This is a genomic window from Flavobacterium aciduliphilum (genome assembly GCF_003268855.1).
GTDB classification, from domain to species: domain Bacteria; phylum Bacteroidota; class Bacteroidia; order Flavobacteriales; family Flavobacteriaceae; genus Flavobacterium; species Flavobacterium aciduliphilum.
Genome location: NZ_QLSZ01000011.1, coordinates 1 through 57,671 on the forward strand (window position 1 = coordinate 1; position 57,671 = coordinate 57,671).

Here is a 57,671-nt window from a genome sequence, read left to right on the forward strand (position 1 = left end):
GCGGACTGCAAAGATAATACCTTTATCTAATCTCACAAATCTTTTTTAAAGTTTTTTTTAACAATCTTTTTAATGAACTTCGCCTTTTTCTATTCACTTCTTTCTTATTCATTAATAAGCTTCCGGGAACTTCTTTGCGGGTGCAAAACTACTCCTCTTTTCCATTCTAACAAATCTTTTAACAACCTTTTTTTAAAGTATTTTTTAATCATCTGATTTTATGAAGGTTGTCGCTAAAGTTTTTTTTTTACCCAACGACTATTGAATCAAAACATGTACCACTCTAGTGTATTCTACTCCCATAGACTGCCCTTAGCCCCGATTGAAGCTAGCTACCTCGTAGCGCGAAAAGCGGGAATTACAATCATCACAATAAACAACCGTTTGGGCTTCTAATTAAAATCTTTAATATTATACCTATAATATATTGTTTGTATTTTCATAAACATATATATTTGCACTTCATAAAATTTTAGGAATGATAAAGATTACGCTACCTGATGGTTCGGTTAAGGAGTTTGCCAAGAGTTCTACTCCTATGGATGTTGCGAAAAGCATTAGTGAAGGATTAGCAAGAAATGTGATTTCGGCTGCTTTTAATGGTACAACTATAGAAACTTCAACGGAATTAACCACCGACGGATGTCTCATATTATATACGTGGAATGACGTAGCAGGTAAAAAAGCCTTTTGGCATTCAACGTCACACGTTATGGCACAGGTTTTAGAAGAAAAATATAAAGGAATTAAATTAACTTTAGGTCCGGCGATTGATAACGGGTTTTATTATGATGTTGATTTTGGTGACAACAAAATATCTGAAAATGATTTTAAAGCCATTGAAGATCGAATTTTAGAGATTTCAAGAGAGAAGCACGAATTTAAAATGCGTTCCGTTTCAAAAGCAGAAGCCTTAGAAACCTACAAAAACAACGAGTACAAAACCGAGTTGATTACGAATTTAGAAGATGGAACTATTACATTTTGTGATCATTCCAACTTTTTTGATTTGTGTCGAGGGGGTCATATTCCAAATACTGGACTCATTAAAGCTGTTAAAATCATGAGTGTTGCTGGTGCGTATTGGCGTGGTGACGAAAAAAACAAACAGTTGACTCGAGTTTATGGAATCTCTTTTCCAAAACAAAAGGATCTTACAGATTATTTAGAACTATTGGAAGAAGCAAAACGACGTGATCATAGAAAGTTAGGAAAAGAATTAGATTTGTTTGCATTTTCACAAAAAGTAGGTCAAGGTTTGCCATTATGGTTACCAAAAGGAGCTGCTTTAAGAGACCGTTTGGAACAATTCTTGAAAAGAGCTCAGAAAAAAGCAGGCTACGAGCAAGTCGTAACGCCTCATATTGGCCAAAAAGAGCTTTATGTCACATCAGGTCATTATGCTAAATATGGTGCAGATAGTTTTCAACCTATTACCACTCCAGCAGAGGGCGAAGAATTTTTGTTAAAGCCCATGAATTGTCCTCATCATTGCGAGATATACAACACCAAACCTTGGTCGTATAAAGACTTACCTAAACGCTATGCCGAATTTGGAACTGTATATCGTTACGAACAAAGTGGAGAATTGCATGGATTGACCCGTGTTAGAGGATTTACACAAGATGATGCGCACATATTCTGTACGCCTGACCAACTAGATAGTGAGTTTAAAAAAGTAATTGATTTGGTATTATATGTTTTCGGCTCATTAGGTTTTGAGAATTTTACAGCTCAGATATCTTTACGCGATCAAGAAAACAGAGATAAATATATTGGTAGTGATGAAAATTGGGAAAAAGCGGAAAATGCTATCATCAATGCAGCAGCCGATAAAGGCCTGAATACTGTTGTTGAATATGGAGAAGCTGCATTTTATGGTCCTAAGTTGGATTTCATGGTTAAAGATGCTTTAGGAAGAAGTTGGCAATTGGGAACCATTCAGGTTGATTACAATTTACCTGAACGATTTGAATTGACTTATAAAGGAGCAGACGATAAATTGCATCGACCCGTAATGATTCACAGAGCTCCATTTGGCTCTATGGAACGATTTATCGCTATTTTACTAGAACATACCGCAGGAAATTTCCCTCTTTGGTTGATGCCTGAACAAGCTATTATCTTGTCTTTGAGCGAGAAATATGAAAATTATGCGAAAAAAGTTTTAGAATTACTAGAAAATCACGAAATTCGCGCCCAAATTGACAACCGCAACGAAACGATTGGAAAGAAAATCAGAGATGCGGAAATTCAAAAAATGCCGTTTATGTTGATTGTTGGAGAAGAAGAAGAAAAAAACGGAACTATTTCTGTTCGTCGTCACGGACAAGAAGGAAAAGGCAATATGACTATTAAGGTTGAAGAATTCGTTACAATTGTAAATGAAGAAATTGCCAAGACATTAAAAACATTTGAAGTTTAACTAAAATTATATAGCCATAGCAATTAGAAACAATAGAGGTTATCAACCTCGAGTAGAAAAAAAAGATGAGCACAGAATAAACAATTTTATTCGTGTACCAGAGGTTCGTCTCGTAGGAGATAATGTAGAACCTGGAATTTTTAAAACTTCAGAGGCTTTGAAAATGGCCGATGAATTAGAACTGGATTTGGTAGAGATTTCGCCAAACGCTGAACCTCCAGTATGTAAAATAATAGACTACAAAAAGTTTGTTTACATGCAGAAAAAGCGTGAGAAAGAAATTAAAGCGAAGTCGGCTCAAATTGTGGTTAAAGAAATTCGTTTTGGACCACAAACTGATGAACATGATTACGAATTTAAGAAAAAGAATGCAGAGAAGTTTCTTAAAGAGGGTTCTAAATTAAAAGCTTTTGTTTTCTTTAAAGGAAGGTCGATTATATATAAAGAGCAAGGACAAATATTGTTGTTACGATTGGCTCAAGACTTAGAAGAACACGGAAAAGTAGAGTCATTACCTGTTTTGGAAGGGAAGCGTATGATTATGTATATCGCTCCGAAGAAGAAAAAGTAAACAGTGTTCAGTCTCAGCAAGCAGACTAAATAGTGTACCAATAAAGTAAGTAAGTTAATGTAAATAAATTTGGGAAATTATGCCTAAAATGAAAACTAAATCTAGCGCTAAGAAACGATTCAAAGTGACTGGCTCTGGAAAGATTAAAAGAAAACACGCTTTCAAAAGCCACATCTTGACTAAAAAGTCTAAGAAGCGTAAATTAGCTTTAACTCATGCTGCATTAGTTGATAAAGCAGATGAGAAAAGCATCAAACAACAATTAAGAATTATATAATTAGTAGCTAGTAATTAGCTCTTAGTAATTAGCTTTTTGCTATTCACTAATCACTATTTACTAATAACTAAAAATTCTTTAGGTTAAAAACAATTTTAATAACCTTGGAGTATGGCTTTAAGTTCTCTTGATTCAATTCGGGACGCCTACTACAAAAAAACAAGAAAATTATGCCAAGATCAGTAAATTCAGTTGCTAAAAGAGCAAGAAGAAAAAAGATGATGAAGCAAGCCAAAGGTTTCTTTGGTCGTCGTAAAAACGTTTGGACTGTAGCTAAAAATGCAGTTGAAAAAGCGATGGTTTATGCTTATCGCGATAGAAAACAGAATAAAAGAAATTTCCGTTCTTTATGGATTCAACGTATTAACGCTGGAGCTCGTTTGGAAGGAATGTCTTATTCTCAATTTATGGGGTTAGTTAAGAAAAACGGAATCGAATTGAACCGTAAAGTATTAGCTGACTTAGCCATGAATCATCCAGAAGCTTTCAAAGCTGTTGTGAAAAAAGTGAAATAATAAACGTTTGTACAACCTTTTTAACTTACTTACATACAGAAAATCCCAATCTTTCGGTTGGGATTTTTTATACTCACTAGATACTAAGTATCTACCAAGTATCTACTAAGTATCCTCTAAGATAACCCTTGACTGACTCGTCCTAAATTAACTATATGACTCGTACTACTATGGGTGGTGTAATAGAATTTGAATTTATAAAACTTGTTGATATAAAAATTTAAAGACTAAATCTCTAAGCAATTACCACTGCAACTTCATTGCGGTAGGATTAATAAAAAATCTACATATTAAAATTTGTAGTTTTTTTGTAGCTCTTAATGTATTTGATATGGTATATGAAAGGATTCCTTTAGATGCTGAGTGATGATCGTATCTGTTTTGAGCTTTCTTAAAAGAGTCCTTGAAGTTATTTATAAATGATCGCGGTCAATTCTATAAATGACCGCAGTCATTTTAAAAAACGACCGCGGTCAAATTACAAAACGACCGCGGTCGTTTTGATAACTCGTCAAGACGACTTTACTAGAAGTACTTGAGTTTTGTATATAAAGAACAAGCTAACTAAATTATCTAGAAAGCACTTTGCTTTTTTAAACAATTGTGACTGCAACCAGCTATGCCATGAGTTCATTTGAAAAGCTGCGCAAATGTCTCCTGACTTTGCGCAGCTTTTCATAGGAACAATTATTTTAATTAGAACTCTTTGCGGAGCTGGGGAAAGTGTCTAATAATATATTATTATCATTCCATCAGCACCATTACCTCCTGGACCACCAATACCGTTATTGTTAGAACCGCTTCCACCTCCACCTCCGCCTCCGCTAGATTCTCCATTACCCCCAGGACCTCCTAAAGTATATGTAATGTATGTTTTACAACCTACACCCCCTGCAGCAAGACCACAACAAACACTACCACCATCACCACCATAAGCATAACCATTATTAACTTGGAAACCACCCATATCGCCAGCTACTCCATTATTACCATTAATAGTGGCACTTCCGCCTGCGCCACCTGAACCTAAAGTATTGATGTTTCCACCTCCGCCACCTCCGCCACCACCGCTACCACCAATTAAAGTTAGATAATTTCCAAAACTTGTATTACCTCCATTTTGTCCAGAATTACCACTTCCTGTATTATTTACCAATCCTCCAGCTCCTCCAGCTCCAACTTGACAATTAATAGTTTGACCTGAAATAACTGAAATTCTCATTTTTTTATATCCCCCACTAGCACCCCCGCCACCAGCTCCAGCATAAATTTTTTTACTACCTCCAGCACCTCCTCCTCCTCCTGCTGATATTACTTCTACTATTACATTATTAACTCCATCAGGTACTGTCCAATTATAATTTCCTGCTGTGTTAAATATTTTTATATTTCCGTTACCCAAAGTATTTGTTCCATTAGCGCCATTACAAATATATTTGGTTAGGGTTGCATTTACTTCTCCTGCATCTAATAAGCCATTATTGTTGGCATCTAATCCCACTTCTATTTTTGTTCCGCCAGTTGCGCAGTTAGCCCCAACAGGTTCATCAGTGGTGTTCACGAGCGTATTTTTACCATCTACTCCATTTACCCCATTGGTTCCGTTAGCACCATTAGTCCCTGCTATACCTTGTATTCCTTGTGGTCCAGTAGCTCCTTGAATTCCTTGCGAACCAGTTGCCCCAGTAGCACCAATTGGACCAGCAGGACCTTGTGGTCCCGTTGCACCCGTCAAACCAATAGGTCCTTGAGCCCCATTAGCTCCAACTGCCCCATTACAAATATATTTTGTCAAGGTTGCATTTACTTCACCAGCATCTAATACACCGTTACTGTTGGCATCTAATCCAACTTCAACTTTAGTTCCACCAGTAGCACAGTTAGCTCCTACGGCTTCGGTAGTGGTTTTTACTAAGGTGTTTTTCCCGTTAGTCCCATTGGTTCCATTGGTTCCGTTACTACCATTAGTCCCTGCTATACCTTGTGGACCTTGGATTCCCTGTGGGCCTTGTGGGCCTACTGCTCCATCAACTCCATTAGTTCCGTTTGTTCCATTACTACCCGCTGGACCTTGTGGGCCTTGTGCTCCTTGTAATGATGCTAAAAACTGTGTTTGAGTTCCTGTATTTCCAGCATTCAACCAAATTTGATAGGCCGACAAACCATCTTGTCCGTTGACACCATTGGTTCCTGCTATTCCTTGTGGGCCTTGTGGACCTACTGCTCCATCAACTCCATTGGTACCGTTTGTTCCATTACTACCCGCTGGACCTTGTGGGCCTTGAGCTCCTTGTAATGATGCTAAAAACTGTGCTTGTGTTCCTGTATTTCCAGCATTCAACCAAATTTGATAGGCAGACAAACCATCTTGTCCGTTGACACCATTGGTTCCTGCTATTCCTTGTGGTCCTTGTGGACCTACTGCTCCATCAACTCCATTGGTTCCGTTTGTTCCATTGCTACCCGCTGGACCTTGTGGGCCTTGAGCTCCTTGTAATGATGCTAAGAATTGTGCTTGAGTTCCTGTATTTCCTGCATTCAACCAAATTTGATAGGCCGACAAACCATCTTGTCCGTTGACACCATTGTTTCCTGCTATTCCTTGTGGACCTTGTGGACCTACTGCTCCATCAACTCCATTGGTTCCGTTTGTTCCATTACTACCCGCTGGACCTTGTATTCCTTGAGGACCTTGAGCTCCATTGCAAATATATTTGGTTTGTGTACTGTTAATTTCACTAGCTTCTAAAACACCATTGTTATTAGCATCTAGTCCCACTTCTATTTTTGTTCCGCCAGTTGCACAGTTCGCACCTGCTGGTTCAAGGGTTGTCTTTACAAGAGCATTTTTACCATCTGTACCATTAGACCCATTCGTTCCTGCTGGACCTTGAATTCCTTGAGGGCCTTGTGGACCTGCTGCTCCTGCTGCTCCTGTTGCTCCTGTTGCTCCCACTGGACCTTGAATTCCCTGAGGGCCTTGTGGACCGGGTGTACCAGAGTTAGCTGCGTATAATGCATAAGGCACATACGTAAACGGTTGGTTGCTTATTTCAGTGAAATTAACACAAACTCCTTTGGTATCTACTTCTACTACAAGATTTTTTGGTGTGCCATTCCACAAAATCCCTGAAAATGATGCCACTGTTCCAGCGGTTGGGGTCCCAGTTCCAATCACTACGTTAACCATTCCAAATTCATCTGTAGTAGTTGGTAGGTTTTCTTGATATTCCAAAGTAGTCCCTGCATAAATCTTAAATCTCATACAAACATTTGTGTTTGCGAGTGGTGCTCTGTTGTTATTATATCCTGGAATGTGTTCGCCTTCTGGATTTAATAGTACGGCTTGGTACGTAATTCCGTTAGTTTGTGAATAAATCACCGAACCGAAAAGTAGTACTAATAAAAGATATATTTTTTTCATAAATGTGTATTTTATTTAAACATGAAATGGAGACCAAATTGAATTTGGTTGGTGTTAAACGATAGTTTTTCGGTGGTACTGTTGGTGAGATTAAAGCTTTTAGCATAGCCATATCCCAAGCTTAGGAAAATATCATTTTCGATATTATAACTGGCTTGTATGCCTAGTCTTGGTGCTACCCAAAATCCTGAAAATTCTTTTTGTGAAGCTAAATCAAGATACTGTCCATTGAGGTTTTGTTTTCCATAAATAAGTGTACTCATTCCTAATCCAGCATGAGCAGTACCTTCAAATCCTTTGGCTTTTACAAAGGCTACTGAAAAGGTATTTTGAATTCCTAGATATTGCGTATTCCAAGAATAGGAATTGACCACACTGCCACCAATAGCATTGTATTCGTTTAACCCTAAACCAATGGCATATTTCAACTTTTCGTTGTTGAGTGTCATAATATAACCGATTTCATAAAAGTTGCCACTACCAGCTTGCAGACTGGGTGCTGAGCTATTATCACTTTTGTAATCGTAATTGGTGAAATTTTTACCCGTTTGAAGGTAAATTTCTTGTGAATGCACTTTTGTTAAAGAAAATACAAACAAAAGCAAAAAAAATAATTTTCTCATTGTTTTAAAATTTGTGAATAATAAGTATAATTAGAAGCCGAGAGTTTTACTAAATAGTTACTCGAAGCCAACTGAGGCAATTCAATAGTTAGGATATTTTCAACAGCAAGCTTTGATTCTTGATATATCAATCTGCCTCTAATGTCAAAAACCATAATAGAAATTAAATCGGTTATGGGTTTAGAAAATTGAAAATTAATTGTTTGAACAAAAGGATTGGGATAAGTAATGGTTGTTATGGAATTACTTGAATTCGTTTCTATGTATTTACTCCATACACTTTGCTGAAAACCTTGTCCGTAGGTGATACCATCTTTGGTGTAATTACCAATAACACTTTGTTGACCGATGGATTGACTGATATAAGTTCCATTGGAGAGTACTTTGCTGGTGCCTTGAGCACCCAGCATTTGGTGGTGGAGGGTTTGGCTGTAGAGCAATGTACTCGAGCCAAAAAAGAGAATCAAAACGTACTTCATTTTTTATCAATACCACAAGGTCCCTTTGTGGAATTATTATAAAAAACTAGCGTGGGACACTTGCTGTACTCGTTAAAGAGGTCCGACCAAGAACCCGCAGAACAAAGTAAAGCAAAGCCCACGCCTTGACGTGAGCATTTACATATACCTTCCTGTTCTGCATTATAGAAATTTGGTCGGTTTCTTTAACAGGAATTTATAGCAAACGCTAATATATTTTTTCAATAAAATGGTGCTCTTATACTGAGCAACTTAGCAAAGGTATAAAAGTTAATGGGTTTTTAAAAAGTTTTTATAATTATTATGAATTATTAAAATAATATGAGATTTATCATGGTCTTGAAGTACATTTTTTAGTACATTGCACCATAATTAAGAATACTCTTTATGTCTATTGATAAACTTATCCATGTCCATTTTATTTCCATATATGCTATAGCAGTATTGGTTTTTATTATTGTAATTTACCTAAAATTAAAAAATAAAAAAGGGCCAAAGCATCTTACAAAGGAAAAATTTGAGGCAACATTGTCCAAAAAAATGATAGATGTGACTCACGACAACACAAAAATCTATAATATTTGGCCTTTTGTCAATGAATTAAAGAAAGCTAAAATTCTTCCAAAAAAATTGAATGAGGGCGAATTGATTTATAAAGTCTATATTGATGCTCACGAAAAGTTTGAACATATCTTGCTTCAAACAGCACACAAAAATCATTATATTGTGATTGTAGTAAATCTCAACAAGAAAAAAGCAAAAGGATATTACAAACTTGAATTAACCAATCAATACCAATAAGGGGTATTGCTTTTCTTGTAACAAACCAATTTTCTATTTTAGATAATTGGTTTTTTTTGTAAAATAATGTTACTACTCAAAGAAATTATTAGAAATTTGCAATCCTCAAATCTATGATGTTTTTAAACTAGAATAATGAAAAAGAAAATAGAAATTTTAGCCCCTGCTAAAAATTTAATTCAAGGTATTGCTGCTATTAATAGTGGCGCAGATGCCGTCTATATTGGAGCACCTCAATTTGGCGCGCGTTCGAATGCCCATAATTCTATTGAAGATGTTCAAGAACTTGTTACGTATGCGCATTTATTTAATGTTCAGGTATTTGTAGTTATCAACACCATCCTTTATGATGAAGAATTGAAAACATGTCAGAAACTGATTTTGGAATTGTATGACATTGGAGTTGATGCACTAATTATTCAAGATATGGCTATTCTTGAGTTGGACTTGCCTCCTATTGTTCTCCATGCGAGTACACAAGCCAACAATCGAGATGCGGATAAAATCAAATTTCTTGCCGATGCAGGAATTAAACGTGTGGTTTTAGCCCGAGAACTTAATCTTGATCAAATAAAAGAAATACACAAAACTACTGATGTTGAACTAGAATTCTTTGTAACAGGGGCACTCTGTGTTTCCTTTAGCGGGAATTGTTATATGAGTGTGGCCAATGGTGAACGGAGTGCTAATAGAGGTTCTTGTGCACAAAATTGTAGACTTCCCTATAATTTAATTGATGGTAATGGTGCTACTTTAATCAAAAATAGCCATTTATTATCTATAAAAGATTTTGATGTTACCGACCAAATTCCAAATCTCATAGAAGCAGGAATTACTTCATTCAAAATAGAAGGTCGTTTAAAAGACATGGTTTATGTAAAAAATAACGTTGCTTTTTTAAGACAAAAACTGGATGCTTTCATCGAAGAAAACGCTGAAAAATACACCAAAGCTTCTTCAGGCACATGCTCTTTTTCTTTTGATGCAGCCCTAAACCGAACGTTCAATAGAGGTTATACCGATTATTTCGTAAATGGTCGATATCAATCTATTGGTTCATGGGAAAGTCCAAAATCGAAAGGACAATATATTGGAAAACTGATACGAACCGTAGGAAATTCTTACGAAATAGAAAACGGACACTATATTAATAATGGCGACGGCCTTTGTTTTATTAACGAAAATAATGAAGCCGATGGTATTTATGTCAATAAAGCCGAAAAGGGGTTCATCTATCCAAATGTACTCAAAGACATTCAACCAGGAACGTTTATCTATCGAAACAATGATGCTGCTTTCATTAAATTGGTGGAACGAGAAGATAGTGCCATTCGGAAAATCAGAGTTTCCCTCTTACTTCAGGAGCAAGAGCAGGGTTTTGAATTAATAGCGACCGATGAAGATGGCACAACCAGTACCATTGTAATGGAACATCCAAAAGAGGAAACAAAAAACAACGAATCTATTGAGACTACTATCAAAACTCAATTGGCTAAAACTGGATTTACACCCTATAGTATTCCTACTATTACCATCGATTTTTCTAAAAATTGGTTTTTACCTATTTCAAAAATAAATGAAATGCGTCGCTTAGTGCTAGAACAATTATCTGAAATTCGTTTAAAAAACTACCAAAGAAATACCCATCAAATCGTTAAGACTTCACATCCATATCCTGAAAGCAGCCTTGATTATATGTATAATGTTTCTAATGCTTTGGCGCGTCAATTTTATGAAAGACATGGAGTGACCGAAATCGAAAAAGCTTTTGAATTACAATGGGATCCCGGTAAATCGAAAGTGATGACGACAAAATATTGCATCAAATATGAACTTGAGAAATGTCCAAAATATCACAAAGACACTTTGGGTGAAAAACTTCAAGAACCTTTAGTACTCAAACAAGGTGAATTAGAATACAAATTGAAATTTAATTGCAAACCTTGTGAAATGGAAATTTGGGAAAAAGATGCCGAATTTGAAATTGAAGAAGACTAATTATTGTAACAACCAACAACTTTTAAAGTCAAACAACTATAACTTTATGAAAACAAACTATATTATGATTAGAAATTTTATACTTCTATTGAGTGTTTTTTTTATAACATCAACACAAGCTCAATTAAAAAAAATTACACTAGAGGATGCTGTATTGCAACAAAATAAAAAATTTGGTGCGGACAAATTAACAGGGTTTCAATGGATTCCAAACTCTAATAATTACGTTTATTACACTGATGCATGGAGTAAAATGATGTCAGCATCAGCTAACGATAAAAATGCAAAAACGTTAGTTTCAATAACTGAAATCAATACCGCACTAGGGACACAATTAAAATCCTTTATAGGCGTTCAATGGATGGATACCAATTCTATAGTACTATCGGATAACGGTAAATATTACACTTATAATGTAATCTTAAAATCGGGCAAGTTACTACAGGAAACGAATGAGAATGCAGAAAATCAAACCTTTGATAGTCATTTCAACCAATTAGCATTTACAGAAGGTAATAATCTATATTACCTAAACAATAACAAAGAAAAAATTACCGTTACGAATGAATCAAACAAAGATATCGTTTCTGGACAATCGATTGCTCGAAACGAATTTGGAATTACTAACGGGATTTTCTGGTCACCTAAATCATCCTATATCGCGTTTTATCAAAAAGATCAAAGTGACGTTGCAGATTATCCTTTATTGGATATTACACAAACTCCAGGGAAATTAGTATCTATAAAGTATCCTATGATTGGTCAGAAATCGGAAAAACCTAGAGTGGGTATTTATAATCTTAATACTAAAAATCTGTTTTACATATCACCAAAAAGTGGAGTTGTAGAAGATTATTTAACGAATTTAGCTTGGACACCTGATGAAAAATACATTTTGATTGCTGAATTAAACCGAGAACAAAACGATATGCATTTGAATGTATACGATGCTAATACGGGTACTTTTGTTAGAACAATTTTAAATGAAAAAAATGATCATTGGGTTGAACCTGAACATAAAGCGTTTTTCCCTCGTTCAAATTCAAATAATTTTGTTTGGTTTAGTGAAAAAGATGGTTTCCAAAACTTATACTACTACTCTATCGAAGGAAAACTAATTAAGCAATTAACGACTAACACGTTTCCCGCTAGAGAGATTCTTGGTGCAAATCTTAAAGGCACCGAAATTTATTTCAAAGCAACAGGCGAAAATGGCATGAATATGCTCGTTTACAAAGTAGATTTGAAAGGAAAGCAAACCCTTGTTACTAAAGATTTAGGCGTTCATAATGTGACTGTTTCTCCTGATGGTAATTGGATATTCGATGAATTTTCAAACCATAGTACTCCTTCAAAATCATTGCTCTATGATAAAAATCTCAAAGCAACAACATTGTTGGAAAGCAAAAACAAATATGATGGCTATGAAATAGGAACAGCTGAAATTAAAACTATTAAAGCCGCTGATGGCGTAACAGATTTGTACAGCAGATTGATAAAACCAAGCCACTTTGACCCAAACAAAAAATATCCTGTATTGGTTTATGTTTACGGAGGACCTCATGCACAATTAGTTACGAATTCCTTTTTAGATGGAGCAAACCTTTGGATGTATTGGATGGCAGAACAAGGATACTTGGTGTTTACAGTTGATAATCGTGGTTCAGATAATCGAGGATTTGCTTTTGAAAGTGTAATTCATGGACATTTAGGAGTTAACGAAATGGAAGATCAACTCAAAGGAGTAGACTATTTAAAATCATTGCCTTATGTTGATGCTAACAGATTAGCTGTGCATGGATGGAGTTTCGGTGGATTTATGACTACTTCGTTAATGTTACGAAAAGCTGACACCTTTAAAGTAGGTGTTGCTGGAGGACCTGTAACAGATTGGAAATGGTATGAAGTGATGTATGGTGAACGCTATATGGATACTCCCAAAGAAAACCAAAAAGGATTTGATGAAGCTAGTACGTTAAACTATGTAAATAACCTGAAAGGAAAACTACTTTTAATTCATGGCACCAATGATGATACAGTAGTTGAGCAACATAATTTATCTTTGGTGAAAAAGTTTATAGAAGCGGGGAAACAAGTGGATTATTTTCCTTACCCTATGCACAAACACAATGTTCAAGGAAAAGATAGAGTGCATTTGATGACAAAAGTTTTGAACTATATTATGGATAATAATAAGTAAGTCTTCTCAAAAAATATAAATCCCAAATTCCAGAAAGCGGAATTTGGGATTTTTTTTGCTCCTAGGTTTTCTGTTTTTTCTTTTTCGCTGCAGGAAACAATACATTATTTAAAATCAAGCGAAATCCTGGCGAATTGGGATGTAAATCTAATACTGTTGGCGGATCACCTACTTGATGGCGATAATCCTCTGGATCATGCCCACCATAAAAAGTAAAAAAACCTTTCCCTTTTTGTCCGTGAATGTAACGCGCCTCTCCGTTTAATTCATTTTCCCCTAAAACTAATACGCTTGATTTCACTAAATCTCTTTCAAAAGCCGTTGTTTGTCCCATAAATCCTTTGATTAATGAAGTATGATTTTGACATAACATAGAAGGAATTACGTCCCACTTGGCAGAAAAATCCATTAATGTAAAATAATCTTTTTCAAAGGGCACGTTACCTCTTTTTTCAGTGGTATCGATATCTGAAAATTCGTAATGTTCTGGTCTTCTATCTAATATAAAATTCTTAAAAACAAACGTTTTAGCATAATCAATTTTAGCTTGGTAATTCGGTTCGCTATCATCTCCATCAAACATAGGCTCACAAATATCCACTCCTTCTGCTGCCAAAGCTATATCAAAGCTATCGGTAGCCGAACACATCGCAAACATAAACCCTCCTCCAATAACAAAATCACGTATTTTTTTGGCTACAGCTAATTTCTCCTGTGACACTTTAGCATACCCTAACTTAGCTGCAAGTGCTTCTGCCTCTTTTTTTTGCTCGATATACCATGGTGCATTGCGATAAGCTCCGTAAAATTTACCATATTGCCCTGTAAAATCCTCGTGATGCAAATGCAACCAATCGTACAAAACCAATTGGTCGCTTAAAACCGCTTCATCATAAATGGGTGTAAAGGGTATTTCAGCATAGGTCAACACCATTGTTACAGCATCATCCCAAGGTTGTTTTCCTGGTGGCGTGTATACTGCAATTTTTGGTGCTTTTTCTAACACTACGGCTTCCATATTTTGTGAAGGAGAAGCAATCTCAGCCAAAATACTAGCTTGTTCTGCATCTGAAATTACTTCAAAACTTACTCCTCTGATTTGACATTCCTTACGAATTTCAGGTGCATCGGGCAACAGAAAAGAACCTCCCCTATAATTTAGTAACCAACTCGCTTTGTATTTTTTATCAAGTGCCCAATAGGTCACTCCATAGGCTTTGAGATGATTTTTTTGAGTCGTTTCATCCATGGGCAACAAAATAAAACTTGCCTTTGTAATAAACGGAACTAATAGCACTAATACAATTACAACTCTTTTTAAATCCATGTTCTTCTTAATTTGAACTCAAAGATACTAGTTTTAATGCAAACAAAATCATAAAAAAATCCCGAATTTCTCGGGATTCATTTTTTTAAAATGGTACATCACTATCGTCATCATTCGAATTCATGTGACTTCCAAAAGCTTCATTGGGTGTGGGAAGATTTTTCGTAAAAAACGGATTATCATCCAGATTCATTTTCGAAGGCAAATCATCGTATCCACTCGAAAAATCCTCTAAATTATCAAATTTCCCAAGACTTCCTATAAATTTTAAACGGATATTTTCCAAAGATCCATTTCTATGTTTTGCGATAATGAATTCGGCCTGACCTGCTGTTGGAGATTGTTCTTCATCATCCCATTCATCAATTTTGTAATATTCTGGACGATAAATAAACGATACAATATCGGCATCTTGCTCAATAGCACCCGATTCACGTAAATCTGAGAGCAAGGGTCTTTTACTTGACCCACGAGTTTCTACCGCACGCGATAATTGGGATAAAGCTATTACAGGGATGTCCAACTCTTTTGCTAAGGCTTTTAAATTTCTAGAAATAGTTGAAATTTCTTGCTCACGATTCCCGCCTCCTTTAGAATTACTTGCAGCCGTCATCAATTGAAGATAATCAATGATAATCAGTTTGATCCCGTGTTGGGATGCCAAACGTCTTGCCTTGGCTCTCAAGTCAAAAATAGACAAAGAAGGTGTGTCATCAATGTAAAGTGGCGCTTTTTCTAAGTCTTTTACTTTTACTGTTAATTGTTCCCATTCGTGTTTTTCTAGTTTCCCTGTTCGTAATTTTTCAGAAGACAATCCTGTCTCTGAAGATATTAAACGTGTAATTAACTGTACAGACGACATTTCTAATGAAAAAACTGCGATAGGTTTTCCATAATCGATAGCCATGTTACGTGCCATAGAAAGCACGAATGCTGTTTTCCCCATCCCTGGTCTGGCAGCAATAATTATCAAATCGGAAGGCTGCCAACCCGAGGTTACTTTATCTAATTTTTCAAAACCCGTAGCAATACCACTTAAGCCTTCTTTATTGGCAATTTCTTCAATACGTTTTTTCGCTTGAATTACCAAACTTTGAGCGGTCTCTGAACTTCTTTTGATATTTCCTTGAGTGACTTCATACAATTTGGACTCAGCTTTGTCCAATAAATCAAAAACATCCGTTGTTTCATCATACGAATCTTCTATTATTTCAGAAGAAATTCTAATCAAACTGCGTTGGATATATTTTTGTAGTATGATTCTTGAGTGAAACTCGATGTGTGCAGAAGAAGATATCTTTTGCGTTAATTGAATCAAGTAAAAATCACCTCCTGCCAATTCTAATTTGGCATTCTTTTTTAATTGTGCCGAAACCGTTAGCAAATCGATCGGTTGAGAATCAGTAAATAATTGAAAAATAGCCTCAAAAATATATTTATGTGCGTCTTTATAAAAAGCATCGGGTTGTAAAATATCAATGACCTCATCTACTCCCTTTTTATCAATCATCATAGCTCCAAGAACAGCTTCTTCGAGGTCTAAGGCTTGTGGAGGTAATTTACCTTTTTCAAGATTAATGATGGTCGTTTTATCTACCTTTATTGGGTTTATTCCTATACTTTTTTCCATGGAGCTAAAGTAACAAATTGAATTTGTATTTTACTTTTTAGTTATTATGTACATCTTGTTTATAAGTCATTACTTTTTGTTAACAACCCAAAAAAAATCCGAAACCATGGGCTTCGGATTAAGTATTCTCATTGAATGATTTTATTCTTTAAATTCGCCCATTTTGCTGTATTTATCCATTCTTTGCGCTACTAGCTCTTGTGTTGATAATTTTTTGATGTCATTATATGCTTTAAGAATATATTGCTGTACAGTTTTAAAAGTAGTCTCCCTATCATAATGCGCCCCTCCCAAGGGTTCTGGAATTACCTCATCTACTAATTTTTGTTTCTTCATATCTGAAGAGGTTAATTTTAGTGCTTCAGCCGCAGTTTCTTTATGCTCCCAACTTTTCCATAAGATAGAAGAACACGATTCGGGTGAAATTACAGAATACCATGTGTTTTCCATCATTAATACCCTATCTCCTACACCTATTCCAAGAGCTCCTCCTGAAGCTCCTTCTCCAACAATCACACAGATAATTGGTACTTTTAAACGACACATTTCTAAAATGTTTCTCGCAATGGCTTCTCCTTGACCCCGTTCTTCGGCTTCTAGTCCAGGATATGCTCCTGGTGTATCAATAAATGTAAGTACAGGAATGTTGAATTTCTCTGCCATTTTCATTAAACGCAAGGCTTTGCGATATCCTTCAGGGTTGGCCATTCCAAAATTTCTGTACTGTCTGGTTTTGGTATTGTAGCCTTTTTGTTGACCCACAATCATAAAAGACTGACCCTCTATTTTCCCTAAACCCCCAACCATGGCTTTGTCATCTTTAAACCCACGATCTCCAAAAAGTTCAAGAAAAGTATCCCCACACAATGCTTGAATGTGATCCATAGTGTAGGGTCTGTTGGGGTGTCTTGACAACTGTACGCGTTGCCATGCAGTAAGATTTTTATATATTTTCTTTTTGGTTTCTTCTAATTTTTTTTCGATTTGTTTGCATGTATTTGTTACATCAACATCCGACTCCAATCCAATAATTTGACATTTGTCTAATTGGTCTTCAAGTTCTTTAATTGGAAGCTCAAAATCTAAATATTCCATAGGATTTGTCTAGTTTTAATTTTTTCGAAATGCAAATATAAAACTAAATATTTGTAGTAAGCGTAATTTTAACGGTTAGTTTTAACAAATTCGTCTATTTCGTTCTATTTTTTAGAATGCCATTAATGAGAATTGTCGTCAATATAATAAAAGCTCCTAAGTAGAATTCGGGAGACATTTTTTCTTTATCTTCAAAGAGTATTACCGCCAAAATAATTCCATACACAGGCTCTAAATTAATGGTTAACATTACTGTGTAAGGCGTTAAGTATTTCATTACGGAGGTAGAAACCACAAAAGCATAAGCAGTACAAATCGAACTCAATATAAGCAAATAATAGAAGTCGTTTACACTAATTTTGAAAAAAGAGGCATTAAAACCACCTGTAATCAAAAGAAGTACGGAAAAAAACAGCACACCTCCTAGGAGTTCATAAAAAGAAATTACAACAGGGCTATGCTTTTTTACAAATTTACTGTTTACAATTGCAAAAGTAGCTGATAATGATGCTGAGAGTAATCCCAAAATTATTCCTTCCACATACTTTTTTTCTACATGAAAAATTAGAATCAATCCAGCAACCACAATCAAGCCTAATATTAGTTCATAAAAGACTATCTTCTTTTTACCAAACAGTGGTTCTAATAAGGTGGTAAAAAAAGCTCCCGTTGAAAGACAGGCCAAAGTAACCGAAATATTCGATACCTTAATAGCCTTAAAAAAAGTAAACCAATGGAATGCAATAATTAAACCTGATAAAGTAAACTTAAGAACCTCTTTCTGAGAAACTTGTAATGGTATTTTTTTTAATTTAACATATATCAATATGAACCCAACAGCCAAGAGCATCCTATACCATACCAAAGGCATCGCTTCTAAAGAAATTAATGAGCCTAAAATTGCTGTAAATCCCCAAATAAATACGATGAGATGAAGATGTAAATGGCTTTTAATATTATCTTTTAGCATTTTTGAGGAGGTATAAAGCCAAGATTCCAAAAACAATATTGGGAATCCAAACGGCTATTAAGGGTGGTGCACTAGATTTTTCAGCCAATACACCAAAAACTTTGTCTAAAAACACAAAAGAAAAGGCTAATGAAATCCCTATGGCTAGGTTTATTCCCATACCTCCTCTTCGTTTCATGGAAGAAACAGCCACTGCAATTATTGTTAATATAAAGGCGGAGACTGGAATACTATATTTTTTATACAAGACTACCAAATATACATTGATGTTGGTAGATCCTCTTTCTTTTTCTTTTTCAATAAATCGTACTAACTCATTGTAGGGAAGTGTTTCTGCGATGTATACGACAGGTGTCAAATCTTCTAAAGCAAATTGAAAAACGGTATCTTTTTGTGGCAATGTTTCGAGAATGTCATTATAGGCACCTATTTTTCTTTTTCTGTAATCAAAAAGGGTATAACTACTGTCTTTTGCATTCCACATGATTCGACTTGCCGATACTTTGTATTTTAATTTGTCTTTTTCAAAGCGCTCCATGGAAAAATTAAATCCCATTTTGGAATCGGAATTGTAATTACTCACATAGATGTATTCGTTGGGATTGATTTGTCGATACACATCCGAGTTGTCTCTCATTTCATTTTCACCATTCCCAATAAGGTAACGGTATCTAAAATTTTTAAATCCGTCACTGGCTTTGGGTACTAAAAAAAATCCCATAATTAAGGCAAAAATAGATACTATAGTTGCTCCAATAATGTAGGGTCTTAAAAATCGTGTAAAGGATATTCCCGAACTTAATATTGCAATAATTTCGGTGTTGTTTGCCAACTTGGACGTGAACCAAATTATGGATAAAAAAAGAAATATGGGAAAAAGTAAATTGGCAAAATAAATGGTAAAATCGACATAATATTGGGCAATAGCACTAAAAGGAACTTGATTTTCTATCATTTTATTCACTTTCTCAGAAACATCAATGGTAATTCCGATGGGAATAAACATCAACAGCATCACTGTAAAAGTGGCTAAATACCTTTTTAGTATGTATTTGTCAATTATTTTTAACATTCTGAAAAAAACTTACAGTCTTTGATTCATTTGAGTTACCATTCTTTCTTTCCACACTCTAAAATCGCCTGCCAAAATATGCTTTCTTGCTTCGCGCACCAACCAAAGATAAAAGCCTAGGTTATGTATTGTAGCAATTTGTTTTCCTAAATATTCATTGGCTGCAAAGAGATGTCTTAAATAGGCTTTAGTATATTCGAGGTCCACAAAGGTATGTCCCATTTCATCTATAGGAGAAAAATCGTCTTCCCATTTTTTATTTTTTATATTGATGACTCCATGTGCTGTAAAGAGCATTCCGTTTCGAGCATTTCGAGTAGGCATCACACAATCGAACATATCGACTCCAAGGGCTATGTTCTCTAGGATGTTTATGGGCGTTCCAACCCCCATCAAATAACGTGGTTTATCTTCTGGTAAGATGTCACAAACCACTTCAGTCATGGCATACATTTCTTCTGCGGGTTCTCCTACTGAAAGTCCGCCGATGGCATTTCCTTGTGCACCCACGTTGGCAATATATTCTGCCGATTGTTGGCGAAGGTCTTTGTAAGTACTTCCTTGAACGATGGGAAATAAGGTTTGCTCATAACCATATTTAGGTGGTGTCGAATTTAGGTGATTGACACAACGATCAAGCCAACGATGTGTCATGTGCATGGATCGTTTGGCATATCTATAATCGCAGGGATAGGGCGTACACTCATCAAAAGCCATGATGATATCGGCTCCAATGGTTCTTTGAATATCCATCACATTTTCTGGCGAAAAAAAATGGTATGATCCATCGATATGAGATTTAAACTTTACGCCTTCTTCTTTAATTTTTCTATTGGCTGAAAGGGAATACACTTGATACCCCCCCGAATCGGTGAGGATGTTACGATCCCAATTCATAAATTTATGAAGCCCTCCTGCCTTTTCAAGAATTTCAGTTTGAGGTCGAAGGTATAAATGATAGGTATTTCCGAGAATAATATCGGGATTAATTTCTTCTTTTAGTTCTCTTTGGTGAACCCCTTTTACGGAGGCTACGGTACCAACGGGCATAAAAATTGGCGTTTCAATCACGCCGTGGTCTGTGGTAATTTTTCCGGCTCTGGCTTTGGAATTAGTGTCTTTCTGTATTAATTCAAATTTCATAAAAGCATTTTCTACGGGCAAATATACTTTTTTTAGCCCATTCTATCTATCTTTTTTTACTTTAATTAACATGATTTAAAAGACATTTCTTCATTCTTTTTCTTAAAAAAACCATTAAAAAATCATGTGGCTGTGGTTATTCAAAAAATGTTAATTACTTTTGTATTGAATTAGTAAAGCATCTTTCAAGCATGAAGAAATCTGTGGTATTGTGCTTATTGTTTGTATATTTATTTTCGACAACTGAATTGCATCAGTTCTTGAAACTTCCTGCTTTGGTGGAACATTTTTCGGAACACCAACAAAAAGATGCCTCGGTGACTTTATGGAAGTTTCTATACATGCACTATGCCTACAGCAACGACCATGATAATGATTTAGAGAAAGACTCCAAATTGCCTTTTAAAACGCATGATAATTGCAACAACAATCATCATGTTACAGTGCTTCCCGAAGAAAAAAATTATCTTCAAAACGTTTGTTTTATACCTAAAAGTACGGAATTACATACGTACTATACTTCATACTTTTCATCGTCTTATTTAGAAAGTATTTGGCAACCGCCAAAATTTTGTTAATTCTTTTTTGTTCTTCATGGTACATCTAAATTTATTATTTGTACATTTATTCTTATTGATTTCAAAAAATAATTAACATCATTTTACATGCTAAATAAAATCATTGCATTTTCTGTAAAGAACAAACTCATTATTGGGTTATTTATAATAAGTCTTCTCTTTTATGGGATTTATCAAACTACAAAACTGCCTATTGATGCCGTACCCGATATTACCAACAATCAAGTTCAGGTAATAACTATTGCGCCATCTTTCGGGGCGACCGATATTGAACGGTTGGTTACATTCCCGATTGAACAGGCTAATAATAATATCTCTGGACTGAAAGAAATTAGAAGTTTTTCACGCTTCGGGCTATCTCTCGTAACCATTGTATTTGATGACGAAACAGACATTTATTGGGCGAGACAACAAGTAGCCGAACGGCTTCAAAAAGTACAAACTGTTATCCCTAGTGGCATTGGAACCCCAGAATTGGGTCCAGTATCTACAGGATTGGGCGAAATTTATCAATATGTGGTTCGTCCAAAAAAAGGGTATGAAAAAAAATATAATGAAACCGAACTGCGAACCATTCAGGATTGGATTGTAAGAAGACAACTCCTAGGGGTGAAAGGAGTTGCCGAAGTGAGTAGTTTTGGAGGAAAATTAAAACAATACGAAATTGCGGTTAACACCAATAAATTGCAATCGTATGGACTGACCATCAGTGATGTTTTTTCGGCAGTAGCACAAAACAATCAAAATACGGGAGGAGCATATATTGAGAAAGGTCCGACAGCCTTATTCATTAGAAGTGAAGGACTGCTGGGTTCTATTGAAGATATTGAGAATATTGCTATTAAACCTACTACTTCAGGTACGCCTCTTTTTATTAGAGATGTTGCTGAAGTAAAAATAGGTTACGCCACCCGATATGGCGCCATGACCTACAATGATACTGGAGAAGTTTCAGGTGCTGTAGTCATGATGTTGAAAGGAGCCAATAGTAGTGATGTCATTAAAAATGTGAAAGAACGTGTTGCGCAAATTCAAAAAACACTTCCTGAAGGAGTTGTTATTGAACCGTTCTTGGACCGCACAAAAATGGTGAATAATGCTATTGGTACTGTGGAACATAATTTGCTTGAAGGTGCCTTAATCGTCATATTTGTTTTGGTTTTATTTTTAGGAAATTTCAGAGCGGGACTTCTTGTCGCTTCTGTAATTCCGTTGGCTATGCTTTTTGCAGTGATTATGATGAATACTTTTGGCGTGAGTGGAAACTTGATGAGTTTGGGAGCGTTAGATTTCGGACTTATCGTTGATGGTGCCGTCATTATTGTAGAAGCTGTAATGCACCAATTATCACACAGTAAAAAATTTAAGGATGTCCAACAATTGTCACAACAAAAAATGGACAATGAGGTGCAAGCCTCTGCAAGCAAAATGATGAATAGTGCCGTGTTTGGTCAGATTATTATTTTAATCGTATACTTACCCATTTTTACACTACAAGGTATTGAAGGTAAGATGTTTAAACCAATGGCGCAAACCGTTGCCTTTGCGTTGCTTGGTGCTTTTATTCTTTCGCTTACCTACATTCCGATGATGAGTGCCTTATTTTTAAGCAAAAAAGTGAAGCATGAGTCCAATCTATCAGACCGAATTATGAATCGTGTTGAAAAAAAATACCAACATGCGCTTCAAAAAATATTAAATCATCCTAAAATGGTACTTTCTACGGTGCTATCGCTTTTTGTACTTGCGCTAATTACTTTAACTTTTTTGGGTGGCGAATTTATTCCTGCTTTAGAAGAAGGTGATTTTGCAGTAGATACCAAAGTATTGACAGGTAGTAATTTAAAAACAACGATAGAAAGCACTCAAAAAGCAGCTCATATTTTAAAAACCCAATTTCCAGAAGTAGAAAAAGTTGTTACTAAAATAGGCAGTGGAGAAGTTCCTACCGACCCTATGCCCATGGATGGAAGTGATATGATGGTGGTGATGAAAGATAAAAGCGAATGGAAAACAGCGGAAACTTTTAACGAAATGGCTGAAAAAATGGGAAAAGCCCTCGAAGCTGTTCCAGGAATTACGGCTGGTTTTCAATATCCCGTACAGATGCGATTTAACGAATTAATGACAGGAGCACGACAAGATGTAGTTTGTAAAATATTTGGGGAAAACCTTGATACATTAGCCCATTATGCTGCCAAAATTGGAAAAATTATTCCTACTGTTCAAGGAACTCAAAACTTGTATATCGAACCCATAACAGGAATGCCACAGGTTGTGATTACCTATAACAGAAATACGATTGCACAGTATCATCTTTCTATAGATGCCGTCAATAAAGTAATCAATACCGCTTTTGCTGGGGAAAGTACAGGTTTAGTATTTGAAGGAGAAAAACGTTTTGATTTGGTTGTTCGTTTAAACACTAACCAAAGAAAAAATCTTGAAGACATACAAAATCTTCTAATTCCTACGCCACAAGGTACTCAAATTCCACTCTATCAACTCGCCGAAGTGAATATCAAAAATGGTCCAAACCAAATTCAGCGTGAGGATGCAAAACGAAGAATAGTAGTTGGATTTAATGTAAGAGGTCGTGATGTACAAAGTATTGTTACCGAATTACAACAAAAAATTGAAAAGCAAATTAAATTTCCACCTGGCTATTATACAACTTATGGTGGGGCTTTTGAAAATTTAAACAAAGCCAAAGCACGACTAATGATAGCGGTACCTGTATCCTTGTTATTAATCTTTATTTTGCTGTTTTTCGCCTTCAATTCGGTAAAAAAAGGATTATTAATTTACTCTGCGATACCTTTATCGGCTATTGGAGGGATTTTCTTTTTAGCTTTGAGAGGAATGCCTTTTAGTATCAGTGCCGGTGTGGGATTTATTGCGCTTTTTGGTGTGGCCGTATTGAATGGGATTGTGTTAATTTCGGAATTTAATCAATTAAAATCAGAAGGTATGAACGACGTGCAAAGAATTGTTTTAATGGGAACTAAAGTTCGTTTGCGTCCCGTATTGATGACTGCTTTTGTGGCATCACTAGGATTTTTGCCTATGGCTATAAGCAATGGCGCTGGAGCCGAAGTTCAAAGACCCTTGGCGACTGTAGTTATTGGAGGACTCTTGATTGCCACTTTTTTAACATTGTTTGTGCTTCCTATTTTATATGTTACTTTTGAAAAAGGAATTCGCTTCCCATTTAGGAGAAAAAATATAACAATCGGATTGCTCTTAATAGGATTATCCTCTACTTTTTCCCTTCAAGCTCAAAAAACCATCAGTATAGATCATGCTCTAGAAATGGCGTTACAAAACAATCATGGACTAAAATCTGAAAAACTCAAATCAGACTATCAGAAAAAAATGATTCAAACAGCCTACGCTATCGCACCAACAACCATTTCTAGCGATTACGGTCAATTGAATAGTATTTACAATGATACCCGATGGGGAGTGTCTCAAACGATTCACTTTCCCACGGTATACACCCGACAAAAAAAGCTCTTTTCTGAAGAATGGCAGCAATCTAATTATACCGTAGCTCTGAAGGAAATCGAACTCAAAAGGGAGGTTTCAAGAATCTTTTTTACACTAATTTATTTATCTGAAAAGGAAAAATTACTAAAAAAATGCGACTCTTTATATGCTGAATTTTTACTCAAATCGGAGTTACGATTCAAAAAAGGGGAAAGCAATATTCTGGAAAAAACCACTGCTGAATCACAAAAAGGAGCTATTCAATTACAATTAACACAATTAATTGAGGAAAGAGAAAGCACACAAAATGAATTTTTATTTTTATTGAATTCCAAGGAACGCTTCATCCCAGAATCGTCGTCATTAAAACTTAAATTCGTTACTCCAACCGAGGAAATTTCCTCGGAAACACATCCCTATCTTTCCGTATTGAATCAACAGAAGAGGATTTCGTTGGCAAACACCAAACTCGAAAGAGCAAAATTATTGCCTCAACTAATATTTGGCTATAACAATACATCCATCATTGGTATTGGAGCCGATGATGTATTGTATTCTAAATCCAATCGCTTTCAATCGGTTCAATTCGGGTTGGGTATTCCTATTTTTGGAGGAGCACAAAAATCAAAGATTGAAGCGTCAAAAATAGAGGAAGCTATCGCTCAAAATGAATTTGATAAAGAGAAATTATTTCTTGAGAATCAAATCAGAACTACTTTAACTTTATACAAAAGTACTCTCGAAAAATTAGATTATTATGAAAAAACTGCTTTGCCTAACGCTGATGTAGTAATGAAAACGGCAGGTATCCAATTCATCAATGGTGAAATCAATTATTTAGACTGGGTCATTCTTGTTAATCAAAGCATTACCACAAAAAGCAACTACATAGATGCTATTCATCATTACAATCAAATCGTAATTCAACTCAATTATCTTACCTCAAAATAAAATCAAATGAAAAATATATTATATAGTTTTTTAGTATTGGCATTCCTGAGTTGCCATTCAAAAAGTAACGAAACAGCTACTTCCGAAGAAAACAAAGACAATACAATCGTATCATTAACCGATGCGCAAGCCAAAAACACAGCAATTAAGATAGGAAAACTTGAACAAAAAACCCTATCTTCCCTTTTAAAAGTAACTGGAAAAATTGACGTTCCACCGCAAAATATGGTTTCCATAAGCATGCCTTTGGGAGGGTATTTAAAATCTACCAAGCTTTTACCTGGATTACATATTTCAAAAGGAGAAGTAATCGCTACTATGGAGGACCAACAGTATGTTCAATTGCAACAAGATTACCTAATTACAAAATCAAGACTTTATTATGCTGAAAAAGAATTCGAACGTCAAAAAGAACTCAATAAAAATCAAGCCAGCAGTGATAAAGTATTTCAAATGGCCGATGCCGAATACCAAAATTTGAGAATTACACTTGGTGGATTAGGTGAAAAATTAAAACTTATTAATATTAATCCTGCCACATTATCAGAAAAAAACATATCTAAAAGTGTCGCACTTTATGCGCCAATCAATGGGTTTGTTTCTAAAGTAAATGTGAATATTGGAAAATATGTCAATCCTTCTGATGTTTTGTTCGAATTGATAAACCCTAGTGATATTCATCTTAATCTTAAAGTCTTTGAAAAAGATATTACAAAACTTTCTATAGGTCAAAAATTAGTTGCCTATACTAACAACCAACCCGAAAAGAAACATCCCTGCGAGATTCTACTTATAAGTAAAGATTTGTCTACAGAAGAACACGCGGCAGATGTGCATTGTCATTTTGAAAATTATGACAATTCTTTACTTCCGGGCATGTACATGAATGCCGAAATTGAACTAAAAAACAACAATGCTTTTGCCATCAATCAAGAAGCGATTGTAAATTATGAAGGAAAAGATTATATCTTTGTTACAATTGGAAAGAACCAATTTAAAATGATTGAAGTCAAAACCAATGTTGCTGAAAATGGGTATGTAGAAATTGTTAACGCCAACGAATTGGAGGGAGCATCAATTGTTACTAAAGGAGCCTATACCCTATTAATGAAATTAAAAAACAAAGCCGATGAGTAATACTATTGCCTATCAAGAACAACACCTCAAAAGTTCCGACTTTATAACTGACATTGTAATTGGAATGAGTGATGGGTTGACCGTACCCTTTGCCTTAGCGGCTGGTTTAAGTGGAGCCGTACACAGCAACACTATCGTTATCACAGCAGGAATAGCCGAAATTGTAGCTGGATGTATTGCAATGGGATTAGGTGGTTATCTTGCAGGTAAAACAGAACAAGATCATTATGAAAGTGAATTAAAACGAGAGTACTTTGAAGTTGACAATTATCATCAAAAAGAAATTGATGAAGTAAAAGAAATTTTTGCCGATTACGGAATTGATGAAGCAGGACAAACTTTATTAGCAAATCAATTGGCAAAGGATAAAGACAAATGGGTCGACTTTATGATGAGATTTGAATTAGGACTTGAAAAACCACATCCTAAAAGAGCAAGAAATAGTGCCTTAACCATAGGTTGTGCTTATATTGTTGGAGGTTTTTTGCCGCTTTCCGCCTATTTTTTTTACAGATACTCCAACAAATGGTCTTAAATTATCAGCGCTATTTACAACATGTTGTCTGTTTATTTTTGGATATTTCAAAAGCAAAGTTACCGGTCAACCTCCCATTAGTGGCGCTATTAAAGTAACTTTAGTAGGACTATTGGCTGCGGGTGCTGCCTTCGGAATTGCTAAATTTATAAGCTAATTTATATCTATTCATCTTCAAAAGAATTACAAATCTTGTGAATGATAATCTAAAATTATCTGACTATCTTTGCTCTTTATAATTTTTAACTACAAAAAATGTCTGAAATTAAACGTCTAGAAGATTTTACCACTCAAGTAAGAAGAGACATTCTTCGAATGGTACACGCTGTTAATTCGGGTCATCCTGGAGGCTCTCTGGGTTGTGCTGAGTTTTTAGTAACCCTTTATCAGAGTATTATGACTCGCAAAGAAGGTTTTGATATGAACGGAATAGGAGAAGATATTTTCTTCTTATCAAATGGTCATATCTCACCCGTTTTTTATAGTGTATTAGCAAGAAGTGGTTATTTTTCTGTTTCTGAGTTAGCTACTTTTAGAAAATTAGACACGCGCTTACAAGGCCATCCAACAACACATGAAGGTTTACCAGGAATTCGAATGGCTTCAGGGTCTCTGGGTCAGGGATTGTCTGTTGCGTTGGGGGCTACACAAGCCAAAAAATTGAATCAAGACCAACACTTGGTTTATGTGCTTACAGGAGACGGCGAACTTCAAGAAGGTCAAAATTGGGAGGCAATCATGTATGCTTCTGCAAAAAAAGTAGACAATTTGATTGCAATTGTTGATTACAATGGTCAGCAAATAGATGGTGCTACTAAAGATGTTTTAAATATGGGGAATTTGAAAGCAAAATTTGAAGCTTTTGATTGGGACGTAGTGGAGATTACAGAGGGAAATTCTATTGAGGCTATACTAACAGGCATGAACGATGCTAAATCTAAAACAGGCCATGGAAAACCCGTATGTGTGTTACTACATACTGAAATGGGTAACGGCGTAGATTTTATGATGCACACGCATGCTTGGCACGGTAAAGCTCCAAGTGACGAACAATTGGCAAATGCTTTAGCACAAAACCCTGAAACTCTAGGCGATTATTAAAATTATTCTTCAAATTTGACTTAATGAAAAAATTTTTTCTTCTTTTTTTGTTTTGGACAACACTTATTTGTTTTGGACAAAAAGAAGAACCTTTTCATTATCATTTTGATACCTTTCTTTCTTTCAAAACTATACATTATAATAAGTTTGAAGAAGCAGAATATGATATAATTTTGGTTAAAAATTCTTATGATAAAAACAGTTATATTTCAATTAACAACACTTTGAAATCTGCTACATTATTTGATTATTCTAATAATAAAATTTTCTTTTTTAATTTTACAAAAAATATTGAATCTATTGATGATTTAAAACATTTAGATACTATATCTCATTATGTTGATGATGATTTTAATGAATTAAAGAAATTTGCTTCCGATTACAAAAAAAAATATAAAGAAGTAGAATTCGAAAGAGATTCTATCAAACATAGTTTAATTGTTCACAAAATAGTTTATTCTAATAAGAAAAAGAAAAAGATAATAGACGAACAATACTATGTATTTAAAGAGAATAAAAACAAAACTAAAAAAGATGAAAATGAATACGAATCAGAATTAATCATTAATTATAAAGTTCCATTAATAACAACCGATGAAATTGATAAAATCATTTATGTTGAAAATGGAAAAAAAATCTCAGAGAGTAACTATAATTTCATAAAAAAACAAAATATTGAATTCAATTTTATTAGTTATAAAAAATAAGATATGATAAAAAAATATATCAATACAGGAAGTAAAGACACTCGCTCAGGATTTGGAGCAGGGATGACTGAATTAGGACAAAAAAATGAACATGTAGTGGCGCTTTGTGCTGATTTAATTGGATCTTTAAAATTTGATGATTTCAAAAAGAATCATCCAGAACGTTTTTTTCAAATCGGAATTGCAGAAGCCAATATGATTGGAATTGCAGCTGGTTTAACCGTTGGAGGTAAAATTCCATTTACAGGTACTTTTGCCAACTTTTCTACGGGTCGTGTGTATGACCAAATCCGTCAATCGGTTGCATATTCAGATAAAAATGTAAAAATTTGTGCTTCTCATGCTGGATTAACACTAGGAGAAGATGGTGCAACACATCAAATATTGGAAGATATTGGTATGATGAAAATGTTGCCTGGCATGACAGTAATAAACACATGTGATTACAATCAAACCAAAGCAGCTACTATTGCTTTAGCAGAACACCATGGTCCAGCTTACTTGCGTTTTGGTCGACCAGTAGTCCCTAACTTTACACCTGCTGACGAACCTTTTATAATTGGTAAAGCGATCATGCTTCATGAAGGAACCGATGTAACTATTATTGCCACTGGGCATCTCGTATGGGAAGCTTTGATTGCTGCTGAAACTCTAGAAGCAAAAGGGATTTCTGCCGAAGTGATTAACATTCACACCATAAAACCATTGGATGAAGAAGCGATATTGAAATCAGTTGCTAAAACAGGATGCGTAGTCACTGCAGAAGAACACAACATTCTTGGTGGATTGGGAGAAAGTGTAGCCAGAACGCTAGCTTTAAATAATCCTAAACCACAAGAATTTGTTGCTGTACAAGATTCTTTTGGTGAAAGTGGTACTCCAGAACAATTGATGGATAAATACAAGCTTAATCATCAAGCTATTGTTGAAGCAGTAGAAAAAGTTATTATAAGACGCTAATTCTAACTAAAATAAACTTAAACCGTTTTGAATATTCAAAACGGTATTTTTATTGCTAGAACACAAAACAAAAAACCACCACTTAAAGTGATGGTTTTTCTTGAGCCGATAGAGGGACTCGAACCCACGACCTGCTGATTACAAATCAGCTGCTCTAGCCAGCTGAGCTACATCGGCGTCTCATTATTGTGATGCAAATATAGGACTGAAAATTAAATTTCCAAAATATTTTTGCACTTTTTTAATGATTTTTTTGTTAAAGCGCATTGATTTTAGCAACCAATTGATTAGCAGTTTGTTCTAATTCCTCATTGATTTGTTTGAAATGTGCTTTATTATTTTCAACATTTTTAGCATTTACTTTCGTAATTAAAGCATCAAAAGAGCTAATAGCTTCATCTATAATAGCATTTGTAGCTTCTGTTGGTTTTCCTGCTCCAGTCATCTCACAAATGTATACCGCTTCAATAATATCTCCTAAAACGTAATTAATATCTTTTTTTAAATTTCTAACACTTGCCATTTTTTTTATTTTTTAAAATTTGATGCAAAATTACACATAATCTTTTGAATTCATGTTACGAAATGTATATTTCTAACAACTCAGATGTTCCAAAAATTTCGAAATTTTTGATTTTAGCGGGAATCAAAATCGTATCACCAATTGTATAGTGATACTTTTCATCTTCATACTTTAATTCAAAAGATCCTCCAACACACATATATACATGAAACGAATCGTCATTCTTGGAAATAGTCATGCCACCATCTAAAGGAATAAAATTTGTAGTAAAATAGGGGCATTGCACCACATTATTAGACCTATTTTCTATTTTAGAATACTTTTTTTCGGAGGAAACCACGTCATAATTTATAGCATCTAAAGCCAAATCAATATGCAGTTCACGTGTTTTTCCACTAGCGTCTACCCTATTAAAATCGTAAATTCTATAAGTGATATCAGAGGTTTGTTGAATTTCTGCTATAACAGTTCCAGCACCTATTGCATGAATCGTTCCTGTTTCTAAAAAGAAAACCTCTCCTTTTTTAACTTCTTTTGTATCGAGAATATCAAGTAAGGTATTATTCTTTAAATGTTTCAAATACGCTTCAGAAGATGATTTGTCTTTAAAACCAATAATCAATTTGGAGTTTGTATCTGCCTGCATCACATACCACATCTCCGTTTTACCAAAAGAATTGTGACGCTCTTTTGCCAATGTATCATTAGGATGTACCTGAATAGATAAATCTTCCCTAGCGTCAAGATATTTAAACAACAACGGAAACTGACAACCAAATTGCTTATAAACTTGAGTACCTAGTAGTTGTTCTGGAAATTCATTAATCAGATCGATTAACGATGTTCCTTCATAAACTCCATTTGAAACCACACTCACATCATGATCTACAGTAGAAATCTCCCAGCTTTCACCGGCCATTTCTGAACTTATAGGTTTATTCAAGTAGGTTTTTAACTTGGTACCACCCCAAATTCTATCTTTAAGAATGGGATGAAATTGTAGCGGATATAATTTCATAGACCGCAAAAATAAGAAAACACATTTGATAAGAAAAACTAGAACTCTTTTTTAAGAATTTCAAGCGTTTTCTCAATATGTTTTTTGGCTGTGGTACTATCAAAAACCAATTTTATTATTCCTTCTTTATTTATGACATAGGTAGTTCTACCATCAATCAAACCTAAAAAATCTTTGGCAACCCCAAAAAGCGTTCTTATTTTTTTATCACGATCAGAAAGTAAAATAAAGGGTAGATCAAACTTACTTTTGAACTTAAGATGCGATTGCACCGAATCGGCACTTATCCCAATAACCTCAGCACCCAAGTCTTTAAAATCTTGGTACTTATCACGAAAAGAACAAGCTTGAATGGTGCAACCTGGGGTATCGTCTTTTGGGTAAAAATAAATAACAAGAGGTTGTTTTCCTAAATAATGCAGACTATCAAACTCATTTCCAAGACTATCGATAGCTTTAAAATTCGGTACTTTATCGCCTACTTTTAGTGCCATTTAGTTGCCTTTATAAGTTACAAAATTACGTGGGGTCTCATATAATACGACTTCTAATTCTTTCGTTTCATCAATATGCTTACGTAATTTATTCCAAATTACAACAGCTATATTTTCAGCTGTTGGATTCAAATCGGCAAACTCAGGAACATCTAAATTCAAATTTTTGTGGTCAAAAGCGTCTTCAACATACATCCGAATGAAATCTGAAAGCACTTTCGTATCAATTACATAGCCTGTTTCTGAATCAATTTCACCTGTAACAGAAACAATTAATTCGTAATTATGCCCGTGAAAATTAGGATTGTTACATTTTCCAAAAACTAAATCGTTTTGTTCCATAGACCAATCTTTTCGATACAAACGATGCGCTGCATTGAAATGCGCTTTTCTTGATACGGTAACCCTCATGATGATTTTTGAATGTTAATTAACGATTTTTGATTTGTAAAATTTTGCCTTCTTAAATCTTGTGTTCTTCCAAATAATGGTAAAATTCATCAAAAATAATTTTAAACCAAACGGTATATTCGTTTGGATTTTGAATCATATCTTCTTTGATGGCTTCTATTTTCATCCATTTCCAATCTTCTACTTCCTCTTTATTGATGCTTGGCACTTCATTGGAATAGCCAATCATCACATGATCGAGTTCATGTTCGGTTAAACCGTTATCAAAGGGCGCCTTGTATATAAAATGAAACAATTCTTTCAACTCTGTTTTGAAGCCCATTTCCTCAAATAAACGACGCTTCCCTGCTTCAATATTGCTCTCACCAGCACGTTGATGACTACAGCAAGTATTGGTCCATAGTAATGGCGAATGATATTTATGATGCGCTCGTTGCTGCAACATGACTTCATTTTTATCATTCAATACAAAAACCGAAAACGCTCGATGCAATTGTGCTTTTTCGTGAGCTTCTAGTTTATTCATCAAACCGATAGGTTCGTCTTTTTCGTTTACTAAAATTACTTGTTCTTCTTTCATTGGTTCAAAAATACAAAAAAAGAATGGGTAACTCCTATCGCAAAATCAAACAATCGTTAAACTTTCCCTAAAAGTACTACCCTTTATTTTTATTAACATTTTATTTTAACTTCCCATACGTAACTTTGTTAAAAATAAAACAAGAACTTTATGATAAAGTTACATTCCTTATTAACCTTTTTAGCTCTGTTCCCTTTTTTTGTGGTAACAGCGTGTGGACAATCATCATCTCATAATCAAAAATCTAATGCCATGGAACAAGTCAGTCACAAACCTAACAATCCTTATTATTCTCATACCGATACCTCAAAATTAACCATTTCTGATGCCGAATGGAAAAAAATACTACCTCCAGATTTATATGCCGTAGCTCGAGAGGCGGATACAGAAAGAGCTTTTACAGGAACAATGTGGAACGACGAAACCAAAGGTACTTATTATTGTGCCGTATGTGGTTATAAATTATTCAAGTCCAATCAAAAATTCACTAGTAGTTGTGGATGGCCGAGTTTTTTTGAACAAGATAATAAAGAAAGTATCACATTTAAACCCGACAATTCGTTTGGAATGCAACGCACCGAAGCGAATTGTGGTAGATGTGGAAGTCATTTAGGACATTTATTTGATGACAGTCCTGCGCCTACAGGAAAACGATATTGCATGAATGCTATATCTTTAGATTTTATTCCTGATACAAGTTCGGAAAATTCAAAACTAAACACAGAAAAAATTGTTTTAGGTGGTGGTTGTTATTGGTGTGTAGAAGCTGTTTATGAAAATTTAGACGGAGTGATTAAAGTTATTTCAGGATTTTCTGGTGGTACCGTTGCCAACCCAAGTTATGAAGAAGTTTGCACGGGAACTACTGGAGCTGCAGAGGTTGTTGAAATTACTTACGACAAAACCAAAACCAATTTGGATGAAATTTTTAAGGTATTCTTTACCGTTCACGATCCAACCACGTTAAATCGTCAAGGAGCTGATGTAGGAACACAATACCGTTCGGTTATTTTTTACAGAAATGAACAACAGAAAAAAGCGGCTGAAAGCATTATTAATGAGTTAAATAATAAAAATGTTTACAATAGTCCAATAGTAACCACACTAGAGTCTTTTAAAGCGTTTTATCCCGCAGAAGACTACCATCAGAATTACTTCAATAACAATAAAGAGAAACCATATTGCAAAATGGTCATCCAACCCAAAATTGAAAAATTCGAAAAAATATTTAAAGATAGATTGAAAAAGAAGTAATGGTTAATTCAAGGAAATCGCTCAAGAAATTGGGCGATTTTTTTTAGCTCAAAGCCTCACCTATTTTCAAAGCACATTTCTCTCCATCAATAGCCGCTGAAATAATGCCTCCTGCATAACCCGCCCCTTCACCACACGGGTATAACCCTTTTATTTGAATGTGTTCTAATGTCTCGTGATCTCTTGGAATTCGAACAGGTGATGAAGTTCTGCTTTCAGGTGCGTGAAGGATGGCGTCATTAGTGAGATAGCCTCGCATGGTTTTCCCAAATTCCTTAAAACCTTCTCTCATAATCTGAGAAAGAAATCCCGGAAAAACCTGTCCCATTTCTACAGAAGTCGTTCCTGGAACATAAGAAGTCTTTGGTATATCGGCAGATAATGTATTATGTGTAAAATCGACCATACGCTGAGCTGGAACTTTTTGAGTGGAGCCTGCCAATTGCCACGCTCTTTGTTCAATGGCTTTTTGGAATTCCATTCCCGCCAAAGCTCCAAATTTAGCATAGGGTTTAAAATCCTCTAATTTCAATTCGACCACAATACCTGAGTTGGCGGTGCTTAGATCACGCTTTGAAGGCGACCAGCCATTGGTTACCACCTCACCCGGACTTGTTGCACAAGGAGCAATGACACCTCCAGGACACATACAAAACGAATACATACCACGACCATTTACTTGCTTTACAATAGAATAAGGTGCTGGTGGTAAATAAACGCCTCGAAAATCGCACGAATACTGAATACGATCAATCAACTCTTGAGGATGCTCTGCACGAACCCCCAAGGCAAAAGGTTTGGCTTCAATAACTATTTTCTTTTTGTCTAACAATTCAAAAATATCACGAGCCGAATGTCCTGTGGCTAGGATGACTTTATTGGCAGAAACTATATCTCCTTTTTGAGTTATAACTCCTTGTATTTCATTGCTTTTTACAATAAAATCGATAACACGAGTTTCAAACAAAACTTTTCCGCCACAAGCAATAATTTTTTCGCGAATGTCTTGAATAATTTGAGGTAACTTATTGGTTCCTATATGAGGATGAGCTTCCACTAAAATATCTGGAGAAGCGCCAAAACCGACTAATAATTGTAGAATTCTGTCGACATCACCTCTCTTTTTGGAACGTGTATATAATTTTCCATCTGAATAGGTTCCTGCACCTCCTTCTCCAAAACAATAATTGGAATCTTCATGAACTAGATGGTCACGATTAATTGCTTTTAAATCTCTACGACGCCCTCGAACCTCTTTACCCCTCTCGATTACAATGGGTTTAAGACCTAATTCTATTAATTGCAAGGCTGCAAAAAGACCGGCTGGTCCTGCTCCAACAATAATTACTTCACGAGAATTGGAAACATTATTGTAGGCTGGAAGTTCTATTTTATGCTCATGAAAATTTTCCCCTTTAAAATAAACTAATGCTTTAATATTGAATTTTATTGTTTTTTGACGTGCATCAATAGAACGTTTTAAAACAACTATCTTTTGGATATTTGCATTGGATTCATGTAATAATTTTGCACAATGTTCTTGTAATAATACCTCGCTGTGAGCTATTTCTGGAAGAACTTGGGTCTGAATTTCGCGTGGCATAACGAGATTTTTGGTAAACTTAACTAATTTCAAGAAAATCTGAACATAAAAAAAGGTTTAGTCGTAACTAAACCTTTACTAATATAGTTTAAAAGATTATTTTTTTATGAATTTGGAATTTTTAACTTCATCATTCACAAGAAGTTTTACAAAATAAATACCAGAGTGTAATTCAGAAACAGAGATTGATTGGATGGTATCAACCGATTTCACTTCTTTTACTAATGCTCCACTTATCGAGTAAATAGCAACATCCTTAATGTCACTTGCGGTAGAATTTTCGATATTTAAAATATCAGAAGTTGGATTAGGAAATAATGCAATAGAATTTTCAAACAAATTAGTTTGAGTTGATAATGATGAAACCGTTGGATCTAAATAATCTGGAATGCCATTTGAGTTAATATCATCATCACTTGGGTTTCCATTAGCATTATAATCTTCTTTAAAGGTTAATGTCCCATCACCGTCGTCATCATTATCTAAATAATTTGGTATTCCGTCACTATCAGTATCAACTATAGTAGTTGCATTTTTAGAAAAAACATATTCTACATTAGTTAAAACTAAATCTCCATCATCATCATTATCTAGATAATTTGGAATTCCATCCATATCAGTATCGTCATTAGCCAAATTTGTGTCATTATTGACATCCTCTGAACTTGTAGAAACGGTATCATTATCATAATCAACTGCACAATCAACGATACTTAATTTCACTTCTTTCACAACTCCATTTCCACTAGCATAAATAGTTTGTGGGTTTGAAGTATTCGTATACATCAAATTGGTTATTGGATTTGACTGCGTTTGAGCATCAGAAAGTGTTTCATAAAGTGTTATGTTACTTGGATTTATAGGAGACAAATCATTTTGAACCACTTGCAAGTTAAATTGTTCCAATCCTGTATTGTTTGTATCACATTTTACGAAAGCATAAGTTCCACTATAATAACTTGGTCTTCCAAATCTCCAACCTTCATGAAATGCAGTCCAAGCACCAGTATTTCTACCAGGAGCAGTTACTCCAATAGTTCCAGTAGCATTAATTAATCCTGTTACAGCATTTCCTGAATTCCAAGTAGTACAAACTCCTTTATCAATCAATTGTACATCTATTATACTTTGGCTCTCATATAAAATAATTTGGAACGTACTAAAAGTTGTAGAACATGAAAAATGAGCATTGTTATTGTAAACCACAATAAACTTTCTGTAAGGAGCCGTTCCGTATACTCCATATGTAATATACCCTAAACTATTATTGTTAAACATATCATGATAACATCCTAAAATAGAATTCATGACAGGAAAACTCGTTGAGGGCACACTCTGATTAAAAGACCAAGGCGACATAGCATTTGCCAAACTTGTTCTAAAATCAATATATCCGTTTGTGCTTACTATTATTTGATTGTATGTTACTCCATAAAAATCAAAAGGAAAAGGTAAATCTATAACACTAGAATTGGTATCATCCTGTGTACCTACAACAGGTAAAGTAGCTGTATATTGTTGGAATGGAATAGAAGAAACTGAATAATTATTTTGACCAGTAGCATCAAAAATTACCAACAATATAAGTGCGAAAAAATAGTTTTTTATCATAATTTTTTGTTTTATAAGTTGCTAATATACAAAAAAATTATAATCGATTGTTATTTTTTGTTTTATTTCCTATATTATCTTCTTTATCCATTTCATTAAAAATATCTCTTATCTGTTCCACTCCAATCCGTTTCGCTTTTATTTTTTTATCCTTATCTAATATATAAATAACAGGGGTAGAATAGACATCATATTTTACAGTTACATTGTTCAAATGTGCACCGTCATAGACATTAATCCAATCATTTAATCCTTTCTCATTAATATATTTCATGTATTTTTCCCCTTGATGCATCGTATAGACCCCATAAACTTTGACATCTTTATTTTCTTTCTTTAATTCATTATATAAATCAATTAACTTAGGGATTTCTTTTTGACAATGACCACAATCAACGTCCCAAAAAACTAAAATGAGATACTTTGCAGAAACAGAATGAAGATGGACAAACATCTGATTTAATTGGTTTACATTTTTATAAAAAACCTTAGTTACCTCATCTCCTGTTTTAGCATCTTCAAATCCCATTTTATTGACGATTTCGTAATCTTTTGCTTTAATCATAGCCAAATCAGGAGCTATGGCTCCCACTAGAAGTGGTTTTAAAAGATCTGCGCGTTTAATAATCTTTCCAACTACAGATTCATCATCGTAAATCCCACTAGCTTTTCCTGTTTTAAAATAAGCATCTGACATGTGCACAAAAACCTTATCAAATCCCATAATTTTTGTTGTTTCATAATTATACACCAAATGCGCTAACATCAATTTGTATATTAAACTTCCTTCTTTTGGTTTTTCAAGAATTCTATCAACTTCCATGGTTACTGTATCTGGGTGCACTGGAATTACCGATTCAAAATATCTTTTAAATTTAGAAAAGAAAAAAGGATTTCTAAGTGTAGCTTCATCTTTAAAATCAACATCATCCCAATAATGTTTTCGATAATAATTGTATACTTTTATGCTATCGGGTCTCCCATTAGTAGCTAAAGGAATATTTTTTAATAATTTTTCTGTTTTAAGAGTTACTACATTAGCGATATAACTTCCTTTATTTTTTTCGATAAATTTCTGTTCATATTCTTGAATAATTTTATCCAATTCTTTTTGCTTGTCAGCTAAGAGTAAAGTATCTTTTTTTGTTTTCGGATTTACCGACAGCTTATAATCTTGAAAAGATTTGTTTTGCTTACCAATAAATCGGATGTAATCAAAAAAGCTATCCTCTAAAGGCGCATTATCCGCTTTTAATCCTTCAAAATCAGTTGGGTCTGAATCATTATTTAGAGTTAACTTTTGAGTTTGATCATCTACAAAAAAATCAAAGTAAATCGTCTTATTTTGACTAATCAACGAATAAATTCCTTTTTCTAATTTCCCTTTTCCTTTAAAAATAATTTTACCATTCTTTATGGTAGTACAAGTATCTTTAATTAACGTTTTATCAAACTGATAATAGGTAAGATACGCCATGGTATCTTTACATTTTTTTAGATTTATTGTGATTTCATATTCTTGCTGTCCATAAGTCACTAGCGAAAAAGAACATAAGACAAAATAGAACCAAAATTTCTTCATCATAATTGTTTGTATTTAATTTTCAAAAGTTATTTTATAGTACTTGTTATATTTGTAAAAATTTTCAAAGCATGCGACAAATCAAATTAATTTGGGATTTTAGAGGTCATACATCACTCAAAACAGCTGAGCATCATGAAATTCATTTGAAAGAGTTTATTTTATCAGAAAAAATTCCTGTAATACATACAGGCTTTGAATCAGTAAATGAATTTCATGCTCTTGCTTTTATTGTAGTGCGAGAAGATTTAATGCTTCAACTGAGAGATACCTTAAAACCACATCGCGGAGAACTTTATTAATCAAAAAGACAACTCATGGAATTCAAAATGAATTGTCTTTCTCTATTATTAATTAGCTACTTCGCTTATAAATTTAATTCGCATTAATCGCAACTCTTCAATATCATAGTCGCCATCAAACTCTTTGAGCGCATCTTCAATTCGATCAGTCTCAGACTCCATAAAATAATCGTGAATTTCTTCTTGTTGTTCTTCATCTAACAATTCGTCTATCCAATATTTTATATTGAGTTTAGTCCCCGAATAAACAATTTGCTCCATTTCTTTTAATAAAGCATCCATTGTCATTCCTTTGGCAGAGGCAATATCTTCTAAAGACAATTTTCTATCAATATTTTGAATGATATATAATTTGTTGGTGGAATTGGCTCCGGTAGATTTTACTACTAAATCGTCTGGACGAATGATATCATTATCCTCAACATATCTGTTAATCAATTCAACAAATTCTTTCCCATATTTTTTGGCTTTCCCTTCTCCCACACCATGAATATTTGTCAATTCATCTATAGTAATTGGGTATTTAAGTGCCATATCTTCTAAGGATGGATCTTGAAAGACTACAAAAGGAGGAACTCCCAATTTTTTGGCTACTTTTTTCCTTAAATCTTTTAACATGACCATCAGGGCTTCATCTGCCGTTCCAGAAGATTTACTGGCTGTTACAATAGCTTCATCATCGGCTTCACTATATTCGTGATCTTCAGACATCATAAAACTATATGGATTTGCAATAAACGCATGTCCCTTGTCGGAGACTTTCAATATGCCATAGGTTTCAATATCTTTAGACAACATTCCATCGACTAATATTTGTCTAATCAAAGCCATCCAATAACGCTCATCCTGATCTTTACCACATCCAAAAAATGATTGTGTATCGGTTCGATGTGCCTTGATTGTAGCATTTACACGACCAATCATTGTAAAAACAATTTCTTTAGACTTATATAAATGTTTGGTATCTCGAACTACTTCTAATAATTTTTTGACATTCTCTTTAGCTTCGACTTTTACTTTAGGATTTCTAACATTATCATCCATATCAGCACCTTCTCCGTTTTCACTATCAAATTCCTCCCCAAAATAGTGGAGTAAAAATTTACGTCGCGACATCGATGTCTCCGCATAAGCAACTACTTCTTGTAAGAGTGCAAAACCAATTTCTTGTTCAGCAACAGGTTTGCCTGCCATAAACTTCTCTAATTTCTCAACATCTTTATAAGAGTAATAGGCCAAACAATGACCCTCCCCTCCATCACGACCGGCTCTTCCAGTTTCTTGATAATAACTTTCCAATGATTTTGGAATATCATGATGAATCACAAAACGAACGTCTGGTTTATCTATTCCCATTCCAAAAGCTATAGTAGCAACAACGACTTCAACATCTTCCATCAAAAACATGTCTTGATGTTTGGCTCTTGTTTTTGCATCCAATCCTGCATGATAGGCTACAGCGCTAATTCCATTTACTTGTAAAACTTGAGCAATTTCCTCCACTTTTTTACGACTCAAACAGTATATAATTCCGGATTTTCCCTTATGCTGTTTGATAAAACGAATAATATCTGCTTCAATATTTTTAGTTTTAGTTCGAACTTCGTAAAATAAATTAGGTCTATTAAAAGACGCCTTAAAAGCATTTGCATCGGGCATATCAAGATTTTTTAAGATATCTTCCTGCACTTTTGGCGTAGCCGTAGCCGTCAAACCTATTACTGGAACTTCCCCCAGATGTTTGATAATGGTTCTAAGATTTCGATATTCGGGTCTAAAATCATGCCCCCACTCGGAAATACAATGCGCTTCATCAATTGCTACAAAAGAAATAGGCACGTTTTTTAAAAACTCCACATATTCTTCCTTGGTTAAAGATTCGGGGGCTACATAGAGTAATTTTGTCTTCCCATCAGAAATATCTTTTTTTACCTGATTGATTTCTGTTTTGGTTAATGACGAATTTAATACATGCGCTATCCCATTTTCTGAAGATAAACTTCTAATGGCATCAACTTGATTTTTCATCAATGCAATTAATGGAGAAACTACAATAGCAGTTCCTTCTTGAATTAAAGCGGGTAACTGGTAACACAAGGATTTTCCACCTCCTGTTGGCATAATCACAAAAGTATTATTTTTATCAACAATACTTTTAATTACTTGTTCCTGAAGACCTTTAAATTGGTTAAAACCAAAATATTTCTTTAATTCTTTGTGGATGTCAATTTCGTTTGAATTCATTCTTACTTAATCGTATTTTTACATAAATTTGCAACCATAAATATACAACTTTCTTTTATTGTAGCAAATTTTATAACAAATCTATAACAAATCTATTTTGATACCAAAAGAAAACATACTTGCATCGGCTAAAAAAACAATTCTTTCTGAAAGTGAATCCATAGCTAAACTAGCTGATTATGTTAATGATAGCTTTTTACAAGCCATCGAATTACTGTTTCATTGCAAAGGAAGAATCATTATTACTGGAATTGGAAAAAGTGCCATAATCAGTCAAAAAATAGTTGCTACTTTAAATTCGACGGGCTCCCCTGCGCTTTTTTTACATGCTTCTGAGGCTATTCACGGCGATTTAGGAATGATTCAAGCCGACGATGTCGTAATTTGCATCTCCAAAAGTGGTACAAGTCCAGAAATAAAGATAATTGTCCCTTTATTAAAAAGATTTGGAAATAAACTCATTGCAATTACAGGAAATATCGATTCCTTTTTAGGGAAAGAGGCTGATGTAACTCTGAACACCTATGTTGCTAGAGAATCGTGTCCTAACAATCTTGCACCCACAAACAGCACTACTGCCCAACTTGTTATGGGAGATGCGCTCGCTGTTTGCTTAATGGAAATGAAGAATTTTACTGCCGAGGATTTTGCCGTATTTCATCCAGGAGGCGCGTTAGGAAAAAAATTACTTCTAAGCGTTGACGATTTAATAGACAAAACCCGAAAACCAAGTGTTTCACCAAATGATTCTATCAAAAAAGCAATAATTACGATTTCTGAACAACGCCTTGGAGTTACTGCGGTTGAAGAAAATCAGAAAGTCATTGGAATTATTACGGATGGAGACATCAGACGTATGCTCAATAATTCAGATACTATTGCGGGACTATTGGTTAAAGATATTATGTCTAAAAATCCTAAAATTATTCTTAAAACCGAGCGAGTACTAGATGCTTTAAACACTATGGAACATTTCGCTATAACACAACTCATTGTGGTAGACGAAGCGAATACCTATATTGGAGTCATTCATTTACATGATATTTTAAAAGAAGGAATTGTATAATGGCAACAGAAAACAAGAAAGAAATGTCCTTTATGGATCATTTAGAAGAATTGCGATGGTTGCTCGTGAGAGGAGTATCGGCCATATTAATTTTAGCCTGTGCGTGTTATTTTATTGACGAGTTCATCTTTGACAGAATTATATTTGGTCCTAAAGACCCAAGTTTTATTACCTATCGTTTTTTTTGTGAATTGACCCATTTCTTTGGAGTTGACGACACTTATGCCTGTGCCACCGAATTCAAATTTATCATTCAAAACACTGAAGTTGGAGGACAATTCTCGATGTATATTTGGACCTTATTTACTTTCGGATTCATCCTCGCATTTCCCTATATTCTTTGGCTTATTTGGAAATTTATTAGTCCTGCATTGTATGAAAAAGAACGAAAATTAGCTGCTTCATTTATTATTATTTCCTCAATCTTATTCTTTATTGGGGTTCTTTTCGGATATTATGTAGTATTACCTTTATCTATTAACTTTTTTGGTACGTTCAACGTTAGTAGTGCTGTGTTAAACCAATTTACAGTTGACTCCTATGTGAGTATGGTAAAAACGTCTCTCGTTGGAAGTGGTTTGGTCTTTGAAATGCCGATCATAATTTATTTCTTAGCGAAACTAGGATTAGTAACGCCCGAATTCCTAAGGAAATATAGAAAAATAGCTATTGTTATTAATTTGACAATTGCTGCTATAGTAACACCTCCAGATATTCCTAGTCAAGTTATTGTTTCTATCCCACTTATTGCACTATATGAGATTAGTATTTACATTGCAGCAGTAGTATCAAAAAAACGCCAACAAAATGACATCACAAGTTAAAGAATTTAATGCCTATCGTTCTAAAATGAACGAAAAATTACTCACAGATAATAACAAAGTGATCAAGCGAATTTTTAACTTGGACACAAATGCTTATGCTGAAGGGGCTCTGAACGTGAAAACAAAAGAACTCTTAGGACTTGTCGCTTCAACCGTTTTACGCTGTGATGATTGTATCAAATATCATCTTGAAACCTGTTATAAAGAAGGGATTACTAAAGAAGAGATGATTGAAGCGATGTCAATTGCCACTTTAGTTGGAGGAACCATTGTAATTCCGCATTTGAGAAGAGCATATGAATTTTGGGAAGCCTTGGAAGAAGAGAATAAGTAATCCTTATCCAGCAGATTGCAAAATTGAAGTTAAATAATACCATCAAGCCAACGTTTTTTGTTTATTTGCAGATACATTAATGTAGAACCGTATCTTACATGGTATGAGATAGTGAAATAAAATTCAGATTAAATGAAATTAAGAGCCGAAAATTTAGTCAAAACTTACAAAGGAAGATCCGTAGTTAAAGGCATTTCCGTCGAAGTTAACCAAGGTGAAATTGTAGGACTTTTGGGACCAAATGGTGCTGGAAAAACAACTTCTTTTTATATGATTGTTGGATTGGTAAAACCCAATGCAGGAAACATATATCTTGACGACATGAATATCACTGAATATCCGATGTATAAAAGAGCACAGAACGGTATAGGATATTTAGCACAAGAGGCTTCTGTTTTTAGAAAACTGAGTATTGAAGACAACATTATGAGTGTCTTACAACTTACAAATCTATCAAAAACTGAACAAGAAGCAAAAATGGAAAGTTTGATTGATGAGTTTAGTTTGCAACACATTCGTACCAATCGTGGCGACTTACTTTCGGGTGGTGAACGAAGACGAACAGAAATAGCCCGTTGTTTGGCTACTGATCCAAAATTCATCCTACTCGATGAGCCTTTTGCAGGAGTCGACCCTGTAGCCGTGGAAGACATTCAACGTATTGTAGCCCAATTAAAAAATAAAAATATTGGTATCCTAATCACCGATCATAATGTACAAGAAACCCTAGCTATTACCGATAAGACGTATCTTATGTTTGAGGGAGGTATTCTAAAAGCAGGTGTCCCTGAGGAATTAGCCGCAGACGAAATGGTTCGAAAAGTATATTTAGGTCAAAATTTTGAATTACGAAAAAAGAAATTAGAGTTTTAATTCATGAAACCTTCGCAAGATCTTTTAGAACAATGGAATAAAGACCCTAATAATTGGAAATGGGGTGTTTTTTATTTTAACAAAGAAGATAAACGTATTTTTCCACCCAAAAGAATCCCTTGGATGGGTTGGACAATCAATTTTGCCAATCCGATTTCCATTCTTTTTTTTATCCTTATTCTGTCGCTTACTCTTTGTATGATATGGTTCATTCAATAACCTCGTTTGAAATGGTTAAATAGCGAAGCATTTTGGGTGTGCCGTTATAGATATTAAGATCTACTTTTGACTCTATCCCATTAATTTTAGCTCGTTCGGTAAATTGCCAAAACAACCAATCTTCTTTGATATTTTCTACAAAAAAATTATAATTAGCCACCCAAAACGTATACTCTGGGAAGTCGGCTTTAAGAAAATCATTGTAGTATTTTTCTCCTGTATAAATAATGGGGCGTACATGAAAATGGTCATCAACTAATTTTAACCATCGTTTTAATCCCACTTTAAAACTATCTATAGATTGATTATCGGGCAATTTTTCAATATCTAAAACTGGAGGCAAATCGCCTTTCGACAAATGAACAACTTGAATAAAATTTTTAGCCTGAAGCGTTGAATTTTCATTAGGACGATAATAATGATAGGCGCCTCGAATGAACAGATGCTCTTTTGCTTGTTGCCAATTTTCGTTAAATAAAGCATCCGTCTTATCAAGACCCGCAGTGGCTCGTATAAAAACAAATTGTAAAGGAAATTGATGCTCTACAGAATCAATGGCTTCCCAATGAATCAATCCCTGAAATTGTGACACATCAAATCCGAAAACTAAATCATGATGTGCCTTCAAAATTTGATAAATTCTCGCTTGAGCAATTCGTTCTTCTTTATAAGTTTTATCCGACTTAAAACTAAAGTAAAATAATAATGCTTCTTGGTAATGATAGCCTCCAAACGCTAATAATAGCACAGCAAGAAAAAAAATCCACTTCCAAAAATTAGTCCTCTTTTTTTTCTTGGCGGATTTTCTAGAAACAGACTTTTTCCGATGGGTGCGTAGTGTCATAAAGCAAAAATTGTTTCATCCTAACTACTTTTTGACCCAAAAATTATGTCCTATTGATATCAAAACATACGACAGAATAATCAAAGGAATAGAAAGAAATTGAAGCGTTCCTATCATGAGTATGGAACCTAGTACGAATCCTGTTTGTAACTTATACTTTGACACACTAAAATTTTTAATTTTTAGTGAAAATAAAGGAATCTCAGCATTCATAACGAAAGCACTTAAAAGAGTTATAAAAAGTAATACCCAGGTTATACTTAACAATTCACTAAGAAACAAAAAATGGCATTCTTCAATTACCAAAGGAAGACTCATAATAAATAACGTATTGGCTGGCGTGGGAAGTCCAATAAAAGAATCCGATTGTCGTGTATCGATATTAAAATTGGCCAATCGGTAACACGCACCTAGTGTAATAATAAATCCTAGATAAGGAAGATATTCGAATCCACCTTGATTGTTCTGTAGCAACATTTTGAACATGACAAAACCAGGAGCCACCCCACTTGTAACCATATCTGCTAATGAATCTAATTGAACCCCTAGTGGTCCAGAAACTCCAAATTTTCGCGCAAAGAAACCATCAAAAAAATCAAAGAAAATTCCCAAACAAACAAAAGAAAAACCAATTAGAAATTTTGACTCTGATACAAAAACTAAGGCAATACAACCACAAAATAAGTTGAGTAGCGTGAGTAGATTGGGAATATGTTTCTTGATTTTCATCTTTATTAATTTCAAAATGCAAATGTAGTACAATAGTTTATACAATAAAGCGTTTCATATTAATTGATTTAATGAAATATCATGAATAAAATTTCTATTTTTGAAAAAATAAATTGTCTTGAAAAAAAATCTTTTTGTCTTTCTTTTATTTAGTTGTTTTTTAACTCACAGTCAAACCATTAGAAAATATTCTAATGAATTTATGAATATTGGAGTGGATGCGGCAGCTATGGGAATGTCAAATGCAGCAGTCGCTAATACGAATGATGTTAATGCTTGTTATTGGAATCCGGCCGGTTTGATTGGTCTTGAAGATAGTCAAGCTGCATTGATGCATGCAAGTTATTTTGCAAACATTGCCCAATATGATTATGTTGCCTTTGCAAAACCCATTGACGATGAAAGTGCTTGGGGAATGTCTTTAATCCGATTTGGAGTGGATGATATTTTAAATACAACCCAGCTTATTGATGCCAACGGAACCATAGATTACAATAGGATTAGTAAATTCTCTACTGCCGATTATGGAATGACTTTTTCTTACGCCAGAAAACTAAAATTACCTGGTTTTCAATATGGTGTCAACACAAAAGTAATTCGACGTATCATTGGAAATTTTGCAAGTTCATGGGGATTCGGATTCGATGTGGGTTTCCAATTTGAAAAAAATGATTGGCATTTCGGACTCATGCTACGCGATATTACAACCACATATAATGTGTGGAATATTAATGAAGATGAATTTAACAGCATCAAAGGCGCAGTAGCTGGACAAAATCAGGATTTACCACAAAGTACTGAAATCACGCTTCCAAAAGCACAACTTGGTCTTTCTAAAAAATTTGAATTTCACAATGAAACTAGTTTGTTAGCTTCTGGAAACTTAAACATGCAATTTTCTAAAACAAATGATATTTTTGCTACAGATGTGGTGAGTATTGACCCTGCCCTTGGTTTTGAGTATGGTTATACAGATTTAGTGTTTCTCAGAGCAGGTGTAGGAAACTTTCAAACTGTAACTCAAATTGATAATTCTAAAAAAATCGGATTCCAACCCAATATAGGTTTGGGATTTAAGTATCGAGGCATTCAAGTAGATTATGCCTTAACCGATTTGGGCAATCAAAGTGCGGCATTATATTCTAATATCTTCTCTTTAAAAGTTGATTTAAGTATTTTTAGGTAATTATTCCCATGAAAAAAAAACTGTTTTTAATTCTATTTTTTACTGCAATATTTGGTTATTCTCAAAACGAACTATTATCAAGTGAGGCTTCTGTTAGTGTCTTTACTTGTGGTAGAGGTAATGAATTGTATACTACATTTGGACACACCGCCATACGAATCAAAGACGACATAAATCACTTGGACGTTGTATATAATTATGGCGCATTCGACTTTAGCACGCCTAATTTTTACTTGAAATTTGTAAAAGGGGATTTACAATATTTTATAAATGTAACTAGTTATACAGATTTTATTGCTGAATACGAATACGAACACAGAGAAGTACTCGAACAAACCCTCAACATTCCACTATCCAAAAAACAAGAACTTTTTAACCTCTTGAATAAATCTCTATATTCTGAAGAACGTTATTATACCTATAAATTTATTGACCGAAATTGTACTACTATGGTAGTTGAAAAAATCAATACTATTATAGGGAAAAAACTCTTGAAAAAAGTAGATGACACTTCTATTTCGTATCGAGCTCTTTTATACCCTTATTTTGAAAATCATTTTTACTATAAATTGGGAATTAATATCATTTTTGGTTTGAAAACCGACGCTAAAGCTGAAAAATTATTTTTACCCATCGAATTGATGTATAGTCTTGACAAAGCTACATTAGGAGGGAAACCACTCGTTTCACATAAACAGATTTTAGTTCCTGGAAAAGCATTACCACATGAATTTTCCTTTATCAACAGCATTTATTTCATCATTATTTTACTGATTAGTATAATTGCAACCAACAACAAACCCATCTATTTTGGTTATTTAACATTCGCAGGAATCTTGGGATTATTCTTGTCTCTTGTCGGTTTATATTCTTTACATCAGGAAGTGCTATGGAATTATAACATACTCATATTTAACCCATTATTTATATTTCTGCCTTATTTAAAAAATCAAAAAAGAAAACGCTTGATTCAATTTCTATCAGCTTTGTTAGTGATTTACGTAGTGATTATGATTCCTAAACCCGATTTCTTTTTACTACTCCCTTTTATTGTTACCCATTTCCTTATTTTATTCAAAATTTACAAAAAGGATATCATCTAAAGAATTATTGACCTCTGTAAAAAAGAACCGTACTAATCGTTTTAATGATAATATTTATATCTAGGAAAATACTTCTGTGCTTGATATAATACAAGTCGTATTGCAGTTTTACCAAGCTATCATCTATTGAATCGCCATAAGAATAATTCACCTGTGCCCATCCAGTTAATCCAGGTTTAATTACATGTCTCGTTTCATAAAAAGGCATAACTTCAGCAATTTCATTCACAAAAACAGGTCTTTCGGGTCTAGGGCCAATAATCGACATATCTCCTTTTAGAATGTTTATAAATTGAGGAAATTCGTCGAGTCTAGTTTTACGTAAAAATTTACCAAAAGGGGTTATTCTAACATCATTAACACTTGTAAATACAGCACCATTAACTTCAGCATTCTCAATCATAGTTCGGTATTTATAGATTTTGAATACTATCCCGTTTTTGCCAACACGTTCTTGAGTATATATTAAATTCCCTTTATTTCCTATCACATTTCCTATCAAAATAATTGGAAAGAAAAGTAAACCAAAAGATAATCCTATTAAAGAAAAAATAATATCTGCAATACGAGTTGCTAATAAATAAAGATGGTTTTGATTACTTCTGCTAAACGGAAAATATCTATAAAAATCTCGAGATACATAATGCACGGGGATACGTTGGGTAATCAACTCGTAGGCTTGAGAGTATTCCCGAATGATAAATCCATTTTCTAAAAGATGAATAAGCTGATTGTATAATGACACTGTTATAATTTCAGTCTTTTGAGAAGCTATTAAAATTTCAGATATGGAATGTGTAAGCACAAAATGCTTTAAATCAATTGGATTAATATATTTTATTGATTTAGATTTGATACCTTTGATTTTATCTTCCCCTTCAGAACTTACATAACCAACAATTTTATAATGTGGGTCGGCTTTTTCTATATCTTTAATAAGTTCGACTAATTGACCTTTATCACAAACTAAAACCACATTTTTTTCAAATCGATGAGATGCTAAAAAATTTACGTAAAATATTCGCCACAACAACAACGCCAGTAATATAGCACCATAAAAAAACACAATTTGAAGTCTATTGGAAGGCAGTTCAGGTGTATAAATTGGCGTTAATAAATAAAATAAAACGGTAGTAGAAGTAGTTAATATGATGCTTTTTATGATTTGCGATTGATTACTAGCAATTTGCAAATTATACATTTCAAAAACAGAACCAAAAATATTTAAATATAAAGCCAGTACTAGTATCCAATAATAATTTGAAGCTGAAAAAGTAAAGTATTTGAAATTAAATACTGAACTAATTACAAATAGAGAGACTAAAACAAATACCACATCAAATAACTTGAGTAATACTTTTCGTTCAGAAACTTCAAAATGTATATTTTTATTATTGTTCATTCTTAAAACAATTTAAAATTCATTATTTTAAAATATCAAACCATTGAGACTTAATAACATCAATATCATATTTTTCGACATATTTTCTAGCATTTAATGACAACTCGTAAAATAAATCTTTGTTTGTACATAAATTTTTAATTGAAGTAACCATAGCTTCAACATCATTATCATCAACAAGTATACCATTATAGTCTTTTTTTACTAGAAAAGGAATCCCTCCTACATTTGTAGATACCACTACTAACCCCAACGCCATGGCTTCCATGACACTAACGGGCATGTTATCAAAATGAGTTGTATTTAGAAAAATGTCATACTCTTTTGACAACTCTATCCATTCTTCTTTTTCTAATTTCCCTGTAAATTGAACATTCACACCTAATTCTTGAGCAAAATTCATACATTCTTCAATAATGTTTTCTTTATCAGGCCCAACCATACAAAGTTCAGAATTTGGAAACACCTTCTTAATTTCAAAAAATACTTGAATAGCCATTTTAGGATTATATATTTCAGAAAAAGAACGAACCCACAATAATTTTGGTTCTAAAACATTCCTTTTTAAAAAAGCGTAGTGTTTTAATTCAATTGTATTAGGAATATACACAATGTTTCTCGGATATTTTTCTGAAAATGCATTAAACAAATAATCTGATGGAACGCATATTTTATAAGCATTCTTAAAAATTAAATCACATAAAAAAGGATTGTTTTCTAATCTTCTTGGTAAATCACCTCCATGTAATTTGGGCAAATATTTCAATCCTAATACTCTACACATCTGACTTATAATAAAAGCATACCAAAAATTATAAGTACTATAAGTATCAATAAAAACATAATCGTATTTTCTGTAGATTTTAAGTGTTGTTACCATCATATCCAACATACGAACAATTTTGTTTTTGCATGAAGAAGCATAATATACTTTGTAGCCATGCTCTTCTAAAAACGAGCCCAATGTTTCAATGGCTGTTAAAGTATTCCCATGTTTTGATAACTTATTTCCAATATATAGTATTGTCTTACTCATTAAAATGAACTTTTAACAAAGATAATGCATAAACAAACGATGGAGCTGCAATTCGCATGGCAGCATGATTAATGGTTAACAGCCAAAACAACAAAAAACTTAACATATAAACATGTTGTCTATTATCTAAAAAAAGGAAAATGGGTGTAAACAATAATATTAAAAGTGCTAGTATTCCTAATGCTCCATGCTCTGCCATCATTCTTGTTATTTCATTGTGGGATGCAATTGCTTCACCAGAAACATCTCTTCTCAATTCCAATCCTTTTGCTACTCCAATACCAAAAAATGGGTGCTCAAGAAATGAATTGATTTCAAATTCAGCAATCACTTCCCTTCCTGACAAATTACTCTCTTTCGTCCTACCCATAGCATCTTGATTGGCGTATCTTTTTGTCATTAAACCACCTGTTTGGTATTCGCTAAAACTAAATATCAATATAAATGCAGTAATAAAAATTCCAAAAAAATAATTTAACTTAAGTTTTTGCTTCGTATAAAAATACACAAAACACGACAAGACGACAAACATAACAAAACCAGTAATCATACCTCCTCTAGAAAATGTAACTAACCCTCTATAAGTCATCAATAAACCTAATGACAAGTTAATAATAAATAACAAACGGGTTGAAGAAGCAAATAACAATCTAGAAAAAAAAACAAACATTCCCAAACCTAAAATTGTTGCCACCTGATTGGGACCAAAACCACCTGATGTTTCAACATTTGAGGCATTACCTGTAAGTACAGATTTCAAATCTGGAATATAAAGAGTTATATAAATTGCACAAGAAATAATTGGCAACCCTATTAGCAATAGAATGTTATTTAATTCGTTTATCGAAATTTTTCTATTATAGGTATATAAAGAGGCTACCCCTAAAGAAACTGGACCAGAAATATTAAAAATAATTGTTTTCCGTATCTCAGTTCCAAAATCAAGTGTCTCCATGGCGATAAAAACGCCTGGTATTAATAGTATTAAGAATATCCAATAGGATAAAGCATTTTTTGAAAATCCGCTGTATAACATCCCAATGATTGTAAAAATAATCACTCCATATTTTCCAAATTCATACAAAATCCCCCCTTCAGTCATCCTTAAAAAAACTTCTGATCCAACTATATAAGCTGCGGCATATAAAACTTCATTATTTCTATTCTTAGTCTTAATTACAAAATAAAAACTAACTATAAAAATAAGTATTGTATATATAACAGATAATCTCGGATTATTAAAAATAATAAAACCGAGAATAACATGTATGAACACAAGTATAAAATAATTTTTTTCCTTTAATAACATTACAACGAATTAATCCAAGTGAGATATTTTTTAAGTACAGCTTGTTCTGAATGATGTTCATTAATGGTTTGATTCAAAGCTTTTCCTATGTTTTGACGCAAATCAGGATTTTCTATTAATTGCACTAAATTAGTATAAAAAGTTTGAACATCTTCTTTAGAAACCAAAAAACCGTTATTTCCCTTTTTAACGATTAAAGGAATTTCACCTACATCTGTAGAAACTACAGCTTTATTACACAAGCCAAATTCTAATAAAGCTACTGGCAATCCCTCAGACAACGAAGTTATTATAGCAATTTCAGCTTGATTAATTATAGAGAATGTATCTTGTTTTGATCCATAAATAAAAACATGTTCTTCAAGTCTTTTAGAATTAATTGATTGTTTTAGTTTAGTACTATAATCGTCATTAAAATCTTTCCCAACTAGATGAAAAGTCCAATCAGGATGTGATGCTTTTAACATTTCTGATACTTCTAACAGAAAAAAATGATTTTTTTGGTATCGTAAATTAGCCAAACACAATATTTGTTTTCCTGGATTTCCTTTTAAGACAGTGATTCCTAACTCATCTCTATTTAAAGTCGTGAAATTGGGTAAATAAATAATATTCTGGCACCATAATTTATTTTGTGCCCATTTCTTAAGGTAATCATTAACTACTATAATTCCAGAAAAAAAAGAAGATGCAATTTTAGTTACAAAAGTCCTTTGAGGTGAGATAAATTCACTTAAACCATTATGATCGTGCCAAACGACCTTAATTTTTGGTAAAACTAATTTGAGTAAAAATGCAGTAAAAAAAGAACTGCTATGAGGTTGGACTATTTCAATACCATGAACAACACAATATTTGCGTAATCTAGCAATCGAAAAAACATCAAGAACACTTTTTCTATGAAGATAGAAATAATGAACACTATCGTTGATTTGAGACTTTAACGCACCTTCTTTTCGCGTTGAAACTATAGCCGAAAATTCAACCTCTTTTGACAAGGCATTAGCATAATTTACAGCCATTTTCTCAGCGCCTCCAATATCTAGGGAGTCTATCATTTGCAATATCCTCATGATGCGACTAACTTTTTTATTTCGTATTCAAATTTGTTAGTAGTAAACATTTGTGACCATGCTACAGCTTCTTTTATTTTATGCTCATAAGCTACTTGATTCTCCAAAAGTTGTAAAATATTTTGTGTGTCATCACTTAAAAACTCCGTCAAGAGAATCCCTCTTGAGCCAAATCCTAACATTGAACTAACACAAGAAACGGATGTCGTTACAGGCAAACAACCCCAAAACATGGCTTCAGCAATTACTTTTGGCCATCCTTCACTTTTTGAGGGTAAGAGTAAAAAATGACTGTTTTTGTATACTCCTTTCATAGTTTCTTTCGACACATTTCCTTTTAAACAAATAAAAGGATGCAGATTATTTGATTCAATATAATGTTTCAAAAATGGCATTTCAGCACCTTCTCCATAAATAGAAAGATTCACTTCAAACCCTTTCATTTTAAGTGCTTCAATTAATTGAATGGCATAAAGAGGTTGCTTCCCTTTTGTCAAAGTTCCCACAAAAATAAAGTTTATTTGACCTTCTAACTTTCTTGGTTGAATTTCTTCGATATCAGCATCTGAGTAGGTAGCTGTGAAAAAAGATTTTATATTTTTAGATTGATTATTCCACGTTCCATACACCAATACGTTCATGTTTTTAGTCAAAAAAGTATTATGTAAAATCCATTTTTGAAATCTATAACTCAAGGGTTGTTTGGCACATGGATCCCAATTTCCTGCATATTTAGCTGTTTTCGTTTTCTTTGGAAAAAAAACTTGAATCAAACACCCTAATAAGCCTATATTTCCTGGACATCTGAGGTGAATATGATCAGAATATCTCATCGCTTTGAATATTGTGATACCTATAATAGGAATTTTTAACAAAGCTAAAAATGTATTTTTACTACTCAATACATCAAAACTATTAATTTCAATAAATTTAATTTTTGAATGACTATAATTGCAATCAATAGACTCTTTTTTTTGAAAACTTCTAGGAGCGACAATGATTAATTCGTCTACATATTTTGACCAAATATTCATTTCCATTACATAAGGAGCATAGGCGCTAATGGAATTTCCATAAACGAAATGAGGAACATGAGTAATGATTACAAATTTCATTTTTATTGTTGTTTTGGTCTATCAATGAATAGGCTTAACCAGCCCATAATTCTACCCATAGACTCCGTAAATGCTTCAAGTCGTTTTTGAGTTGTAAAAATATTACTAAATCTAATTACAATTAAGAGCAGCGTAATTAAATTCCATTTCACTCGAGCCTTAAAATTAGGATTCGGGTTTTTGATTCTCCAAACATACCAACCGTTTCGAACCACCATTTTTCCATACTTATATTTATTAGGTCTTCCAGATTCGTTATGAAAATGACCCAATTTAGCGTTAGTATTTATGTATAATTTTCCTTTTTTGGATAATCTCAAAGTAAAATCAGCATCTTCATAAAGTCCATAGCCTTCAAAATAATGAGAAAATTGAAACTCCTCAAATACTGATATTCTAAAAGATGAAACCCCTCCCATTAATTGTTCAACTTGATATGTTTTTCCTGATGGAGGTAAAAAACCAATGCTTCTACCATGTGAAAAATCAGGTAAAAAACCTGGTGGTTTATCGCTATCCAATCCGATTTTTTTTCTTAAAATAAATCGAAAACCGTCCCTTCTTTTATAACCATCAAAATAAAAATTCTCAATTTTTACATCTTCTTCATTTTGAACCCGATTCCAATATACTTCATTGGAAATATAACCACCTACTCCCAATGCATCTGGCTTTTCAATATAGGTTGCAATGATGTTTTTAAAATATTCCTTATCTAATATAGTATCATCATCCAAGAAACAAACAATATCACTATTTGAAGCCACTTTAGAAATACCAAAATTTCTTTGTTTAGTTAATCCTCTTTCTGATTCTGATACCAAATAATATTTAAGATTTTCAAAAGTATTCTTTTCTAATATCTCTCTAGTTTTATCATTAGTCGAACCATCAATAATTAATATTTCATCAGGATATAAACTTTGCGTTTGAACCGATTTGAGTAACTTTAAAAGCGGCTCAGGTCGCATATAGGTACAAATTATTAATGTAAACCGGGTTCTCATAATCAATTTATACTTTTAAAACAACAACGATATTACCTGCTGTCAATTCTTCTGTTGAATATTTGATGTAATCTTCATGCAAATTCAACTTTTTGAATAAATCCATATTTTTTGAATTTTCATTCAATCTATCATAAGACAAATAAACAATTTCCAAATCTAATTTTGTAAAAAGCTCAATAAATTGTGGCAATCTCATTCGATTATGATAATCAAATCTTGTCTGAATTTTATCCCATTGGGAAGGACTGTATTGAAGAAAATCTTGAAGAGAAATTGATTTATCTCCATGTTGTCTAAGATCACTAGGTGAAATAAAATGAACAATAAAAGTTCCTTTATTAACACTTCTTTTAATTTTTTTATGCATTTCTTCTATGTCATTAGGACTCACATGAGATAGAACATATCTTGAAAAAACGATATCAATATTTGGTATATCTTCAAAAATAATATTCTTAGATGGAAAATAATCTACTTCATGTGGCAAACCATATTTATTTGCCTTTTCAACATCTACTTTTAAATTATATTCTTTTTCAAAATCGAGATTAAATTTTAATATTGAACTTTTCCTATAATGTTCATTAATATCGTAGGTATATACCTTACTTACTTTTCCAAAGTATATAAAAAAGTAAGGCATTATAGGAAACCAACCTGAACCTATCTCTAAAACTTTCTTATTTTTTAAGTCAAATTTTAAATCATTCAACAATAGTATAAGTATATTATATGTTGATTCAGATAATTTGATTTTACTTTTAATTTTTTTCTTATTACTCAAAAATTGAATAATATGATAGAAATAATCCCCTATTTTATTGGGTAATAATGATAAGAATTTAAAGAAATTTGTTTTTATCTGATGTTTCATTTTTCAATATTAATTCTTATGTATATTAAATCTGTTTTGTTTTTTACAAAAATAGTACCTTGATAATCGACATCTAAAATCACTTTTTCAAAATTTGACCAATAGGCTACTAATTCTTGTATTGTGGGATTCCAAATGTCTCTATTTTTAATTTTTTCTCCTAGGAATTCAAAATTTTTAGACACCTCATTATCAATTACATTCATATTCACAAACATTCTTCCTTCATGATATTCCATAGGTACGGAAAAATAAGTATGTGCTATAAAAACCCCTTTTTCTTTTATAAACAAATCGATATTTCTGGGACTTAATGCTTGTTTAAAATCAATCATTTCTAAGGTTTGAAAAACATAAAATTCCTTTTCATGCAAGGTATGTTTAAATAGAATTGGGCAGTATTTTGCAAAAGTATAAGGTTTCTTTTGATTTTCGTTCCAATGCAAAAAAACATGGAATATTTTTGCACTGATTTGAATTAAATTTAGAATAAGAGGAGTTATATATCGAATCTTTTTTTGAAAAAAAATCTTTTTAAAATTTGTAGCAGTACTTTTATATTTCAAAATCAGTAGTTCATCATTATAAAAATGGAAAATAATATTTTTAATCATTAACTGTATCCGCTGTACTAAAGATCTATTTTTAGTTCCATTCCAAAAACTCTTCAGCGTAAAATGTTGAGGGTTACACTGATTTATTACACCTAAAGTTGCTGTTCCTGAATCAATATAATTCCACAAAACTTGAATATTTTTCTGATGTAAAACAGTTTCATAGTGTTTTTCAGAAATTAAACTATTTTTAAATAGTGAAAAATTATACGGTTGATATCCATGATCTATCCATGTTGTAATATCATCTAATGGTGGTTGAAATGAAGAAAAATCTTCAAAACTTTCTTGATCTGATTTAATAGATTGAGACAAAGAATGATAACACAATTCGTGTCCCTCGTCACTCCACTTCATCAACTCATCTCTATCATTTTGAAGAGAAGCATTATCCTCTCGTTTTGAAAAATGATTTAAAAAAAACCCTTTT

At 33.6% G+C, this 57,671-nt stretch carries 52 protein-coding genes and 1 tRNA gene (1 of these 53 running past the window's edge); 24 read left to right on the top strand and 29 right to left on the bottom strand.

What is annotated here, in order from left to right; genetic code table 11:
- The first annotated feature begins 478 nt into the window (after window positions 1-478).
- The 4 genes from thrS to rplT all read left to right on the top strand — a co-directional run bounded on the left by thrS (window position 479) and on the right by rplT (window position 3,788).
- Window positions 479-2,425 (top strand): threonine--tRNA ligase, encoded by a 1,947-nt coding sequence (gene thrS, locus CLV55_RS10920; RefSeq protein ID WP_112113839.1) that lies wholly within the window; start codon window positions 479-481, stop codon window positions 2,423-2,425.
- Window positions 2,426-2,447: 22 nt separating this feature from the next.
- Window positions 2,448-2,996 (top strand): translation initiation factor IF-3, encoded by a 549-nt coding sequence (gene infC, locus CLV55_RS10925; protein WP_112113840.1) that lies wholly within the window; start codon window positions 2,448-2,450, stop codon window positions 2,994-2,996.
- A gap of 79 nt (window positions 2,997-3,075) precedes the next feature.
- Window positions 3,076-3,273: a 50S ribosomal protein L35 gene (gene rpmI / locus CLV55_RS10930; protein ID WP_112113841.1), complete on the top strand. Its 198-nt coding sequence runs from the start codon at window positions 3,076-3,078 to the stop codon at window positions 3,271-3,273.
- Window positions 3,274-3,443: 170 nt separating this feature from the next.
- A complete protein-coding gene (rplT, locus tag CLV55_RS10935) occupies window positions 3,444-3,788 on the top strand; it encodes a 50S ribosomal protein L20 (RefSeq protein ID WP_112113842.1) in 345 nt (114 codons plus the stop codon).
- Window positions 3,789-4,515: 727 nt separating this feature from the next.
- Here rplT and CLV55_RS12955 read toward each other — a convergent pair.
- The 3 genes from CLV55_RS12955 to CLV55_RS10960 are packed head-to-tail and all read right to left on the bottom strand — an operon-like array spanning window position 4,516 to window position 8,314.
- Window positions 4,516-7,212, bottom strand: a complete 2,697-nt coding sequence (locus tag CLV55_RS12955; protein ID WP_211306494.1) for a DUF7151 family protein — start codon at window positions 7,210-7,212, stop codon at window positions 4,516-4,518.
- A gap of 11 nt (window positions 7,213-7,223) precedes the next feature.
- A complete protein-coding gene (locus tag CLV55_RS10955; protein WP_112113843.1) occupies window positions 7,224-7,835 on the bottom strand; it encodes an outer membrane beta-barrel protein in 612 nt (203 codons plus the stop codon).
- Complete coding sequence (locus CLV55_RS10960; RefSeq protein ID WP_112113844.1) at window positions 7,832-8,314, bottom strand: T9SS type A sorting domain-containing protein; 483 nt, start codon at window positions 8,312-8,314, stop codon at window positions 7,832-7,834. The genes CLV55_RS10955 and CLV55_RS10960 overlap by 4 nt, the downstream gene beginning before the upstream one ends.
- Before the next feature lie 387 nt (window positions 8,315-8,701).
- Between CLV55_RS10960 and CLV55_RS10965 the strand changes: the two genes are divergently transcribed.
- From CLV55_RS10965 to CLV55_RS10975, 3 genes are all read left to right on the top strand, one after another.
- Complete coding sequence (locus tag CLV55_RS10965; RefSeq protein ID WP_112113845.1) at window positions 8,702-9,115, top strand: hypothetical protein; 414 nt, start codon at window positions 8,702-8,704, stop codon at window positions 9,113-9,115.
- A 135-nt stretch (window positions 9,116-9,250) separates the two neighbouring features.
- Window positions 9,251-11,113, top strand: a complete 1,863-nt coding sequence (locus CLV55_RS10970) for a peptidase U32 family protein (protein WP_112113846.1) — start codon at window positions 9,251-9,253, stop codon at window positions 11,111-11,113.
- 46 nt (window positions 11,114-11,159) lie between these two features.
- Window positions 11,160-13,313, top strand: coding sequence for a S9 family peptidase (locus CLV55_RS10975; RefSeq protein WP_245902720.1), 2,154 nt, complete (start codon window positions 11,160-11,162; stop codon window positions 13,311-13,313).
- Between the two features lie 61 nt (window positions 13,314-13,374).
- Here CLV55_RS10975 and CLV55_RS10980 read toward each other — a convergent pair whose 3' ends face one another.
- From CLV55_RS10980 to tgt, 6 genes are all read right to left on the bottom strand, one after another.
- Entirely contained in the window at window positions 13,375-14,640 is a 1,266-nt protein-coding gene (locus tag CLV55_RS10980; protein WP_112113847.1) for an asparagine synthetase B, read from the bottom strand.
- 85 nt (window positions 14,641-14,725) lie between these two features.
- Window positions 14,726-16,270 (bottom strand): replicative DNA helicase, encoded by a 1,545-nt coding sequence (gene dnaB / locus CLV55_RS10985; RefSeq protein WP_112113848.1) that lies wholly within the window; start codon window positions 16,268-16,270, stop codon window positions 14,726-14,728.
- Between the two features lie 141 nt (window positions 16,271-16,411).
- Entirely contained in the window at window positions 16,412-17,365 is a 954-nt protein-coding gene (locus tag CLV55_RS10990; RefSeq protein ID WP_112113849.1) for an acetyl-CoA carboxylase carboxyltransferase subunit alpha, read from the bottom strand.
- A 94-nt stretch (window positions 17,366-17,459) separates the two neighbouring features.
- Window positions 17,460-18,335 carry a DMT family transporter gene (locus CLV55_RS10995; protein ID WP_112113850.1) on the bottom strand — a complete coding sequence of 292 codons (876 nt, stop codon included), beginning with the start codon at window positions 18,333-18,335 and terminating at the stop codon, window positions 17,460-17,462.
- The gene (locus CLV55_RS11000) at window positions 18,322-19,407 is read right to left on the bottom strand and encodes an LptF/LptG family permease (RefSeq protein WP_112113851.1); all 1,086 of its coding nucleotides are present in this window, start codon (window positions 19,405-19,407) and stop codon (window positions 18,322-18,324) included. The genes CLV55_RS10995 and CLV55_RS11000 overlap by 14 nt, the downstream gene beginning before the upstream one ends.
- A 12-nt stretch (window positions 19,408-19,419) precedes the next feature.
- Window positions 19,420-20,550, bottom strand: a complete 1,131-nt coding sequence (gene tgt / locus CLV55_RS11005; protein WP_112113852.1) for a tRNA guanosine(34) transglycosylase Tgt — start codon at window positions 20,548-20,550, stop codon at window positions 19,420-19,422.
- A 191-nt stretch (window positions 20,551-20,741) separates the two neighbouring features.
- On the opposite strand from tgt, the gene CLV55_RS11010 reads away from it, so the two are divergent.
- The 8 genes from CLV55_RS11010 (at window position 20,742) to CLV55_RS11040 (ending at window position 30,008) form a co-directional block, all read left to right on the top strand.
- Window positions 20,742-21,128, top strand: coding sequence for a hypothetical protein (locus CLV55_RS11010; RefSeq protein ID WP_112113853.1), 387 nt, complete (start codon window positions 20,742-20,744; stop codon window positions 21,126-21,128).
- Window positions 21,129-21,215: 87 nt separating this feature from the next.
- Window positions 21,216-25,568 (top strand): CusA/CzcA family heavy metal efflux RND transporter, encoded by a 4,353-nt coding sequence (locus tag CLV55_RS11015; RefSeq protein WP_112113854.1) that lies wholly within the window; start codon window positions 21,216-21,218, stop codon window positions 25,566-25,568.
- Between the two features lie 6 nt (window positions 25,569-25,574).
- On the top strand, window positions 25,575-26,705 hold the full coding sequence (locus tag CLV55_RS11020) for an efflux RND transporter periplasmic adaptor subunit (protein ID WP_112113855.1): 1,131 nt from the start codon (window positions 25,575-25,577) through the stop codon (window positions 26,703-26,705).
- Window positions 26,698-27,240 carry a VIT1/CCC1 transporter family protein gene (locus tag CLV55_RS11025; protein ID WP_262510380.1) on the top strand — a complete coding sequence of 181 codons (543 nt, stop codon included), beginning with the start codon at window positions 26,698-26,700 and terminating at the stop codon, window positions 27,238-27,240. The genes CLV55_RS11020 and CLV55_RS11025 overlap by 8 nt, the downstream gene beginning before the upstream one ends.
- Window positions 27,167-27,397, top strand: coding sequence for a VIT1/CCC1 transporter family protein (locus tag CLV55_RS13105; RefSeq protein ID WP_394338245.1), 231 nt, complete (start codon window positions 27,167-27,169; stop codon window positions 27,395-27,397). The genes CLV55_RS11025 and CLV55_RS13105 overlap by 74 nt, the downstream gene beginning before the upstream one ends.
- 98 nt (window positions 27,398-27,495) lie before the next feature.
- Window positions 27,496-28,341 (top strand): transketolase, encoded by an 846-nt coding sequence (locus CLV55_RS11030; protein ID WP_112113856.1) that lies wholly within the window; start codon window positions 27,496-27,498, stop codon window positions 28,339-28,341.
- Window positions 28,342-28,364: 23 nt separating this feature from the next.
- The gene (locus CLV55_RS11035) at window positions 28,365-29,048 is read left to right on the top strand and encodes a hypothetical protein (protein WP_112113857.1); all 684 of its coding nucleotides are present in this window, start codon (window positions 28,365-28,367) and stop codon (window positions 29,046-29,048) included.
- A 6-nt stretch (window positions 29,049-29,054) separates the two neighbouring features.
- Window positions 29,055-30,008, top strand: a complete 954-nt coding sequence (locus CLV55_RS11040; RefSeq protein ID WP_112113914.1) for a transketolase family protein — start codon at window positions 29,055-29,057, stop codon at window positions 30,006-30,008.
- Between the two features lie 103 nt (window positions 30,009-30,111).
- On the opposite strand, the gene CLV55_RS11045 is transcribed toward CLV55_RS11040, so the two are convergent.
- The 6 genes from CLV55_RS11045 to idi form a co-directional block, all read right to left on the bottom strand.
- Window positions 30,112-30,185: transfer RNA gene (locus CLV55_RS11045), tRNA-Thr, on the bottom strand.
- Window positions 30,186-30,264: 79 nt separating this feature from the next.
- Window positions 30,265-30,531 carry a hypothetical protein gene (locus CLV55_RS11050; protein WP_112113858.1) on the bottom strand — a complete coding sequence of 89 codons (267 nt, stop codon included), beginning with the start codon at window positions 30,529-30,531 and terminating at the stop codon, window positions 30,265-30,267.
- Window positions 30,532-30,586: 55 nt separating this feature from the next.
- Window positions 30,587-31,549 (bottom strand): type I phosphomannose isomerase catalytic subunit, encoded by a 963-nt coding sequence (locus CLV55_RS11055; RefSeq protein WP_112113859.1) that lies wholly within the window; start codon window positions 31,547-31,549, stop codon window positions 30,587-30,589.
- Between the two features lie 38 nt (window positions 31,550-31,587).
- The gene (locus tag CLV55_RS11060; RefSeq protein WP_112113860.1) at window positions 31,588-32,043 is read right to left on the bottom strand and encodes a peroxiredoxin; all 456 of its coding nucleotides are present in this window, start codon (window positions 32,041-32,043) and stop codon (window positions 31,588-31,590) included.
- Complete coding sequence (locus tag CLV55_RS11065) at window positions 32,044-32,454, bottom strand: 6-pyruvoyl trahydropterin synthase family protein (RefSeq protein WP_112113861.1); 411 nt, start codon at window positions 32,452-32,454, stop codon at window positions 32,044-32,046. It lies immediately after the preceding gene.
- Window positions 32,455-32,506: 52 nt separating this feature from the next.
- Window positions 32,507-33,034: an isopentenyl-diphosphate Delta-isomerase gene (gene idi, locus CLV55_RS11070; RefSeq protein ID WP_112113862.1), complete on the bottom strand. Its 528-nt coding sequence runs from the start codon at window positions 33,032-33,034 to the stop codon at window positions 32,507-32,509.
- A 150-nt stretch (window positions 33,035-33,184) separates the two neighbouring features.
- Here idi and CLV55_RS11075 point away from each other — a divergent pair, with 150 nt between their 5' ends.
- Complete coding sequence (locus CLV55_RS11075; protein ID WP_112113863.1) at window positions 33,185-34,288, top strand: bifunctional methionine sulfoxide reductase B/A protein; 1,104 nt, start codon at window positions 33,185-33,187, stop codon at window positions 34,286-34,288.
- Between the two features lie 43 nt (window positions 34,289-34,331).
- Here CLV55_RS11075 and CLV55_RS11080 read toward each other — a convergent pair whose 3' ends face one another.
- The 3 genes from CLV55_RS11080 to CLV55_RS11090 all read right to left on the bottom strand — a co-directional run bounded on the left by CLV55_RS11080 (window position 34,332) and on the right by CLV55_RS11090 (window position 39,087).
- The gene (locus CLV55_RS11080; RefSeq protein ID WP_112113864.1) at window positions 34,332-35,891 is read right to left on the bottom strand and encodes an NAD(P)/FAD-dependent oxidoreductase; all 1,560 of its coding nucleotides are present in this window, start codon (window positions 35,889-35,891) and stop codon (window positions 34,332-34,334) included.
- Window positions 35,892-35,987: 96 nt separating this feature from the next.
- A complete protein-coding gene (locus CLV55_RS11085) occupies window positions 35,988-37,502 on the bottom strand; it encodes a T9SS type A sorting domain-containing protein (RefSeq protein WP_112113865.1) in 1,515 nt (504 codons plus the stop codon).
- A 37-nt stretch (window positions 37,503-37,539) separates the two neighbouring features.
- Complete coding sequence (locus tag CLV55_RS11090; protein ID WP_112113866.1) at window positions 37,540-39,087, bottom strand: TlpA family protein disulfide reductase; 1,548 nt, start codon at window positions 39,085-39,087, stop codon at window positions 37,540-37,542.
- Between the two features lie 68 nt (window positions 39,088-39,155).
- Here CLV55_RS11090 and CLV55_RS11095 point away from each other — a divergent pair, with 68 nt between their 5' ends.
- On the top strand, window positions 39,156-39,386 hold the full coding sequence (locus CLV55_RS11095) for a hypothetical protein (RefSeq protein WP_112113867.1): 231 nt from the start codon (window positions 39,156-39,158) through the stop codon (window positions 39,384-39,386).
- A gap of 48 nt (window positions 39,387-39,434) precedes the next feature.
- On the opposite strand, the gene recQ is transcribed toward CLV55_RS11095, so the two are convergent.
- Entirely contained in the window at window positions 39,435-41,630 is a 2,196-nt protein-coding gene (gene recQ, locus CLV55_RS11100) for a DNA helicase RecQ (RefSeq protein WP_112113868.1), read from the bottom strand.
- Between the two features lie 97 nt (window positions 41,631-41,727).
- On the opposite strand from recQ, the gene CLV55_RS11105 reads away from it, so the two are divergent.
- The 5 genes from CLV55_RS11105 to CLV55_RS11125 all read left to right on the top strand — a co-directional run bounded on the left by CLV55_RS11105 (window position 41,728) and on the right by CLV55_RS11125 (window position 44,946).
- A complete protein-coding gene (locus tag CLV55_RS11105) occupies window positions 41,728-42,696 on the top strand; it encodes a KpsF/GutQ family sugar-phosphate isomerase (RefSeq protein ID WP_112113869.1) in 969 nt (322 codons plus the stop codon).
- Complete coding sequence (gene tatC, locus CLV55_RS11110; RefSeq protein WP_112113870.1) at window positions 42,696-43,520, top strand: twin-arginine translocase subunit TatC; 825 nt, start codon at window positions 42,696-42,698, stop codon at window positions 43,518-43,520. Before CLV55_RS11105 ends, tatC begins: the two co-directional genes overlap by 1 nt.
- The gene (locus tag CLV55_RS11115; protein WP_112113871.1) at window positions 43,504-43,854 is read left to right on the top strand and encodes a carboxymuconolactone decarboxylase family protein; all 351 of its coding nucleotides are present in this window, start codon (window positions 43,504-43,506) and stop codon (window positions 43,852-43,854) included. The genes tatC and CLV55_RS11115 overlap by 17 nt, the downstream gene beginning before the upstream one ends.
- A gap of 132 nt (window positions 43,855-43,986) precedes the next feature.
- Window positions 43,987-44,727 (top strand): LPS export ABC transporter ATP-binding protein, encoded by a 741-nt coding sequence (gene lptB, locus CLV55_RS11120; protein WP_112113872.1) that lies wholly within the window; start codon window positions 43,987-43,989, stop codon window positions 44,725-44,727.
- A 3-nt stretch (window positions 44,728-44,730) separates the two neighbouring features.
- Complete coding sequence (locus CLV55_RS11125) at window positions 44,731-44,946, top strand: DUF5808 domain-containing protein (RefSeq protein WP_112113873.1); 216 nt, start codon at window positions 44,731-44,733, stop codon at window positions 44,944-44,946.
- On the opposite strand, the gene CLV55_RS11130 is transcribed toward CLV55_RS11125, so the two are convergent.
- Both CLV55_RS11130 and CLV55_RS11135 read right to left on the bottom strand, forming a co-directional pair.
- Window positions 44,936-45,790: a GH25 family lysozyme gene (locus tag CLV55_RS11130; protein ID WP_112113874.1), complete on the bottom strand. Its 855-nt coding sequence runs from the start codon at window positions 45,788-45,790 to the stop codon at window positions 44,936-44,938. The two genes, CLV55_RS11125 and CLV55_RS11130, sit on opposite strands and share 11 nt — an antisense overlap.
- Before the next feature lie 24 nt (window positions 45,791-45,814).
- Window positions 45,815-46,519 (bottom strand): CDP-alcohol phosphatidyltransferase family protein, encoded by a 705-nt coding sequence (locus tag CLV55_RS11135; protein WP_112113875.1) that lies wholly within the window; start codon window positions 46,517-46,519, stop codon window positions 45,815-45,817.
- A gap of 118 nt (window positions 46,520-46,637) precedes the next feature.
- Here CLV55_RS11135 and CLV55_RS11140 point away from each other — a divergent pair, with 118 nt between their 5' ends.
- Window positions 46,638-47,705, top strand: coding sequence for a PorV/PorQ family protein (locus CLV55_RS11140; RefSeq protein WP_449403975.1), 1,068 nt, complete (start codon window positions 46,638-46,640; stop codon window positions 47,703-47,705).
- Window positions 47,706-47,713: 8 nt separating this feature from the next.
- Window positions 47,714-48,808, top strand: coding sequence for a lipoprotein N-acyltransferase Lnb domain-containing protein (locus CLV55_RS11145; protein WP_112113876.1), 1,095 nt, complete (start codon window positions 47,714-47,716; stop codon window positions 48,806-48,808).
- Window positions 48,809-48,812: 4 nt separating this feature from the next.
- Here the strand turns inward: CLV55_RS11145 and CLV55_RS11150 are convergent, their stop codons facing one another.
- The 8 genes in view from CLV55_RS11150 to CLV55_RS11185 are tightly spaced (at most 22 nt apart) and all read right to left on the bottom strand, a layout consistent with a single transcriptional unit that may run on beyond the window.
- On the bottom strand, window positions 48,813-50,210 hold the full coding sequence (locus CLV55_RS11150; RefSeq protein WP_112113877.1) for an exopolysaccharide biosynthesis polyprenyl glycosylphosphotransferase: 1,398 nt from the start codon (window positions 50,208-50,210) through the stop codon (window positions 48,813-48,815).
- Between the two features lie 22 nt (window positions 50,211-50,232).
- Window positions 50,233-51,246, bottom strand: coding sequence for a glycosyltransferase family 4 protein (locus CLV55_RS11155; RefSeq protein ID WP_112113878.1), 1,014 nt, complete (start codon window positions 51,244-51,246; stop codon window positions 50,233-50,235).
- On the bottom strand, window positions 51,239-52,555 hold the full coding sequence (locus CLV55_RS11160; protein ID WP_112113879.1) for an O-antigen ligase family protein: 1,317 nt from the start codon (window positions 52,553-52,555) through the stop codon (window positions 51,239-51,241). The genes CLV55_RS11155 and CLV55_RS11160 overlap by 8 nt, the downstream gene beginning before the upstream one ends.
- Window positions 52,555-53,628: a glycosyltransferase family 4 protein gene (locus CLV55_RS11165; protein WP_112113880.1), complete on the bottom strand. Its 1,074-nt coding sequence runs from the start codon at window positions 53,626-53,628 to the stop codon at window positions 52,555-52,557. The genes CLV55_RS11160 and CLV55_RS11165 overlap by 1 nt, the downstream gene beginning before the upstream one ends.
- Window positions 53,625-54,743, bottom strand: a complete 1,119-nt coding sequence (locus CLV55_RS11170; protein ID WP_112113881.1) for a glycosyltransferase — start codon at window positions 54,741-54,743, stop codon at window positions 53,625-53,627. The genes CLV55_RS11165 and CLV55_RS11170 overlap by 4 nt, the downstream gene beginning before the upstream one ends.
- A gap of 2 nt (window positions 54,744-54,745) precedes the next feature.
- Window positions 54,746-55,750, bottom strand: coding sequence for a glycosyltransferase family 2 protein (locus CLV55_RS11175; protein ID WP_112113882.1), 1,005 nt, complete (start codon window positions 55,748-55,750; stop codon window positions 54,746-54,748).
- Window positions 55,751-55,757: 7 nt separating this feature from the next.
- Window positions 55,758-56,627 (bottom strand): class I SAM-dependent methyltransferase, encoded by an 870-nt coding sequence (locus CLV55_RS11180; RefSeq protein WP_112113883.1) that lies wholly within the window; start codon window positions 56,625-56,627, stop codon window positions 55,758-55,760.
- Window positions 56,624-57,671, bottom strand: partial view of a hypothetical protein gene (locus tag CLV55_RS11185; protein WP_112113884.1) — the 3' portion only. The gene runs 575 nt beyond the window's last position; only the last 1,048 of its 1,623 coding nucleotides appear in the window; the start codon falls outside the window, past its right edge; it ends in the stop codon at window positions 56,624-56,626. Before CLV55_RS11185 ends, CLV55_RS11180 begins: the two co-directional genes overlap by 4 nt.

What these genes read in the sequence shown, in the direction of transcription:
- thrS (WP_112113839.1), top strand. Translation starts at nt 479, where the DNA reads ATGATAAAGATTACGCTACCTGATGGTTCGGTTAAGGAGTTTGCCAAG.
- rpmI (WP_112113841.1), top strand. Translation starts at nt 3,076, where the DNA reads ATGCCTAAAATGAAAACTAAATCTAGCGCTAAGAAACGATTCAAAGTG.
- rplT (WP_112113842.1), top strand. Translation starts at nt 3,444, where the DNA reads ATGCCAAGATCAGTAAATTCAGTTGCTAAAAGAGCAAGAAGAAAAAAG.
- CLV55_RS12955 (WP_211306494.1), bottom strand. Translation starts at nt 7,212, where the DNA reads ATGAAAAAAATATATCTTTTATTAGTACTACTTTTCGGTTCGGTGATT.
- CLV55_RS10955 (WP_112113843.1), bottom strand. Translation starts at nt 7,835, where the DNA reads ATGAGAAAATTATTTTTTTTGCTTTTGTTTGTATTTTCTTTAACAAAA.
- CLV55_RS10960 (WP_112113844.1), bottom strand. Translation starts at nt 8,314, where the DNA reads ATGAAGTACGTTTTGATTCTCTTTTTTGGCTCGAGTACATTGCTCTAC.
- CLV55_RS10965 (WP_112113845.1), top strand. Translation starts at nt 8,702, where the DNA reads ATGTCTATTGATAAACTTATCCATGTCCATTTTATTTCCATATATGCT.
- CLV55_RS10970 (WP_112113846.1), top strand. Translation starts at nt 9,251, where the DNA reads ATGAAAAAGAAAATAGAAATTTTAGCCCCTGCTAAAAATTTAATTCAA.
- CLV55_RS10975 (WP_245902720.1), top strand. Translation starts at nt 11,160, where the DNA reads ATGAAAACAAACTATATTATGATTAGAAATTTTATACTTCTATTGAGT.
- CLV55_RS10980 (WP_112113847.1), bottom strand. Translation starts at nt 14,640, where the DNA reads ATGGATTTAAAAAGAGTTGTAATTGTATTAGTGCTATTAGTTCCGTTT.
- dnaB (WP_112113848.1), bottom strand. Translation starts at nt 16,270, where the DNA reads ATGGAAAAAAGTATAGGAATAAACCCAATAAAGGTAGATAAAACGACC.
- CLV55_RS10990 (WP_112113849.1), bottom strand. Translation starts at nt 17,365, where the DNA reads ATGGAATATTTAGATTTTGAGCTTCCAATTAAAGAACTTGAAGACCAA.
- CLV55_RS10995 (WP_112113850.1), bottom strand. Translation starts at nt 18,335, where the DNA reads ATGCTAAAAGATAATATTAAAAGCCATTTACATCTTCATCTCATCGTA.
- CLV55_RS11000 (WP_112113851.1), bottom strand. Translation starts at nt 19,407, where the DNA reads ATGTTAAAAATAATTGACAAATACATACTAAAAAGGTATTTAGCCACT.
- tgt (WP_112113852.1), bottom strand. Translation starts at nt 20,550, where the DNA reads ATGAAATTTGAATTAATACAGAAAGACACTAATTCCAAAGCCAGAGCC.
- CLV55_RS11010 (WP_112113853.1), top strand. Translation starts at nt 20,742, where the DNA reads ATGAAGAAATCTGTGGTATTGTGCTTATTGTTTGTATATTTATTTTCG.
- CLV55_RS11015 (WP_112113854.1), top strand. Translation starts at nt 21,216, where the DNA reads ATGCTAAATAAAATCATTGCATTTTCTGTAAAGAACAAACTCATTATT.
- CLV55_RS11020 (WP_112113855.1), top strand. Translation starts at nt 25,575, where the DNA reads ATGAAAAATATATTATATAGTTTTTTAGTATTGGCATTCCTGAGTTGC.
- CLV55_RS11025 (WP_262510380.1), top strand. Translation starts at nt 26,698, where the DNA reads ATGAGTAATACTATTGCCTATCAAGAACAACACCTCAAAAGTTCCGAC.
- CLV55_RS11030 (WP_112113856.1), top strand. Translation starts at nt 27,496, where the DNA reads ATGTCTGAAATTAAACGTCTAGAAGATTTTACCACTCAAGTAAGAAGA.
- CLV55_RS11035 (WP_112113857.1), top strand. Translation starts at nt 28,365, where the DNA reads ATGAAAAAATTTTTTCTTCTTTTTTTGTTTTGGACAACACTTATTTGT.
- CLV55_RS11050 (WP_112113858.1), bottom strand. Translation starts at nt 30,531, where the DNA reads ATGGCAAGTGTTAGAAATTTAAAAAAAGATATTAATTACGTTTTAGGA.
- CLV55_RS11055 (WP_112113859.1), bottom strand. Translation starts at nt 31,549, where the DNA reads ATGAAATTATATCCGCTACAATTTCATCCCATTCTTAAAGATAGAATT.
- CLV55_RS11060 (WP_112113860.1), bottom strand. Translation starts at nt 32,043, where the DNA reads ATGGCACTAAAAGTAGGCGATAAAGTACCGAATTTTAAAGCTATCGAT.
- CLV55_RS11065 (WP_112113861.1), bottom strand. Translation starts at nt 32,454, where the DNA reads ATGAGGGTTACCGTATCAAGAAAAGCGCATTTCAATGCAGCGCATCGT.
- idi (WP_112113862.1), bottom strand. Translation starts at nt 33,034, where the DNA reads ATGAAAGAAGAACAAGTAATTTTAGTAAACGAAAAAGACGAACCTATC.
- CLV55_RS11075 (WP_112113863.1), top strand. Translation starts at nt 33,185, where the DNA reads ATGATAAAGTTACATTCCTTATTAACCTTTTTAGCTCTGTTCCCTTTT.
- CLV55_RS11080 (WP_112113864.1), bottom strand. Translation starts at nt 35,891, where the DNA reads ATGCCACGCGAAATTCAGACCCAAGTTCTTCCAGAAATAGCTCACAGC.
- CLV55_RS11085 (WP_112113865.1), bottom strand. Translation starts at nt 37,502, where the DNA reads ATGATAAAAAACTATTTTTTCGCACTTATATTGTTGGTAATTTTTGAT.
- CLV55_RS11090 (WP_112113866.1), bottom strand. Translation starts at nt 39,087, where the DNA reads ATGATGAAGAAATTTTGGTTCTATTTTGTCTTATGTTCTTTTTCGCTA.
- CLV55_RS11095 (WP_112113867.1), top strand. Translation starts at nt 39,156, where the DNA reads ATGCGACAAATCAAATTAATTTGGGATTTTAGAGGTCATACATCACTC.
- recQ (WP_112113868.1), bottom strand. Translation starts at nt 41,630, where the DNA reads ATGAATTCAAACGAAATTGACATCCACAAAGAATTAAAGAAATATTTT.
- tatC (WP_112113870.1), top strand. Translation starts at nt 42,696, where the DNA reads ATGGCAACAGAAAACAAGAAAGAAATGTCCTTTATGGATCATTTAGAA.
- CLV55_RS11115 (WP_112113871.1), top strand. Translation starts at nt 43,504, where the DNA reads ATGACATCACAAGTTAAAGAATTTAATGCCTATCGTTCTAAAATGAAC.
- lptB (WP_112113872.1), top strand. Translation starts at nt 43,987, where the DNA reads ATGAAATTAAGAGCCGAAAATTTAGTCAAAACTTACAAAGGAAGATCC.
- CLV55_RS11125 (WP_112113873.1), top strand. Translation starts at nt 44,731, where the DNA reads ATGAAACCTTCGCAAGATCTTTTAGAACAATGGAATAAAGACCCTAAT.
- CLV55_RS11130 (WP_112113874.1), bottom strand. Translation starts at nt 45,790, where the DNA reads ATGACACTACGCACCCATCGGAAAAAGTCTGTTTCTAGAAAATCCGCC.
- CLV55_RS11135 (WP_112113875.1), bottom strand. Translation starts at nt 46,519, where the DNA reads ATGAAAATCAAGAAACATATTCCCAATCTACTCACGCTACTCAACTTA.
- CLV55_RS11145 (WP_112113876.1), top strand. Translation starts at nt 47,714, where the DNA reads ATGAAAAAAAAACTGTTTTTAATTCTATTTTTTACTGCAATATTTGGT.
- CLV55_RS11150 (WP_112113877.1), bottom strand. Translation starts at nt 50,210, where the DNA reads ATGAACAATAATAAAAATATACATTTTGAAGTTTCTGAACGAAAAGTA.
- CLV55_RS11155 (WP_112113878.1), bottom strand. Translation starts at nt 51,246, where the DNA reads ATGAGTAAGACAATACTATATATTGGAAATAAGTTATCAAAACATGGG.
- CLV55_RS11160 (WP_112113879.1), bottom strand. Translation starts at nt 52,555, where the DNA reads ATGTTATTAAAGGAAAAAAATTATTTTATACTTGTGTTCATACATGTT.
- CLV55_RS11165 (WP_112113880.1), bottom strand. Translation starts at nt 53,628, where the DNA reads ATGAGGATATTGCAAATGATAGACTCCCTAGATATTGGAGGCGCTGAG.
- CLV55_RS11170 (WP_112113881.1), bottom strand. Translation starts at nt 54,743, where the DNA reads ATGAAATTTGTAATCATTACTCATGTTCCTCATTTCGTTTATGGAAAT.
- CLV55_RS11175 (WP_112113882.1), bottom strand. Translation starts at nt 55,750, where the DNA reads ATGAGAACCCGGTTTACATTAATAATTTGTACCTATATGCGACCTGAG.
- CLV55_RS11180 (WP_112113883.1), bottom strand. Translation starts at nt 56,627, where the DNA reads ATGAAACATCAGATAAAAACAAATTTCTTTAAATTCTTATCATTATTA.